The organism is Azonexus sp. (genome assembly GCF_049652925.1).
In the GTDB taxonomy this organism is placed as follows: Bacteria; Pseudomonadota; Gammaproteobacteria; order Burkholderiales; family Rhodocyclaceae; genus Azonexus.
Window position 1 is genome coordinate 1 of record NZ_JBASFI010000023.1, and the last position, 55,007, is coordinate 55,007.

Below are 55,007 nucleotides of genomic sequence, written 5' to 3' on the forward strand. Positions count from 1 at the left end.
GATCGTTGTGGGCTGGTGTCGCTGCTCGATACGACGCGACGACTCCAGTGCCTTACATGAACCGCCGTATGCGGAACCGCACGTACGGTGGTGTGAGAGGGCGACGGGGGCAACCCCGTCCCCTACTTAATTCCGTCATCGTTTCTGTTCTTGCCGCGTGCAGGAAGAAGGTGGTTCAGATAATTCAGTTGGCAACGCCCAGCTGATTGCTGTTCGTGCAACGGCCACGGTCAGAGCATGAGGTAAAATGCGCCGTCATCCAAAGCCCGGCGCCCCGCATGGAACTCCTCACGCAATTCATTGAAATCGTCCTCCATCTCGACAAACATCTGTCTGTGATGGTGCTGGAGTACGGGCTGTGGATCTATGGCATCCTGTTTTTCATCATCTTTGCCGAAACCGGGTTCGTCGTGACGCCCTTTCTGCCGGGGGATTCGCTGCTTTTCGTGGCTGGTGCGCTGGCTGCCATCGGCGAGGGGGGCATGGATATCTTTACGCTGATGGGCGTGCTGATTGCGGCGGCGGTGCTTGGCAATACGGTCAATTACCAGATCGGCCGCTTCCTTGGCCCCAAGGTTTTTCAATGGGAAAACTCGCGCTTCTTCAACCGCGATGCGCTGATCAAGACGCACGCCTTTTATGAAAAACATGGCGGCAAGACGCTGATCATCTCGCGCTTCCTGCCGCTGTTCCGGACCTTCGCGCCCTTCGTCGCCGGCATTGGCTCGATGACCTACGCGCGTTTCACACTATTCAACCTGATTGGCGCCGTTGGCTGGGTTGTTTCGCTGTGTCTGGCCGGCTACTGGCTGGGCAACATGCCGTGGGTCAAGGCAAATTTGTCGGTGATCATCATCGGCATCATCATCTCCTCGCTCATCCCCATCGGCTGGGGCTACCTCAAGAGCAAGGAAGCCTGATGCGCTGGCTGGCCGTCATCCTCGTGCTGACGCTGGCGGCCTGTACGACGAAGATGGACAAGGCCGGCCGGACGGAATCCACGGTCAACCCGAAATATCTGCTCAAATCGGAAGTCGACCGCATTGCCGATACCAATCGTGCCGAAGTGCACGATAGCCTGCTGCTGATCGCCGACAAGCTCTACAAGCGCAATCCGAAGGAATGGAAGAAGAGCGGCGCCGCGAGTCGTGAGGCGGCAGTCGAGCGCCTGCGCCAGCGCCAGTTCCGCAGCTGGCCGGAGTTCACCGGCCTGCGCGAGGGGGCGGTGGCTTCGCTGGCCTTCACCGAGGTGTATAGCGGCGACCGCGTCATGGCCCTGATGTTCGGGTTGCTCAGCATGGTCGACGCTGCCTTCGAGCACAAGGACGACTTCTACATTCTCGACAGCCTCAACGAAATGAAGCTCTACAACAGCGCCCGCAACATGGATGTTGCCATCTGGAAGCTCGGCCACGACCGCACGGCGGCCGGCGAGCTTTTCCTGCTCTCGAACGAGCTCGACCCGGCCAACCGCAACCTCTCCTACGAGCGCGAATTCGGTCGCGTCATGGGGCTGCTCGATTTCATGGCCAAGGTCGTCGCCGACCGCAATGGCCGCACCTTTTCCCGGCTGAGCCAGTCCGTGGCCAGCGCCATTTTTCTACCCGTGAGTTTTTTGAAATGAAGAAGATCGTCATCCTGATTTCCGGCCGTGGCAGCAACATGGAGGCGTTGATTGCCGCCCGTGATGCCGGAACTCTGCCCGTCAACATCGCCGCCGTGATCAGTAACCGGGTCGAGGCGGAGGGGCTGGAAACAGCGGCGAAATCGGGCATCACGACGCACTTCATCAATCACAAGGCCTTTGCCGGGCGAGAGGCTTTCGATAGCCGGCTGGCCCAGTGCATCGACGAATTCGAGCCCGACCTCGTCGTCCTCGCCGGCTTCATGCGCATTTTGTCCGACGGCTTCGTCCGTCACTACGAAGGCCGGCTGATCAACATCCATCCCTCGCTGCTGCCGTCCTTCCCCGGCCTGCACACGCACCGGCGGGCGCTTGAAGAAGGCGTGCGCATCCACGGCTGTACCGTGCATTTCGTCACGCCGGATCTCGACCATGGCCCGGTCATCATCCAGGCCGCCGTGCCGGTGCTCGATGGCGACGATGAAGCCAGCCTGTCGGCCCGCGTCTTGCAGCAGGAGCACATTGTTTACCCGCAGGCCGTGCGCTGGTTTGTTGAGGGTAAATTGACGCTCGAAAATGGTCGTGTCCGGGTCGCCGCCGAACTGGCCGAGCCGCCCGTGCTGATTTCTCCCGAAATCCGCTGACTGGTCGTGCCGCTCGCCCTCGTCATCGCGCTCGCCGCTTCGCTCGGCATTCATGCCGCTGCGCTGTTCGGCACCGATGTCGAGATCTTCGGCGGGGCGGATGAGCCGGTTCCCCTGCGCGCCGAGTTGCAGCCGCCACCACCACCGCCAGCGGCCGAACAGAAGCCGGCCGTCAAACCTCGCCCGAAGCTACCAAAGCCAGCCCCGCTGGCCAACGCCAAGCCGTTGCCAACGGTGGAAGCCGTGGCCCCGGCACCGGAAGACAAGTCTTCCGAAATTGCCCCGGATTTGCCGTCGACCGTAGCAAGCAAGGCTAAGGAACCAGCCAAACCGCTGCTGCCGGCCAAAGGCCGCATGCGTTTCGTCATTTATTACGGCACGCAGGGATTCCAGATCGGCCGTGCCGAACACAGCTGGGAATTCACCGAGGACGGCCGTTACCGGCTGACCGGCATGACCGAAACGAGCGGCCTGGTCGCCCTCTTCAAACCGCTCGTTTTCGAGAACGAAAGCAGCGGTCGGCTGGTCGCCGGCGGCTTGCAACCGGAAACCTACCGGACGCGCAAGAACGGCAAGGATGCCAACGAAAATGCCGATTTTGACTGGTCGACCGCAGAAGTCCGCCTGTCGCGCAGCGGTGCTACGCAGCCGGTCAGCCCCGGAGCCCAGGACATCCTGTCGCTCAACTACCAGCTTGCCTACCTGAGCCACCCGGAAGGCGGGGCGACGGTCGGCGTCGTCACCGGCAAGAAATACGACCGCTTCGCCCTCGATTCGCTGGGCGAAGAGGAAATCGACATCCCGGCCGGCCATTTCCGCACGCTGCACCTGCGGGCGATGGGCGATACGGTCACCGAAATCTGGATTGCCCTCGACCGTCACCGCCTACCGGTTAAAATTCGCTACACCGATAAAAAAGGCGACATCTTCGAGCAAGTCGCGACTGAAATAGGATCACCATGAAAGCCCGCTTCACACCCGCCCTGTTTGCCCACGCCGAAGCCGTTCTCGGCCTCTTGCTGCGCTTCGATTACCCGGCCGACGCCGTCGTCTCGCGCTATTTCCGCGAGAATCGCGAGCTTGGCCATGCCGACCGCGCCTTCGTCGCTGAAACGGTGTTTGCCGTCCTGCGTCGCGGTCGTAGCCTCGAAGCACGCTGCGCTGGCAAGCTCTCCGACCGTCGCCGCTTGCTTGCAGCGCTGGCCGTGACGCGTGGCTGGAGCCAGCGCGAACTGGCCCCGGTTCTCAAAGCCAGCGAAGAAGAATGGCTGGCTGCCGCCAAGGCCATGCCGGAAGCCGACTTTTCGCCAGCTGTCCGCTGCGACCTGCCGGATTGGCTCTACAACCGTCTCGAAGCCCAGTTCGGCGCCGACGAAACACTGGCCCTGGCCCACGCCCTCAACCAGCCGGCGCCGCTTGATCTGCGCGTCAATACGCTCAAAGCCAATCGCGAAGACGTGCTGGCCAAGCTGGCCGCCGACGACATCGCCGCCATGCCCGGCCCGCTCTCGCCCATCGCCGTTCGCCTGCGCGACAAGCCGGCGCTGGCTAAGCACCCGCTGTTCATCGAGGGCGCCGTCGAGGTGCAGGACGAAGGTAGTCAGCTGCTCGGCTTCCTGCTCGAACCGAAGCGCGGCGAAATGGTCGTCGATTTCTGCGCCGGCGCCGGCGGCAAGACGCTGCTGCTCGGCGCCCTGATGCGCAACACTGGCCGCCTCTACGCCTACGATGTCTCCGACAAGCGCCTGGCCAACCTCAAGCCGCGGCTGGCCCGTTCCGGCTTGTCCAATGTCCATCCGGCCCGCATCGAGCATGAGCGCGACACCAAGATCAAGCGTCTGGCCGGCAAGGCCGACCGCGTGCTGGTCGATGCGCCGTGTTCCGGCCTTGGCACGCTGCGCCGGAATCCTGACCTGAAGTGGCGGCAGGACGAAGCTTCAGTGGCCGAACTGACCGTCAAGCAATTGTCGATTCTCGAAGCCGCATCAACCATGGTCCGCCCGGGCGGCCGTCTGGTTTATGCCACCTGCAGCCTGTTGACCGCAGAAAACGACGACATCGTCGCTGCCTTTCTGGCCAAACATCCCGATTTCACGTTGGTTCCGGCCTCGGCCATTCTCGCCAAGCAGGGCATTGCCTTCGATGGCGATATGCTGCGGTTGCTGCCGAACAAGCACAACACCGACGGCTTCTTCGCCGCGGCGCTGGAAAAGAAGGCATGAGCGAAAAAACCCAGGCCTTGCGCCTGATCAACGACCTGGTAGCGGATTTTCGCAATCCGGATTTCGTCTGGCAGGTGGTGGCACTGGTTGCCTGTATCGGCCTCGCCGCGCTGATTGCGGCATGGTGGCGCGGCCGTCGTACCGAAGGCGAAGGACGGCTGTCCGACGCCAGTTCGCGGCTCGCCTTCCCGCTCACCGGCATGCTCTTGACCGGCTTCGCCATCGCCACGCTCGGTTCCTTCTTCAGCGTCAATCTCCTCAGGCTCGCCATGCCGCTGTTCGGCTCGATGGCGCTGGTGCGCAGCGTTATTTTCGTGCTCCGTCAGGCTTTTCCGCGGGCGACCTGGCTGACCGCCTGGGAACGCATCATCGCGGCCGTCGTCTGGAGCTGGCTGGCGCTTTACATCACCGATCTGGCGCCCGATGTCATCGATGCCCTGGAAACCGTGCAGTTCCACATCGGCAAGCAGCACATCGATTTGTGGACCGTGCTGCGTGGCGTAGCCACAATCTTCCTGACTGTCGTTTTCGCACTGTGGATAGCCGGCGTCATCGAGGCGCGGCTAATGGGCGTTCATTCGCTCGACGCCAACCTGCGCATCGTCGGTGTGCGCGTCGCCAAGGCCGGCCTGACGGTCATAGCCATCCTGGCCAGCCTGGGGCTGGTCGGCATCGACATGACGGCGCTCTCGGTATTCACCGGCGCCCTTGGCGTCGGCCTCGGTTTCGGTCTGCAGAAGATCGCCAGCAATTACGTTTCCGGCTTCATCATCCTGCTCGACCGCTCGATCCGCATCGGCAATGTCGTCCAGGTCGGCACCGATGCCGGCGAGGTGACGCAGATCACGACGCGCTACACCGTGCTCAAGAACCCGGGCGGCAGCGAGTTCATCGTGCCGAACGAAACGCTGATCAGCAGCACGGTGCAGAACCAGACCTATTCCAACGCCCAGCTGCGTCTGACGACCACGGTTGGCGTCGCTTACGACTGCGATCTCGACCTGGCCGTCCGTCTGATGACCGAAGCCGCCGCCGCTCAGGAGCGCGTACTGGCCGATCCGCCGCCCAAGGTTTTCCTGACCCAGTTTGCCGACAGCAGCATCAATCTGGAACTCGGTTTCTGGATCGACGACCCGGAAAAGGGCAAGGGCAATGTCGTCTCCGACATCAACTTCGCCATCTGGCGCGCCTTCAAGGAGAACGGCGTTTCCATTCCTTTCCCGCAGCGCGAAGTCCGCATCCTGAACGAAGCGCAAGCGCCCGTCGCCAGCGCATGAAAAATGGCGCGGGGTAAGCGCGCCATTTCAATTTTGGTCAAAATTTCCGGTTGACCGTGGAATCCCGGTTACGGAACGAGAAGGCTAACTGAGCAGCATCATCTGCCGCTCGTAGTTGCGCAACAGGCGTTCCTTGCGTTGCTGGTCGAAAGCCTTGCTGGCGTGGGCAATGCGCTGCCCGAGCTTGTCCAGTTTGAAAAACTTCTTGAGTTTACGCTTCGTCTTTTCCATTGTGATGTCTCCTTTGGGGGTGAGGACGAATTCACTTTATCGGGCGCGGCCAGCAGCGTCTGTGGCGGTCGTTTGCATAATTTGTAACCGATTCTGACGCCGTTCAGAACAGCGTCGTCGCCCGCACCCAGGCATCCGGCAGCACGCCCACCACCTGCGCTTCCAGCCATTTGTCGGCGCCGGACAGGATGGCGATGCCGGTCAGCAGGATGATCACGCCGAAGGCCTTCTTGATCCCGTCGATGCGCTGCAATACCCAGCCGCGCGCTGCATTGAAGCCCTTACGCGAAGCGTAGGCGACAGCGACCAGCGGAATCGCCGCACCAATCCCGAACAAGCCAAGGATGACCCCGCCGCGCACCGCACCGCCTTCGCTGGCGACCAGCGTCAGCGCCGAGGCGAGCAATGGGCCGGAACACGGGCTCCAGACCAGCCCCAGCACGCCACCGAGCAGCAACGCGCCGCCCAGCGAGCCGCCGTCGAGCTTGGCCGAAGCCGCATTGGCGCTCGATGCGATGGGCAGCATCCATTCGGTGAAACGGCGGTTGAGCACCGGCACCAGCATGACCAGGCCGAAGGTGATCAACATCCAGGCGCCGAACAGCCGCACGCTGTCCGAATCGATGCCGAGCGCCGGGCCAAGGGCGCCGAGGACGATGCCGATCAGCGCAAACGAAATCGCCATGCCGGCGCCCATGGCCAGCGGCGCCAGCCGGTTGGCCTGCACGGCGCCGCCGAGCACCAGCGGCAGGATGGGGAAGACGCAGGGCGAGAGTGTCGTCAAACTGCCGGCGACCAGGCTCAGGCCGAGGTGGGCGAGGGGAATGTCCACGGTGCTTACTTCGCGCTGTCGAGCACGGCACGCAGCGCCTTGGGGTCGGTCTCGCCAGCCAGTCGTCCGGTTTCCTTGCCGCCCTTGTAGGCGATCACCGTCGATTGCGTGCGCACGCCAAGCTGGCGCTTCAGTTCGCGTTCCTTGTCGTAATTGACGATGAGCAGCGTGCCCGGTACCGTGGCGTCGCCCTTCCAGCCGTTGAACACCTTTTCCTGAGCGCGGCAGGTTGGGCACCAGTCGGCGTGGAAATGCAAGGCGACCGCTTCGCCAGCCTTCTGTTTGGCGGCAAGTGTTTCCGGGGAGTAGGGCTGGATGTCGAGGGCGAAGGCGAGGCTGGCAGACGCAGCGAGGACAAGGCCGGCGAGGAACTGGATGGTTTTCATGATTATTCTCCGTTGAGGTGGGGTAATCATTAGTCGCCGGGGTGGCGAAAAACTTACAGCTCAACGGGGAATGATTCAGCCGTGGGGAATGCGTGCTGCTGGCTGCCGGGTCGCATCCAAGCAGGATGGCTCAAGACAGCCATTGCGGACCTTCAAAGTTGCCGAAGCAACGTCTTATTTAATGATTCCCTTTTCGAGAGCATACAGTTTTCCCCTCTTGGTTAACTGATACAAATCCGCGGTAGGTTGAGTCAAGTAGCCTAGTTGAACAGCCTCTTCAACGAGCAGATCAATCATTACTCGTGATATATCCATTGCATTTACAAGGTCTGCATAGCGCTGAAGCTCCCTACTATTTGTCTCAAACAGCATAACAACGACTGACATCAATTCTCTCAACCCATCGTTTGTTGGGGAGGCAGCCTTTGGAATAACAGGGAAAGGGGATTTGGTTATAGGTGGTTTTTCAAACAATGGGGCGTTATGTAGGGTTCGAATTAGCTCATCAAAAGAAAACTCAAATTGATCGTGGCGCGAGAAGTCAAGATACAGTTTTGTTTGCAGGAATGTGGGCAGCTTATTTCCCGCTACTTGGCGAATAAGAGGGATTACTTTGTTTGAGTCAATGCGTGCAAGCAACCCTGCTGTGACGATCATTTTTTCATAGCCAACACCTCCTACCCCAGCATTGGCTTTTTCCACGTACTTCTCAGTACACACCATCAGTACCTTATCCGCTGCTGCAACCTGTGTTTCCATGAAATAAGCGAGGTCATCCCCTGGACGCAGGTCCCACTGATCAATTACCGCATCTACCCCAGATGAACGAAGCTGGGTTGCAAGATCCAGAACCCATTTTTTGTGATCAAGTGAATCATGGGAGTAGGAGATAAATACCTTCGGAATGCTCATGTTTGAATGCCCTGTTGTGCGCTCGACCACAAGACCATCAGCATACCTTGCAATCGGAAGACTGTCTGCTTCTGAGCGATATCTTGAAAGACCACTTGTGGCCGGTTGTTGTCCGATCAAACCCGCTCAGGACGCCGATATTGCGCTGATTAAACTACCAAGCACAATGCCCTGCCGGCGCAGGTCGTCGAGCAGCGTGGCGCCATGGGCGAGCAGTTGTTCGGGGGCGGGGTGTTGCAGTTCGGCGGCGATCTGACGGATGGCGGTTTCGCCGGTGGTTGGTGCGGCGGCGAGCAGGGCCAGCAGGCGGCCGGTGACGGCGTTGATCTGGCTGAATTGCACGTCGTCGTTGGCATCGCGGTACACGGCAAGGTAAGTCGGTTGCGGCTTGCGCGGCCGGTAATCCGGGCTGATGCGGTGCACCGGCCAGGTGTAAGCGAGGTTGAGGAGGGCCGGGTTTAGTGCGACCGGTTTGTGCAGCAGGTCGCCGGCCGGGTCGTGTGCGGGCCTCGGTGCATCGATGACGTCGACCGCCAGTTCGGCCCATTCGTAATGCGCCAGTTCGGCCAGCCAGACGGGGAGCGGCTGGCTGATCGCGGCTTCGGTGAGATAGCGGACGAATTCGCGCGGAATTTCGCGGAACCATGGCGTGTGCAGCGGCCAGTCGCGGTAGAAGGTCCGGCACAGTCGCCGCCAGCGCTTTTCACCGAGAATCGCCCGGCTGACCGGGAAGCAGCGGTCGACAAAGCCGCAGATGTTGTTGAAGAGCAGTTCGTTGTACACCGCCATGCGTCGGGCTGGCACGCCGGGTGGGCGCGGGGCGTGCTGCGGGTCGCGCAGGTGGGCGGCGAAGGCGCGCTGGAAATCCTGGAAATCGGGGGCAGGCGCGGCGTTCATCAGGCGGCCTTTCGGGATGCGGCGGCCTGCAGACGGACAATTCGCTCGACTTCCACGGTCAACCGGAAAAAATCGGGAAAATTGAAATCGCGTTCAAGGCAGGTCGGCACCTCGCCGCCGATGCGGGCGTAGGCGGCTTCGAGCAGCGCCCACACCGGGTCGATCACTTCGGCGCCATGGGTGTCGATGAGCAGGCCGTCCGGCTCGACGTAATGGCCGGCGACATGGAGGTAGCAGGTGCGTTCGAGCGGCAGGGCGTGCATGAAAGCGAGCGGGTCGAAGCCGAAATTCTGGCTGTTGACGTAGATGTTGTTGACGTCGAGATGCAGCAGGCAGTCGGCTTCGCGGACGATGCTCGAAATGAATTCCGCCTCGCTCATCTCGGCGCCCGGCGGCGCGACGTAGTACGAGGCGTTTTCGATGCCGATGCGCTGGCCGAGAATGTCCTGCGCCCGCTGGATGCGCTCGACCGTCCATTTGACGGCCTGTTCGGTCAGCGGGATCGGCAGCAGGTCGTAGAGCTGGCGGTCGTCGGCGCACCACGAAAGGTGTTCGGTGTAGAGGGCGATGCCGTGCTCGGCCATGAAGCTCTTGATGCGGCGGAGCAGCGCTTCGTCCAAAGGCCCGGGGCCGCCGAGCGAGAGCGACAGGCCGTGGCAGACAAAGGGGTAACGCTCGGTGAAATGGCGCAAGTCTTTGGCCGAGCTACCGCCCATGCCCGCCCAGTTTTCCGGTGCGATCTCGAAGAAGCGGATGGCGTCCGGAACGCCGGCTTTGAGCGGGGCGATCAGTTCGCGGTGAAAGCCGAGGCCGGCGCCGTGGGCGTGGCGTGCTGGCATGAATAAGGCTCCAGTCGGGGAGAAAAAGCGGGCGGGGAGAAATGGCGGGCGGGGGAAACCCCGCGCCGCCGGGTTTCAGGGCCGACTTACTTCTTGGCGCCGCAGGCGGCATCCTTTTTCTTGTCAGCGCCGCACTTGGCTTCTGTCGACTTCTTGGCGGCGCCACAAGAGGCATCCTTTTTCTTGTCGGCGCCACACTTCGCCTCGGCGGCCTTCTTGTCGGCACCGCACTTGGCATCCATCTTCTTGTCGCCGCCGCAGCTGCCGTCCTTCATCTTGGTGTCGGCCTGGGCCAGTTGGTAGCCGGCTTCCAGCTTGGTTGCGCCGAAGGGGTTTTCAGCGGCGTGGGCCAGCGGGCTCAGGGCAACAGCGGCAAAGGCAGAACCGACAGCCAGCGATACGAAATTTTGTTTTTTCATGATTTTCTCCGTTGAGATTGAGGTGGTCGGATCAGTCTTTTTGACTCATCCAGGCGCCCGTCACCTGACGCATGAACGCGAACTGCTTTTCAGCCCGTCGGCAACCCACACAAAACGCCAGGTGAAACCGAAACTGGAGGCGCTCCCAAAGGCTGAGTTTGCGTTCCAGTTGTAACGAGGCGAGGCGGGTGGATTCCTTGCAGCTGATCATTTCAGTTCCTGTTTTACGTCGTTGGCTTGGTGGCCTGCTCAATTAGTCGGGGCGGTCATCAAAACCTTACAAATATTTTTTAAAGTATGATTCTTCGCCATAACCTGATCGAGTAGCCATGGCTTCTGACCCCTTGCACGACCCGGAGTTTCTCACAAGCCTGCGCCGCGACATGCTGCGCTTCGCCGACATGCAGCTGCGCAACCAGGCGCAGGCCGAGGATGCCGTGCAGGAGGCGCTGGCCGGAGCCCTGGGCGGACGCGAGAAATTCGCCTCGCGTTCATCGCTGCGCACCTGGGTGCTCTCCATCCTCAAAAACAAGATCGTCGATGTGCTGCGGGGCCGGGTTCGCGAGAACGCTACGGTCAACACGGAAAATGATGAAAATTTGCAAGGCTATTTCAACGACCGCGAGCACTGGGCCGAAGACACCCGCCCATCAGAATGGGAAACGCCGCAGCAAGCCATGGAAAACAAGCAGTTCTGGGAGGTCTTCGAGGCCTGTCTTTATCGCCTGCCGGAAGCCAGTGGACGGATTTTCACCATGCGCGAAGTGCTTGGGTTCGATACCGACGAAATCTGCCAGACCCTGGGCATCACTACCAACAACTGCTGGGTACAACTGCACCGGGCACGGCTGGCCCTGCGCGCCTGCCTCGGTGCCAACTGGTTTGGCGAAGCGGCCTGATTCCCCGGCCGCTTCTTCCTGTTAGATCCGCTCCCAGACGGTGACTTCCGACAGCGTGTGCTGGAACTTCCGTTTCGTTTCGCGAATGACGAAGGGCACCGATTCGGGTCCGCACACCAGACGGAAATGCTCGCCCAGCATGGCTTTCAGCCCATCGAAAGTGGTGAAGTTCTCGCCATCCTTCTTGAAGCCGCCGATCCATTCCTCGCGCTTGGTGTGTTCCGGCAGCCAGGTGTAGGGCGAGGTCAGCATCAGTAGCCCGCCCGGGTTCAGGCGTTCATGGACGGTTTTGAGGAAGAGCGCCGGGCTGTACAGGCGGTCGATCAGGTTGGCGGCCAGGATAAGGTCGTAGCCTGAGAAAACCGGCTTGAGGTTGCAGGCGTCACCCTGGAAGAACTCAACCTTGGCCGCCACGTCGCTCAAGCCCAATGCGCCCAGCGAGCATTCCTTGTAGCTGACCAGCTCGCCTTCTTCGGTCAGCGTGTAGCGCAGCCGGCCTTGTTCCGCCAGTTGCGTGCCGACACCGATGAAGCGGGCCGAGAAGTCGATGCCGGTGACCTGGTCGAAATGGCGGGCCAGCTCAAAAGTCGCCCGGCCGGTGGCGCAGCCGAGATCGAGCGCCTTGCCGGCCGGTTTGTCGCCCATGGCTGAGATGGCCAGTTGGGCCAGGGTTTTCGGGAAATTGGCGACGCCAAAATATTCGTCGCCGTAATGGAATTCGATGTATTCCGAAATCAGTCGGTCGGTTTCGTAATGCGAAGCCGGCTGGGTCGCAGGTGCCTCGCCGACGACATAGCGGAAACCGGCGTGCTGGAAGAAGTGGCGGCGGAAGGCGTAGCGCGAGACGGGCGCCGCTTCGTTGCCGCAGGAAATCCACGAACCGCCCTTGAACAGGTTGTGGCGCTCGTCGAAAGTCGGCGTCGTGAAATCGTCGTAAATCGGATGCACTTCAAAGCCGGCGAACGGGTAGATCGGCGTTTCCAGCCATTGCCAGACATTGCCGATGACGTCGAACAGCGGGCCGTGCGCGAAACGATTGACCGGGCAGCTTGATGCTTCCTGGCTTAAACCGAGATTCGCCGGCACCTCGTCGGGCAGGTCGGCAATTCCGGCGAACTGGCGAAGTGCCTGCCATTCGTCCTCGCTCGGCAGGCGCACGGCTTGGCCGCTCTCGCGTGCTTTCCAGTTACAGAAAGCCTTGGCCTCGTGGTAATTGGTTTCGACCGGCCAGTCCCAGGGCATGGCGACTTCTTCGAGCATCAGGCGCAGGCGCCATTGCGTACCGTCCTTGATCCAGAAAGTCGGATGGGCGGCCTTGGCGAATTTCTTCCACGCCAACCCTTCCTCCGGCCACAGCGCGTCGTCGGCGTAACCGCCGGCCTCGACGAAGGCGAGAAACTCGCGATTCGAGACGAGATAACGGCCGGCTTGGAATGCTGCGGTCGACGCCTCGTGACGGCCGAATTCGTTGTCCCAGCCGTAAATTTTCGGGTCGCTGCGGTCGCGGCCGAGGCGCAGTTCAGCCGCCGGAATGTCGACCAGGGCGTTCTCCGGCGCAATACCGCTATCGCGACAGGGCACCCAGGCCGGATGTTTCTGCACGTATTTGAGCTGATGCTGGCGGATCAGCACAGACGAGGTTTCGAGGTGGATGCGCTCATGCTCGATGCCCATCAGGATGATCCAGAACGGGTCTTCCCAGCCGATGGGCAGCGTTAGCGATTTTGTGCGAATTATCCGGTCGACCGTAGCACGCACGCTTTGCCGATAGGCGCGCACTTCATCGACGCGCGGCCAGTCGTAACGCTGGTCGCTCAGGTCATCCCAGCTCATCTCATCGACGCCGATGGCGAACATCGACTCGAAGCCCGGATTGATGCGCTGCTCGATCAGGCCGGCCAGCATCAGCTTGTTGATGAAAAAGGTGGCGGTGTGGCCGAAGTAGAAAATCAGCGGGTGACGCAAGGCAATAGGTTTGACGTAGTACGCCTCGTCGCAGGTCAGCACTTCGAACAGCTGTTCGTAGCGGTCGAAGGTGGCGTGAAAGTAGTCGAGGATCTGCTGGCGCTTCTGTTCGGCGTCGGCGCCCGTCAACAACGGCGTGGCGGGAAAAGTGGCTTGCTTCATGCGGTTACCGGTCGAGGATGTGTTCACTGGTCGGAAATGATGACCTTGCTGCGTTGCGGCCAAAAGGCGAGTGGGTGATTAGACAGCGATATTGCTGCGAAGGCAAAAAAAACCCCGCCACGAGGGCGGGGTAACAGGGAGTTTCTCGAATCGGGGGAAATTCGAGAGGGGGTAAAGCGGTTCAGTCTCGTCGGTGCTTCTTCAACCAGTAGCGGGCAATAGCGATGAATGCGCCGGCAGCAACAGCGGTAACAGCGGCCTTGAGCGGTTCAGCCTGACCTTCCGAGAGCCAGTCGAATCCGGTGATGCCAATGAAGACACCGAGGGATTCGCTGATCGGCAGGTTGTCCGCAAAGGCCATTAGCGATCTGCGCGGACGGGAATCGGGACCAGTGCCGGCTGGACTTGGGCGGTGGCCAGTTCGAACAGGTACTGGCGGGTGGCTTCGATAAATTGTTTGATGTTCATTGTGATCATTTCCTTGTTGTCCTCTTGATGGGATTGGTTTGCTTCCATGCCTCGCATTCTAGGGACGCGCCGGACCCGCGTCTGTGGCGCAAGCGTGGCTTGGAGGTAACAGGTTTTGATCTTGTGTGACGCTTTGTGACGCTGCCGAAATCGCCTATTGGCGGGCTTTCCAGGTCAGCGTGAAGCGGGCGCCGCCAAGTGGTGAGGCATCGGCCGTGGCGGTGCCGCCATGTAGCTCCAGAACGCGCCGGGCGATGGCCAGGCCGAGGCCGTAGCCACCGGTCGACCGGTCGCGCGAACGGTCCAGGCGGGTGAAGGCCGAGAAGATGTGTTCGCGCTCTTCCGGCGGGATGCCGATGCCATCGTCGTCGACGTGGATCCGGATGGTTTCGCCGATTTGCTCGGCATCGACCGAGATTCGCGTGGCAGCGTACTTGAAGGCATTGCGCAGCAGGTTGCGCAAGGCATAGGGCATGGCCTTGCGGTCGAGGTCGACAAACAGGTTTTCCGGCAGTTTTCCGGTGTTGACCGTGACCTCGAGCTTGCGGCCGAGCAGGCGGACCGAATCGACCTCATCGGTCAGCCATTCGGCCAGCTTGACGCTGGAAAAATGCGCCTCCGGCGCTTCGCGTTCGAAGCGGGCGTAGGTCAGGCTGGTGTCGATGAGTTGGTCGAGTTCGTCGAGATCGGCTTCCATCATCGCCCACAGGCGTTCGCGCTCTTCTCGTTGCTCGGTTTCGGAGAGCATTTCCAGGGCAAAGCGCATGCGGGCGATCGGCGTGCGCAATTCGTGCGAAATGCCGCAGGAAAGCTCGCGGTGGGTGGCGAGCAACTGACGGATACGCTCCGCCATGCTGTTCATCGTGTCGGAGAGCGGTGCGAAAAGTTGCGTCCGGACGGGGGGCGAAACGGCCTCGAAACGGCCGTCGCCGAGATCGAGGGCCGTCTGGCGCAGACCTTCGAGATCGCGCCAGACCGGGCGAATCCAGAACCACAGCGCGACGGCGAAAATAAGCCCGATCAGGCTCCAGGTCAGCAGGCGCAGACGCAGTTCGAGCGGCAGACGGTCCTTCAGCTCGGGGTTGCGGTTGGCGGCGAGCGGGCCGACTACCAGAACCTGGCTGGAGGTGCCGAGGCGGTGGTACATGATGTCACCGTCGTGGTCGATGGCGATGTCACCGGCGTCGAGTTTGATGACCTGGCTGGGCGTCAGCATGCGGTCAAGGCTCATGCGCTCGACGATGCCCAGTTTGTAAGAAAACTTGTCGTCGATTTCCTTTAGGTGCTTTTGCCACTCTCGGCGCGGCTGACGGAAGAGTTCGTCCTCGATCAAGGTGATCGTGCCGCGCATGAAACGACGCGCATAGTCGTCGGTAATGCCGCGCTGGGCGGTGGAGATGACGAAATCGGCGGTGAAGGCAATGGCCACGAAGGAGCCCATGGCCAGGAGGTAGAAATTGAAGAACAGCTTCGACAGGCTGTAGCGCTTGCCGCGCCAGCGCGGCAAGGCAACCCGGATCAGCGAGCGGGCGAGACCTTCGTTCTTTTCCTTCGGTCTTGCCGCCCCGGTTTCGGGTTCAGTTCCAGTCATGCTTGCTGAAAAGGTAACCCTTGCCGCGCACGGTCTTGATGCGCGTCGGGTTTTCCGGATCATCGTTCAGCTTTTTGCGCAGGCGGGAAATGCGGGCGTCGATCGAGCGATCAAGCCCGTCGAAGCCGATGCCGCGCAATTCCTGCAACAAGTCGTCGCGCGACAGAACATTGCCGGCATGCGAGGCGAGCAGCCACAGCAGGTCGAACTCGGCGGTGGTCAGATCGATGGTCTGGCCGTTCAGCGAAGCGGTGCGCGTCGCCTGGCTGATCTTGAACTGGCCGAAGATCATGCTCTCCGATTCGCTGTTGCCGCTGGCTTCGCCAGCCGTCGGCAGGCGTCGCAGCAGGGCCTTGATGCGGGCGAGCAGGACGCGCGGCTGGACCGGTTTGGCGATGTAATCGTCGGCGCCCATTTCGAGACCGAGAATCTGGTCGAAGTCCTCGTCGCGAGCTGTCAGCATGAGGATCACGCCGCGATAAAGCGGCCGGATGGCGCGACAGACTTCGAAGCCATCCTTGCCGGGCAGCATCACGTCAAGAATGACCAGGTCGGGCTGCTCGGCCAGAATGCGCGCCTCAGCGGTGTCGCCGCGTGGCTCAATGCTGACTTGCATGTCGTTCTTGGTCAGGTATTCGGCCGTCAGTTCGGCCAGGCGTTCGTCGTCTTCGACTAGCAGGATGCGTGTATTCATCCGCCAATCTTAACCACCTGCCGGGCAGCGGTCCACCTTCCCGTGTCTTGGCCCGGTTTCCACGGTCAACCGGAAAAATGGCCAAAATTTCAAGTCTCGCCAGCGATGGCATAGAATCCCGGCTCATCGTCACTTGAGGAATTGCCTTGATGAATTGGTCTAAAGTGCCCATGCGGGCCTGGTTCGCGACATTGGGGCTGGGTTGCCTGGGACTCGTCGCGGTGGGTATGGAGTTGCAGACGCTGCTGCGTCTGGCGCCGTGCCCGCTCTGTATTTTCCAGCGCCTGCTCTACATCGTGATCGGCATCATCGGCCTGCTTGGCTTCATCTGGCCGGCCGGAAGAATGGTGTGGGCCGCACTGGCTGGCGGGCTTGGTGTATTCGGCTTTGGCGTTGCCGCCTATCAAACCTGGATGCAGGCTTTTCCCGACCTGGCGCCGGAATGCAGCTTCACCGACCCCAACGCCATCGAGCGTCTGGTCGACTGGCTCGGCATGGAGTGGCCGTCGATGTTTCTGGCCACCGGCTTCTGTACCAGCCGGGACTGGGAGTTCCTTGGTCTGTCGATGGCCAACTGGTCGGTGGTGATGTTCGCCGGCATCGTGGTTTATGCGGCATTGCTTTTCAGGCACAAACAGCAGGCCTGAAAAAACAAAACCCGCCGAAAGGCGGGTTTGTCGAATGCTCTGGAGAAGCTGAATTACTTCAGCTTGACTTCCTTGTAAGCGACGTGCTTACGAGCTTTCGGGTCGTACTTCATGAACTCCAGTTTGGCAGGCGTCGTGCGCTTGTTCTTGGAGGTGGTATAGAAGTGACCGGTGCCAGCTGTAGATTCCAGCTTGATTTTTTCGCGACCGCCTTTAGCCATTTTATATTTCCTTCTTTATCAGACTTCGCCGCGAGCACGCAGATCGGCCAGGACGGAGTCGATACCGTTCTTGTCGATCAGGCGCAGACCGGCGTTGGAAACGCGCAGGCGCAGGAAGCGGTTTTCAGATTCGACCCAAAAACGACGGTACTGCAAGTTCGGCAGGAAACGGCGTTTGGTTCTATTGTTGGCATGGGAAACCTTGTTCCCAACCATCGGGCCTTTACCCGTTACTTGGCAGACACGCGCCATGATGGTGCTCCAGAATTCGCTAGAAGAGAGCCCACAAGTATAACCAAAAGTACTTAACCGTTTCAAGGGGTTTATTGAATTTTATAGCAAGCCCCTTTCAGCGAAAGAGAGCGGCGGGGTGTTGCCGGCCACGATGAAGTGGTCGAGAACCTTGACGTCTACGAGGGCCAGCGCCTCTTTGAGTGAGCGCGTCAGCATCTCGTCAGCCCTTGATGGCTCGGCAATGCCGGACGGATGATTGTGGGCCAAAATCACCGCAGCTGCGTTGTTGGCCAGCGCCGCCTTGACGACTTCACGCGGGTAAACCGAGGTCTGGGTCAGCGTGCCTGAGAACAGTTCGTCGGCTTTGAGCAGGCGGTTCTGGGCATCCAGCCACAAGGCCATGAAGACTTCATGGCCGCGGCTGGCCAGCTTGAGGCGCAGCCAGTCGCGGACCTTGCCCGGCGAGGTGAAGCTGTCGCGCGTCGCCATGTCCTGCGAAAGAGCGCGCCTGGCCAGTTCGAAACTGGCTTTCAACTGGGCGGCCTTGGCCATGCCGATACCGGAAACGCTGGCCAGTTCAGCGAGCGACGCTTCGGCCAGCGTGCCGAGTTGTCCGTCGAAACGCTGCAGCAGGTCGCGCGCGAGATCGACGGCGCTTTTGCCCCGTACGCCAACGCGCAAATAGATAGCCAGCAGTTCCGCGTCGGAAAGGGCTTCCGGGCCATGCGCCAGAAGACGCTCGCGCGGTCGTTCGCCTTCGGGCCAGTCGGTAATCGCCATATTCTTTTCCGTTAGAATGTGCGGAGTCCAATTCTAATGGCAAGACAATGGAATTACAGGGAAAACGCATCGTTCTCGGTGTCACCGGCGGCATCGCTGCCTACAAGGCGGCTGAACTGGTTCGGTTGCTCGGCAAACAGGGCGCCGAGGTGCAGGTGGCGATGACCGAAGGGGCGACGCATTTCGTGACGGCGACGACCTTCCAGGCGCTGTCGGGCAAGCCGGTCTACCTCGATCAGTGGGATGCCCGGATGCCGAATGCGATGGCGCACATCGACCTGTCGCGTCAGGCCGATCTGATTCTGGTGGCGCCGGCCTCGGCCGATTTCCTCGCCCGCATTGCGCACGGCATGGCCGATGACCTGCTGGCGACCATGGTTCTGGCCCGCAACTGCCCGTTGCTCGTGGCCCCGGCGATGAATCGACAGATGTGGGAAAACCCGGCGACGCAGCGCAATGTTGCTCAATTGCAGGCCGATGGCGTGCAGATGCTTGGCCCGGCCAGTGGCGAGCAGGCCTGTGGTGAGGTCGGCGCCGGTCGCATGCTGGAACCGGAAGAGATTCTTGAAGAGGTCATCGCCTTCTTCACGCCCAAGCTGCTGGCTGGCAAGAAAGTGTTGATCACCGCCGGGCCGACTTTCGAAGCCATCGATCCGGTACGCGGCATCACCAATCTGTCGTCAGGCCGCATGGGCTACGCCGTCGCCCGCGCCGCGCGGCAGGCCGGGGCTGAGGTAACGCTGGTTTCCGGCCCGGTCGGCTTTTCGGCGCCGCAGGGTGTCAACCGCGTCAATGTGCAGAGCGCGCTCGACATGCACGCTGCCGTGATGGTCCGGGCGGCAGCAGCGGACATTTTCGTCGGCGTGGCGGCGGTAGCGGATTACCGCGTGGCCAATGCCGCCGAGCACAAGTTGAAGAAGGATAGCGGCGGCATCCCGCCCATCGAGCTGATCGAGAACCCGGATATCCTGGCCGAAGTGGCCGCCATGTCGGGCGGTCCGTTCTGTGTTGGCTTCGCTGCCGAGAGCCGCAATCTGGAAGAGTATGCGCAGACCAAGCGGCGCAAGAAAAATATTCCGCTGATCGCCGGCAACCTGATTCAGGACGGCTTTGGCGGTGACGACAACCGGCTTGTGTTGTTTGACGACAGCGGTGTTCATCCGCTGATGCCCGCCCCCAAGGCGGTTTTGGCGCGCCAATTGATTGAACACATTGCCACCCTGATGGGGAGAAACTAATGCATCAAATCGACGTGAAAATTCTCGACAACCGCCTGCGCGAAACGCCGCCGCATTACGCCACGCCCGGTTCGGCCGGACTTGATCTGCGTGCCTGTATCGAGGCGCCCATTCATGTTGCACCGGGCCAAACTACGTTGGTGCCGACCGGCATGGCGATCCATCTGGCCGATCCCGGGCTGGCGGCGATGATCCTGCCACGTTCAGGTTTGGGCCACAAACACGGCATCGTGCTCGGCAATTTGGTCGGTCTGATCGACAGCGACTATCAGGGCGAGCTCATGGTCTCAGTGTGGAACCGTAGCAGCGTGACCTTTACGCTCAACCCGCTGGATCGCATCGCGCAACTGATCATCGTTCCGGTCCTGCAGGTTGGATTCAATATTGTTGACGATTTCGACGCGAGTCACCGTGGCGAAGGCGGTTTTGGCAGCACGGGCCACGCCTGACGCTTGCAAGCACGCCGTAAGAAAATCATGATTTAATGATTTACTTTTTTGCGGGGAGGTGGGGGAAATGAAAAAAATTGCAACACAGATTGCCGGGGCCGCGCTTGCCGCTGTCTGTTCCATGTCTGTGTCGGCGGCTGAGGCAGTCGATCTGGCTCGCGCCGAAGAGATCGTTTCCGGGCGCTGTTTTCTCTGTCATGGCCTGGAAGGCGAATCGGCCAGCCCGGTTTTCCCCCGCTTGGCCGGGCAACATGGCGACTACATCGCCAGGCAGTTGGCTGATTTCAAGTCCGGCAAGCGCAACAGCGACACTATGAAGCCGCAGGCTGATGAATTGACACCGGCCGAAATGAAAGCATTGGGTGCTTTCTTTCAGGCCAAGGTGGTCGGGCCTCGCGCGGCAAGAGATCAGGAACTGCTGGCCGTTGGCAAATTCGTCTTCAACCGCGGCAACCAGTTCTCCGGCCTGCCGGCATGTTCGACCTGCCATGGTGCCAAGGGACTTGGAACGCCACAGTTACCGCGTCTGGCCGGCCAGCATCCGCGTTACATCGAGGATCAGTTGAAGCAATTCAACAAGCGCGAGCGGACCAACGACAACGCGGTTATGCATACCATTGCCTCCAAGCTCTCGGAACTCGAGACGCACGCGGTTGCCGAGTACATCGCGACGCTGGACTGATTTCCCCTTCGGCAAAACAAAAGGCCGCCCATCAGGCGGCCTTTTGTTTTCGATGACGGGTTGGCATGGCAAACCGCATTTCAATTTGGGCAAAAATCCCGGTTGACCGTGCAATGCAGCCCGTTGCTCAAACGGCCGGGAACGGAAGGTCAGCTCATCCCAAGCATGATTGCCTTGATTTGCTCATCGCGATCGGGTCTGTTGGGTGGAGCTGCTGGCAGCGCCCCAATGGCAAGGCGGCTTACTGGGCGACATCCACGTTGCCAGCGATCGTATCGAGGGCGGCGAGGACAATATTGAGTTGCTCGTGAACCTCCCCGGGGCGACCGACGATGTCCGAAATCTTTCGGCGCAGATCGACCAGGTCGCCGATTAACTGGTTCTCGATGGCGGGCTGGATGCCAGTATGCAGAAAGGCTTGCTCGAACTCGTCGATGACCTGGCTGATCAGTGTCCGCGAATGGGTCAGGTCCTCCATTTGGCGGGTGTGAAGGTTCTTCACCGAATTGCGAATTTCGTAGGCGGCGTAGCGGATCCCTTGCTGCTTCAATATGTTGTCATGTTCGAGCAGCAGGCCGGCGATGCGCGACTCGATTCCCTCGGCCAGCGTCGCGATGTTGTCCCGGATTCGACCGAGCCGCTGCGCATCGTCTTCCGGCAGATTGCTCACCAGTACGGTGACATGGTCGAAATTGACCACCAGATTGCGGTCGATTTCGAGGATGCGGCCAAGCATGCGTCGCTGTTCTATGAGGCTGCGCTGCGTTTCTGGAAGGGCCGTACCTTCCGTGGTCAACGCGATGCCATCGCCTTCCCAGATGACATACACGGCGCCCTGCAGTTCGTATTGCCGGAGCGATTCGATAGCCAGTGCGGTGATCGACTGGATGTTGTGGCAGGCAAAACTCTTCGACAGGAACTGCATCACGACGCCGAGTTCGCCCATGGCGGACATTGAGGTAAAGGCGACGTTCTGGGCGTAAGCCATCTGGTCGCGAACTGCCGCCTTTTCTCCGAAAGTCTTGCCCAACAAGGTCAATTTGTACCGGAGCGCCTGATCATGGACCGGTTTGACCAACAGATCATCCGCCTCGAAACCGTTCCGGGCAATGTCGTCCGCCGTGCAGATCAGCACCTGGTAGAGGTCTGCCAGGTCGAAGTCGTCCCGCAACTCGCGGTGCAGTTTGAAGCCCTCATCATTGGGCAGTCCGGTGTCAAGCAGGATCAGGTCAGGGCGCCGCGAGGCCAGGGCAGTGCGACAGTCTGCGGCGCTGCGATGGACATTCAGGTCAACTTCGCGCGATAGAAGCGCCTTGTGCTGAGTAATGAAGGCCTCGTCATCACTGACCAGAAAAGCGAATAGTTTTATGTTCATGGGGCGCCTTGGGTCGTCCTGGCTGCGGCGAATATCCGAAAGCCAATCGCGATGGTGCTGTGCGAAATGTACTGGAGAAAAACGAACAGATGGAAAAACGGCATGGGGTATGGGCCGCGTCTGTTCCATTGCCGATGACAAGCAATGAAAAAGGCCGCATCAGCGGCCTTTCCTGTTCGCCTGCCAAGTTTGTCAGGTCAGCATGTCGGCCCAGATATTCTTCGCCCAGCCCATCGCAACCTTGCCTTCCAGTTCGTTGCGGGCAGCGGACACACCGCCGGCGCCCTTGACCGGTTGTACGGTCTTGGTGGCGGCGTCGTACTGGTGTACCGACGAGACGTGGATGACGTTCTTTGCATCGACGAAGCTGTAACAGGTGTTCATGACGACCGGTTCCGGATTCGGCTCCAGGCCGGCCAACTGGTTGAGGATCGCTGCAGCGGCCAGCTTGCCGTGCTGGTTGGCCATGTGGCCGGACTTCGGCATGGTCGGCGCCGGGAAAACGGCGTCGCCAAGCACGTGGATGCCCGGTGTGCTGGTCGATTCCATCGATAGCCAGTTGATGTCCACCCAGCGGTTGTTGATGAGCTTGATGCCCGACTTGGCGGCAATGTCGCCGGCGCGGTGCGGCGGGATAACGTTGAGCACGTCGGCCTTGAACTTATCGAATTCGAGCACGGCGGTGTTGGTGGCGACTTCGACATCCTTCACTTCGCTGTTGTTGCGGTATTCGATCATGCCCTTGTAGAGATCGGCCCAGGCCTTGGTGAACAGGCCTTTCTTGGACATCACGTCTTCGTTGGCATCAAGGATGACGACCTTGGATTTCGGCTTGCTCTGCTTGAAGTAGTTGGCGACCAGACAGGCACGCTCGTAGGGGCCGGGCGGGCAGCGGTAGGGCGCCTTGGGGATGGCGATGGCGTAGGTGCCGCCGTCCTTCATCGATTCCAGTTGCTTGCGCAGGGCGACGGTCTGGGCGCCGGCCTTCCAGGCGTGGAGAATCTTCGACTGGGCATCGGCGTTGTTGAGACCGGGAATCTGGTCGAACATGAAATCGACGCCCGGTGACAGGACCAGACGGTCGTAGGACATGGCGCCGCCAGCTTTCAGCGAAATGGTCTTCTTTGCGGCGTCGACCGCAACAACATCGTCCTGGACAACGCGGACACCCCATTTGCTCTTCAGTCCGTCGTAGCTGATGGTGATGTCTTCCATGGTCTTGGTGCCACCAATGACCAGGTTGGAGATCGGGCAGGAAATGAAGGTCGGGTTGCGCTCGATCAGCGTCACCTGAACGCCGCCTTCGCTCCACATGCGCAGGTACTTGGCAATCGTCGCGCCGCCGTAGCCGCCGCCGACCACGACGACGTGGCCGCTGGCCTTGCCGCCACCGGCACAGCCGTAAATGGAAGCCATTGCGCCGGCTGCCGCACCGACTTTCAGGAAATCACGTCTTTTCATCAGCATCATGGTCATCTCCCCTTATTTTTGTGCGGCGAAATAGCCGGCGATCAGGTCAAGCTGGGCTTCGGTGTAGCCCTTGGAGATCTGATGCATGATCGAAGCGGGCTTGTCGCCGCTCTTGTAGTCAGCCAGTTTCTGCAGGATCTTGGCTTTTTCCATGCCGGCCAGTGCGTCCATGCCGGAGCCTTTGAGTGCATTGCCGTTGGTGCCGTGACAGTTGGCGCAGGTGGCGGCCAGATTACGGCCGAGGTTTGGATCGGCCGCCTGCGAGGCGCTGGCAAAAGCCAGCAGGCACAGGGCGGCTATGGGAGCAAACGGTTTCATCGAGACATCTCCTCTAGTGTTGTCGATACGCCATATATAGCCAAAATTATTTTTGATTTGTCCGTATCAGCGTAGTACCAAGGTTATAAGCCTTTGGCGCAAATTGCATGCTGCATTGCAACAATATTAGTAGTTGACTATATAAGTACGCAGTTATACATTGATTCTTGATTGAAATCAAAAGAACGATATGGACGAAACATCGGACGAGACATTACAGGTTTTCGAACAGGTGGCGCGCTACTTCGGATTGCTGGCTGATCCGACCCGTTTGCGCATCCTTTCGTGCCTGTGCGCAGAGGAACGTCCGGTTCATGAGGTGGTGGAAAAAATTGGGCTGACACAAGCCAACATCTCGCGGCATCTGAACATCTTGTACCGGGCCGGTGTAGTCGATAGGCGGCGCGAGGGGAGTTCGGTGATGTACCGCGTGATCGATCCGAATTTCGTCGACATCTGCCGAACGGTCAGCATCACGGTGGCAAGCCGCGATCTGGGCGATGAGTTGGGGGTGTCGTCGGCGAATTGCAGTACTGACGTCAAATAAGCAGAGGGGTTTCTCAATATGGGTGACATCGTTAAACAACCGGGGCGTCTGCGGCCCGCTCCGGAAAACTTCCTGTCGGAAGAGCAGGTTCAGGCCGTTGCTGCCGGTCGCCGGGATTTTCTCCGCAAGAGCCTGTTCGCAGCTGGTGCCGCACTGGCTGTCCCGAAGGTCGTTCGGGCCAGCGAAGGCGATCCGAACATTCTCGAAAATCCGGCGTGGACAACCTCGCTCGGCCTGCCGGTTGCGACCAATCCGTACGGCATGCCGTCGAAGTACGAAAGCCAGTTGCTGCGCCGCGAATCGCCGGGTCTGGCCCGCGTCGGCGGTGCTTCCGTATCGTTTGCGCCGCTGCAGGGCCTGTTCGGCATCATCACGCCGTCCGGTCTGCACTTCGAGCGCCATCACCAGGGCTGGCACGACATCGATCCGTCCAAACATCGCCTGATGGTCAATGGCTCGGATGATTCGCTGCTCAAGAAGGCCAAGGTTTACACGCTCGACGAACTGATGCGTCTGCCGTCGGTATCGCGCATCCACTTCATCGAGTGCGGTGCCAACACCGGCCTCGAATGGGGCAATGTCGCAGTGCCGACCGTGCAATACACGCATGGCATGCTCTCCTGTTCCGAATTCACCGGCGTGCCGCTCAAGGTGCTGCTGGAGGATTGTGGCGTCGATTACAAGAAGGCGCGCTACGTGCTGGCTGAAGGTGCCGATGGCTCCTCGATGACCCGCACCATTCCGATGGAAATGGTCGAGTCCGGCGAAGTCTTCGTGGCCTATGGCCAGAACGGCGAAATGCTGCGCCCGGAAAACGGCTACCCGCTGCGTCTGGTCGTGCCCGGCGTGCAGGGCGTGTCGTGGGTCAAGTGGCTGCGTCGCATCGAAGTCGGCGACAAGCCGTATGCCACCAAGGACGAGGCGGTGCATTACATCGACCTCCTGCCGAGCGGCCAGCATCGCCAGTACAGCTCGATCCAGGAAGCCAAGTCGGTGATCACCACCCCATCCGGTGGCCAGACGCTGCTCGACAAGGGCTTCTTCAACGTCTCCGGCCTTGCCTGGTCTGGTCGCGGCAAGATCAAGCAGGTCGATGTCTCCTTCGACGGCGGCATCAACTGGCAGACGGCGCGCCTCGAAGGGCCGATCCAGAACAAGGCGCTGACCCGTTTCAACACCAATTGGGTGTGGGACGGCTCGCCGGCCATCCTGCAATCGCGCGCCATCGATGAAACCGGTTTCGTTCAGCCGAGTTATGGCCAACTGCGTGCCGTACGCGGTACCAAGTCCATCTATCACAACAACGCCATCCAGTCCTGGAAAGTGGTTGAAAGCGGGGAGGTCAGCAATGTTCAGGTTCTCTAAGCCTCTTTTCGTTTTTGCCCTTTTTTCCGCGTCGACCGTAGCAATCGCCTTCGAGAACTATCAGGGCGTCGGCCGTCCGGCCACCCCGGCCGAAGTGAAGGCCTGGGACATCGACGTTCGCCCGGACTTCAAGGGCCTGCCCAAGGGATCGGGCAATGTCGAGCGCGGTAATGAACTGTTCGAGGAAAAGTGCGCTTCTTGCCATGGCTCTTTCGGCGAGTCGAACGAAGTCTTCACGCCGCTGGCCGGCGGTACGACCAAGGACGATATCAAGTCCGGCAACGTCAAGGGCCTGTCTTCCGGTGAACTGCCGCAGCGCACCACCTTCACCAAGGTGGCGACAATTTCGACGGTTTTCGACTACATCCAGCGCGCCATGCCCTGGACGGCACCGAAGTCGCTGAAGCCGGACGAGGTTTACGCCATCCTGGCCTATCTGCTCAATCTGCAGGAAATCGTGCCGGCTGACTTCGTGCTGTCCGACAAGAACATTGCCGATGTGCAGAAGTTGTTGCCCAACCGCAACGGCATGACGACCGACCACGGCATGTGGCCCGGTGCGCCGGCCAAGAAGGGCGGCATCGGCAACGGCGGCAAGCCGGATACGGCAAATAAGGCGTGCATGAAGAACTGCAAGCCGGAAGTGCTGATCGGCTCGACCCTGCCGGAATATGCCCGGACGGCGCACGGCGAACTGCGTGATCAGAACCGTTCATTCGGTCCGGTCCGCGGCACCCAGACGCTGGGCCCCGAGGCCGCCAAGAAGGCGGCCGATGCCGGCACGCTGGAACTGGCCACGAAGAGTGGCTGCATGGCCTGTCACGGCATCAAGAGCAAGATCGTTGGCCCCGGCTACAACGAAGTGGTGGCCCGCTACAAGGATCAGACCGATGCCGAATCGCGCCTGATCGCCAAGGTCAAGGCCGGTGGGCAAGGCGTCTGGGGCTCGATCCCGATGCCGCCGAATGGTCATATCAAGGACGAGGATCTGAAGACACTGGTTCAGTGGATTCTGTCCGGCTCGAAGTAACCCAATTTCTACAGAGGAGAAGTCATGAACAATCAACGTCGCACCGTACTGAAATCCGGCTCCGGCGCCGCCCTGCTGGGCATGCTGGCCGCCGCCGGCATCATCACCCCGGGCATGGCCCTGGCTGACTGGAACAAGGCTGCCTTCGACGCCAAGAGCATGGCCGACACGCTCAAGGCCATCGGCGCCGGCACGCCGGTTGACAGCAAGGATGTCCAGGTTACCGGTCCGGATATCGCCGAAAACGGCGCCGTCGTGCCGGTTGGCGTGGCTTCCAGCCTGCCGAACGTGACCATGGTCGCCATCCTGATCGAGAAAAACCCGAACGCGCTGGCCGCTTCCTTCGTGCTGCCGGAAGGCACCGAAGCCAACGTCCAGACCCGCGTCAAGATGGGCCAGACCTCGAACATCTATGCGCTGGTCAAGTCGGACGGCAAATTCTTCATGGCCACGAAAGAGATCAAGGTCACTCTCGGCGGCTGCGGCGGCTAATCGACACGAATTCAAGGAGATAGAAACATGGGCAATCCAATGAAAATCCGCGCCGCCAGCAAGGACGGCGTTACCGAAGTCAAGGTTCTGGTCAGCCACGAAATGGAAACCGGCCAGCGCAAAGACTCGGCTGGCGCGATCGTGCCGGCCTGGTTCATTACCGAACTGGTTGCCAAGCATGGCGACAAGGTCGTGCTGACCAGCGAATTCGGACCGTCCGTCTCGAAGAACCCGTACCTGGCTTTCAAGTTCAAGGGCGGCGCCAAGGGCGACAAGATCACGGTCAGCTGGAAAGACAACAAGGGCGATACGCGCTCCGACGAAGCTGTCGTCAACTGATAGCTGATAGCACGCAATAACGGCAGTCAGGCGACACAGATCGCCGCTGCCGTTGCCTTTACCCCGTGGAGGAGTAATCAATGATTCGACGTTTGATGAAAACGCTGGTTGGGGCTGCCGTTCTGGCTGCCTTTGCCGGTGGTGTTGCGGCCCAGGATAGCAAGGTGGCCGATGAGCTCGCGAAGTATCGCGAAGCGCTGGCCGACGGTAATCCGGCCGACCTGTTCGAAGTCAAGGGCGAAGGCCTGTGGATGCAAAAGCGCGGCCCGAAGAATGCCTCGCTCGAACAATGCGACCTTGGTCAGGGGCCGGGCAAGCTGGACGGCGCCTATGCCGCCCTGCCGAAATACTTCAAGGATACCGGCAAGGTCATGGACGTCGAATCCCGCCTCGTCCATTGCATGATGACCCTGCAGGGCTTCACCCTGGCCGAAGCGACCAAGCAGTGGTATTCGAAGCCGGGCAAGGATTCCGACATCGAGGCGCTGGTTACTTTTATCGGCGCCAAGTCGAACGGCAAGCCGATCAACGTGCCGGCGACGCATCCTGAAGAAGCCAAGATGGCCAAGATGGGCGAGTATATTTTCTATCGCCGCTCCGGGCCGCAGGATTTTTCCTGCTCCATCTGCCACGGTCAGGAAGGCAAGCGCATCCGCCTGCAGGAACTCGGCAACCTGACGACCAAGGAAGGCGCCGGCTTCGCCATGAAGACCTGGCCCTCGTACCGCGTCTCGCAGGGCACGGTGTGGACCATGCAGCGTCGTCTGATCGACTGCATGCGCCAGGCCCGCTGGCCTGAGCCGAACTATCTGGCCGATTCGATCATCGCGCTGGAAACCTATCTGCAAAAAACTGCGACCGGCACCGTCATGGAAACGCCGGGAATCAAGCGCTGAAAAAGGGGACGACCATGAATTTCAAATTTGCCCTTTTTTTCGGGTTGACCGTAGCAATCGCAACGCCGGCCCTGGCTCAGAAAGCCGTTGAAGCGCCGGGCGGCAAGTACGCCAAGGAAGCTGACCAGATGTTCCGTGCTTCGTTCAAGGCCGAGAATCCGAAATACTGGATGACCCGTCTGGACCAGGACGAGACGATGAAGACCTGCCAGCAATACCGCGACAACCCGCCGCGCAAGGTCGGCGAGAAGCTGGAAAAGCTCAACGCAGCGACCATCCGCTATCCGGTCGAAGGCAAGCTGATCGGTGACTGGAGGGAAGGCGAGAAGCTCGCAGCCGTGGGCACTGGCGGTCACATCGGCTTCCTCCAGCCCGACCCGGCCGGCAAGCTGCGTGGCGGCAACTGCTACGCCTGCCACGAACTGGCCAAGAAGGAAATCGCCTACGGCACGATCGGCCCTAGCCTGCGCAATTTCGGCAAGATCCGCGGCAATTCGGAAGAGACCATCAAGTACGTCTACGACAAGGTCTACAACTCCAACGCCTTCACGGCGTGCACCAACATGCCGCGTTTCGGCCTGCATAACTGGGTGACGCCGGAGCAGATCACCCACATCGTGGCTTTCCTGGTCGATCCGGAATCGCCGGTTAACAAAGACTAGAACTTGCGTGATTGGCCCGGCCGGGAAACTGGCTGGGCATTTTTTTGGCCTCGCCCATCGCCTCGCGGGTTTTGCCAGAATTTCATTTTCAAGGAACAAAAATGAGCATGAATCGTCGGGAATTTCTTCAGGTCATGGCCGTCGCGGCGGCCGGTGGCATGTCACTGCACAGTGAATTGGCGCAGGCTGAAAAGGGCGCTGCCAAACTGTACGACCTGCCCAAATTCGGCAACGTCAGCCTGCTGCACATTACCGATTGTCATGCCCAGTTGCTGCCCATCTATTTCCGCGAGCCGAACGTTAATCTCGGCTTTGGCGACCAGTTCGGTAAGGTGCCGCATCTCGTCGGTGCCAACCTGCTCAAGCATTTCGGCTTCAAGCCGAACACGCTGGAGGCGCATGCCTACACCTACCTGAATTTCGAAAAAGCCGCCGAGACCTACGGCAAGGTCGGCGGCTTCGCTCACCTGGCGACGCTGGTCAAACGCATGAAAGCCAATCGTCCCGGCGCGCTGCTGCTCGACGGCGGCGACACCTGGCAGGGTTCCGGCACGGCGCTGTGGTCCAACGCCCAGGACATGGTCGATGCCTGCAAGGCGCTCGGCGTCAATGTCATGACCCTGCATTGGGAATCGACCTACGGCGAGGCCCGGGTCAAGGAAATCGAGGAAAAGGATTTCGCCGGCCAGATCGACATCGTCGCCCAGAACGTCAAGACCACCGACTTCGGCGATGCCGTCTTCAAGCCTTTCGTCATGAAGAAGATGAACGGCGTGCCGGTCGCCATCATCGGCCAGGCCTTCCCCTACACGCCGATCGCCAACCCGCGCTGGCAGACGCCGAACTGGAGCTTCGGCATCCAGGAAGAGAACATGCAGAAGACCGTCGACGAAGCCCGTGCCGCCGGCGCGCAGGTCGTTGTCGTGCTCTCGCACAACGGCATGGACGTTGATTTGAAGATGGCCTCGCGCGTCAAGGGCATCGACGCCATCCTCGGCGGCCACACTCATGACGGCATGCCGGCGCCGGTTGTCGTCAAGAATGCCGGCGGCCAGACCCTGGTGACCAACGCCGGTTCCAACGGCAAGTACCTTGGCGTGCTCGATTTCGACGTCAAGAACGGCAAGATCGCCGACTTCCGCTACAAGTTGCTGCCGGTCTTCGCCAACCTGCTACCGGCCGACAAGGACATGCAGACGCTGATCGACAAGGCGCGTGCGCCCTACCTGTCCAAACTCACCGAAAAGCTGGCTGTCAGCGAAGGTTTGCTCTACCGCCGCGGCAACTTCAACGGCACCTTCGACCAGGTCATCCTCGATGCGTTGATGAAGGTCAAGGACGCCGAAATCGCCTTCTCGCCGGGCTTCCGCTGGGGCACTTCGCTGTTGCCCGGCCAGCCCATCCTGATGGAACACGTGCTCGACCAGACGGCGATCACCTATCCTTGGACGACGGTGAGCAACATGAGCGGCGAGATGATCAAGACGGTGCTCGAAGACGTCTGCGACAACTTGTTCAACCCGGACCCGTACTACCAGCAGGGCGGCGACATGGTGCGCGTCGGCGGCCTGCAATGGACCTGCGATCCGACGGCCAAAATGGGCAACCGTATCCAGAACATGATGCTCAAGGGCAAGCTCATCGATCCGGCCAAGAACTACAAGGTGGCCGGCTGGGCACCGGTTTCGGAAGAGGCGAAAAATTCCGGCGAGCCGATCTGGGATGTCGTGGCAAAATATCTGCGTGACATAAAGACCGTCAAGCCGGTCAATCTCAACCTGCCGACGCTCAAGGCGGCGGCCAACAATCCGGGGATCGCATGATGAAACTCTTGCCGAAACTCTTTGCAGTCGCCGCGCTGGCCTTTGCCACGCAAACCTTCGCCGCCGACTGGGCGCCGGGTAGCACCGACTGGGACAAGCTGCCCGATGTCAAGAAATCGAAGGTCGGCCTCTATCTGACGCCGCAGCAGGCCTACGACATGAAGAAAGCCAACCCCAAGGGCGTCGCTTTCTTCGACATCCGGACCCGAGCCGAAGCCATGTACGTCGGCTGGCCGAGTGATGCCGATGCGCTCGTGCCCTACGTCGAACATCCCGAGTTGATGAGTGATTGGGACGACAAGCGCCACATGTACAAGCTCGAGCCGAACCAGGATTTCGTGCCGGAACTGGAGCGCCGCCTGAAGGAAATGGGGCTGGGCAAGGACGCCACGATCATCGTGATCTGCCGCTCCGGCGACCGCAGCTCGAAGGCGCAGGATCGCCTGCAAACGGCTGGTTACACCAAGGTTTACGGGGTCGCCGAAGGGGTCGAGGGTGATACCGCCAAGGATGGTGCGAAAGCCGGCCAGCGCGTCGTCAATGGCTGGAAGAACGCCGGCCTGCCGTGGACCTACAAGCTGGACAAGGCGAAGATGTACTTCCCGCGCTGATCGTCAATCAGCTGCCAGAAATCCTCGCTGCGGCGGGGATTTTTTTGTCTGGCGCCACGGGCGATTTCAATTTTTGCCGATTTTTCCGGTTGACCGTGGGATAGTGCTGCGGGCCGGAAAAGCATGCCGTTAAGCAGCTCTCACCCGTTGCGGCTGGCCAGCCAGGCGGCAATCGACTCCTCCGGCGCGCCGTAGGGGTAGTCGTCCACCGGTTCGATACCCGCCTCTCGCAACCGGTCAGCAGGGCCACCACCGATCCGGGCGACAAACAGCGCTCGGCAGTCGGCGAGGGCGCGCAGGATGACTTCGCGCTTGTCCTCGTCGCCATGGCCGCCCTGGCAGTAATGTTCGACCTCACGTTTTTCGAGAAAGGCCACCGTGCCGTTGCGCACGGCGTAGATGGCAAAGTCGTCGGCGTGGCCGAAGTGCATGTCGATCTGCTGCCCGGTCTTGGTGGCTACGGCGACCAGGCAGTCCGGGGAGAGGGGGGCGGTCGTCATCGTTGGTCCTTTCAAAGTTCGTGGTCAGTGCCGGAGCGCAAGGCGCGGGCGACGGCCATGGCGCGCCGTTCGTGCAGCGCGGTGGCCTCATCATCGTCGGGTTCCGGCAGCGACTGGCAGGCGGCCAGGGCTTGTCTGAGCAGGGCGGCTTTCGGATAAAGCGGCGTGGTGTTGCCCGGATAGGCGAAATAGTCGCAGGCGCAGACCGTCAGCAGATCCTCGAAGTGCGCCGGATCGGTAAAGGCTCCAACCCGTTCAATCAGCGCGGCCATCGAGCCAGCTCGCATGCGTGTCGCGCGATGGACGCGCTCCAGTTCCATGGCGACCAGGATGGCGAAGTCCTCAAGCTCGGCCGGGATGCCGAAGCGGGCGCAGACGTTGCGGATGCGCGGCAGGCAGCGGTCGATGTGGCGGTAGTGCGAAGGCAGATGCTGCGGCGGCGAGTCGGCCTTGCCAAGATTGCAGAGCAGCGCCGCCAGCCGCACGCGCAAGGGTGCATTGGCGACGGCTGCCGTGTCGAGTACCCGCCTCTGGTGTCGCCCGAGATCGACCGGCTCGCCATCGAAGCCGGTCTCGAAGCGACCGTACAGGGCGGTGAATTCAGGCAGCAGGCGTTCCTGCGCGCCGCAGGCGGTCAGTGCCGCCAGCATGCGCGACGGCTGGGCGCCCATCAAACCTTCGGCCAGCAATGGCCAGACGAGTCGCGCGTCGAGGTCGGCCAGGGCGCCGCTGGCGACCTGCGCCGCCATGTCGTCGAGTGTTTCGTCGCCAAGCTCGCCGTCGGTCGCCGTCGCTCCCGCCGCCACGGCGAACAGGGATAGCCGTGGGTCGAGCGACAGCGAATCGATCAAGGCTTGTGAGTTTTCTGACATCTTCGGCACAAATCGGGAGGGTATTTGCGCTGGTAGCGAGAAACGTTCCAGACGGCCTGTATGGTCGCCATCGTCCGAGCTTGGGCCTGTTTGCTGCCATTTTTTTGCTCAAGCGTGAATAATTTCGTTTTTCCCAATATTAAGGAGTCGAATAGTCCTTGGTCATATTGAGGTGTTCCCCGCCAGTCAGTATCATTCGCGGAAAAAAAGGGGGGGTTATGAAGGTTTCTCATTACGATGTGTTGCAGGTCAGCGCCAAGGCCATACCGGAGGTCATCAAGGCGGCATATCAGAAGCTGAAGCCGGTTCTGTCCGAGGCGGCGCAAGGCGGCGATCACGAAGCGCGCAACCAGCTACTTTTCCTTGAGGAAGCCTACGCCGTGCTCTCCTCGCCGGAAAAACGGGCAGCCTATGACGTATCGCTAACGGCGGCGCCCGACTTCAATCCACAACCGGTTCATTCCTACGCTTATCAATCTGAGAGTACGTTCCTGAGTTGGTGGTCGGACTCCACGACCGGCCGGCTGATGATCGGGATTGCCTTGATCGCATTGGCTTATTCTGCCTACAAATTCATGGGGCAACGCGGCGATCAGCAGATTCGCAGCAAGCAAGTCGAGGTTCAGTCGGTCAGGGAAGTGGGGACGGTGCGCAACGAGGCTTACCGGGCCGAGAGCGAACGATTCCTGGTTGAAGGGGCGGTTCAGAATCAGGGAAAAATGATCGATATCGCATCGGAAGAGGCCGCGCGCAGAAAAGCTGAACTCGACTATCGTGCCAGCGCCAGTGCCAAATCCCTGGAACTTCAACAGCAACGGCTCGACGCGCAACTTCAGCAGCAACGCTGGGCGCAGGAACAATACGAGAAGGACCGCGAGCGGCGGGAGGCCAAGGCGCTGGCAGATGCGCCGAAAAAGCAGCTATGCAATATGTACGCGTTGAACGGGAACGTTCGCGACGCCCGGGCGGCGGGCTGCTATTGATCCAGCAAGCGGCCGGTTGACCGGGGCTTGAGATAGCTGCGGCAGGGCGGGGTTCTGTCGCCGTTTCGCTTTTAGCTGCTGCGTTGGGCGGTGGCGGCTCAGGGTTGCGGAATTTGTTCGCTGACCGGCATGGCTACTTGAGTCGTACGGGAAGGTGGTTGAACGCGGTCAACCAGCCGGTCGGCCAGCCCGGCGCCCAGCCACATGCCGATCAGCGAAATCCACGCCGTCAGCGCGAAAATCGCCGCGCCCGAGACGCCGGCACCGACGGCGCAACCGCCGGCCAGCATGCCGCCGAAACCCATGAAGACGGCGCCGGCCATGTAGCGCCGCATGCTGTGGCCGTCCTTGAAGCCTTCCAGCTTGAGTTCCTTGCCCCACAAGGCGGCGAGGAAGGAGCCGAGGACCACGCCGGGGACCAGGCCGATATTGAAGTCCCACGGCTGTCCCGGCGGGGAGAGGACCAGCATCAGCACGTCGGCCGACGGGCCGGTGAAACTCAGGCTCTGCACGGGAATGATTTCGAAGGATTGGGTGCCGACCTGGTAGGTGACCAGCCAGGCCAGCGCGACCATCAGGCCGACGCCGCTGCCGCCCAGCCATTCGCGCCGGGCGAGGTGGGCGCGGCGGGCGAAGTGGATGGCTGCAGCGAGCCAGACGAGACCGAAGAGCAGGCCGCCGATATTGCCCAGATGCAGGAAGGCGAGCAGGTCGCGGGCGGTGCCGCCATCGATGGTCAGCCAGCCGGAAATGGAGGTGCGCAGCGGCGAGAGCAGACCGTTCAGCGAGGCCTGGGCCGCGACGGCGAAAATCAGCCCGGCGAGCAGGGCGCGCAGGTTGCCGTTGGCGGCGAGGACGAGCATGCGCGACGAGCAGCCACGGGCCAGGATCATGCCGACACCGAAGAGCAAACCGCCGACCAGTGCGCCGGAGAGGCTGCCTTTGGCCGCCAGTTGGCGGGCCTGCGAGACATCGAGCCAGCCCTGGGTGATGAAGAACTGGGTGGAGATGACCGCAGCCGAAAAGGCGAAGAGCCAAACTGCCAGCTTGCTGCAGCCGCTGCGGTTCCAGAATTCGACGACGGCGGAGCGCAGGCAGAAACGCGAGCGCTGGGCGAAAATGCCGAAAAAGATGCCGATGGTCAGGCCGGCCAGCGTGACTGCGGTCTTCTCGCCCAGGGTTTCGATCAGGCTGGACAATTCCATTTTTGGCCTAAATTTCGGGTTGACCGTAGCAATGCGAAACTGGGGTCAGAACAGCTCGATGTCGCCGTTGCTGCTGCTCATCGCACTCGCACCGGAATGGCTGGCCTTCATTGCATCGCCCTGAACGTGCGAGTTGACCAGCAGTTCAACCAGTTTCTGGCTGCGCGAGCGGAAGCGCTGCAGGCCGTCGGCTTCGTTGTCGTATTGCAGGGCCAGGAAGGCGTGCATGTATTCGCCGACGTTGGTCGTTCGCTGGCTGATGCGCGACATCATCTGCGTCACGATATCCTCGAACTGCATGGCCATGACGCCTTCCTCGGTCATCTCGTGCATCTGTTCGGTGATGGCCGTGATGTGGTCGGAATGCTCGCGCGCCTTGCCGGTCAGCGCCAGCAACTCGCTGCCCAGATCCTGCAAGGTCGTACGGGATTTTTCGGCCAGGCTCATGTCGATGTTGGTCGCATCGGCCACCCGGGTTCCGACCTCCTGCAACGATTTCATGATATCGCTCAGCGAAGTGCGGATATCGACATTGAATTCGCCGGTACGGGCCGCCAGATTGCGCACTTCGTCCGCCACCACGGCAAAGCCGCGGCCTGCTTCGCCCGCCCGCGCGGCTTCAATGGCGGCATTGAGCGCCAGCAGGTCGGTCTGTTTGGTAATGCCGGCGATGTCGTTCAGGGAGCGGTTGATCAGCGCAACCTTGCCCTGCATTTCGTCAAAACTGGCTGCAATGCCCTGACTGGTTGACTGGATCTGGGTCATCTTGCTGACAAATTCGGCAATCAGGACATTCGTTTCATCGAAGAAACGTTGCAGGCTGACCTGTTCCTGTGCCGACGCGTTCTCGCCCGTCATGTTCAGCATCTGGTCGATCAGCGAGCGCAGGATCTGGCGCTGGTCGGATGACTGGGATTCAAGACCGGTCAGGCTGCCGGAAAGCTTGCTGACTGAAGTACGGATGATCTCCTGCGCCTCGCGCATGTCGTTTTCGAGCGACGAGAACTGCAGTTCTGCATGGGCCATGGCCTCGTCGGAAAGGACCTGGTATTCCGACATCACGTCCTTCAGCTCCGTGACGTAAGACAGTTGCTTGTCTTTCCAGCGCCGTCGTTCGCCATAGGAAAACAAAATGGTGCCGGCCAGCAGTACAGCAAGTACCACCAGGAAATGCGGAGAAACAGGGCCGACAGCCAGTGACCACAGCCACAGTCCAAGGCAGGCTGCTGCAGCCAGCCAGATCAGAAGGTCATCAATGCGCTTCATTCACCGGTTCCGGGGAAATATATAGCCTGATATTGTACGGCCGTGCTGGCACGGCCGTTACAAAATTCTGAGCCGTGTGCACTGATTTAGTGCGGCTCAAGCGACTCTAGCCCATTGCCTTCAAATGCTGGATGATCTCACCGGCCATCGGCTGGGCATCGCCGTAGAGCATCCGGCAATTGTCGGTGTAGAACAGCGCATTCTCGACGCCGGAGTAACCGGTGCCCTTGCCGCGCTTGATCACGATGACGTTCTGCGCCATGTCGGCATTGAGGATCGGCATGCCGTAGATCGGGCTGGTCTTGTCGGTTCTGGCACTCGGATTGACCACGTCGTTGGCGCCAATGATCAGCGCCACATCGGCCTGACCGAATTCGCCGTTGATCTCTTCCAGATCGAAGATCTTGTCGTAAGGCACACCAGCTTCGGCCAGCAGCACATTCATGTGCCCCGGCATCCGGCCAGCCACAGGGTGGATGGCGAACTTCACCTCGACCCCGGCTTCTTCGAGGATAGAGGTCATTTCCCACACCTTGTGCTGGGCGTGGGCTACAGCCATACCGTAACCCGGGACAATGATGACCTTGGAGGCGTAGCGCATCATCGCGGCCGCATCGAGTGCTGAAAGCTCCTTCATCGAACCACTGATCGCTTCACCCGGGCCACTGGCTACCATCGGCGTGAACAGGATGTTGGAGATCGGCCGGTTCATGGCCTTGGCCATGAGCTGGGTGAGCAGCGTACCGGCCGCCCCAACGACGATGCCGGCAATGATCAGCGCAGGGTTGCCCAGCACGTAACCCTCGAAACCGACGGCCAAGCCGGTGAAGGCGTTGAACAGCGAGATGACGACCGGCATGTCGGCCCCGCCGATGGGCAGGGTGACGATCAGACCGAGCATCAAGGCGACGGCGAAGAAGCCGAAGATCAGTTCCGGTTGGGCCGGGGCCATGACGACCATGGCCCCACCGAGACCGAGGGCGATCAGGGCGAGAACGACATTGACCGCATTCTGGGCTGGCAGGCGATGGGCTTTCTTGAGCACACCCTGCAACTTGGCCCAAGCGACGCAGGAACCGGAAAACGACACCGCACCGATCAGCGCGCCAATGACAGCGAGCACCGTCGTCGCCAGACTGTGGGCATCGCCCTTGGCAAACTCGATGGCGGCGATGGCGGCAGCGGCACCGCCGCCCATGCCGTTGTAAATGGCGACCATCTGCGGCATGTCGGTCATCTTGACCTTCTTGCCGGAGATCCAGGCGGCCGAGCCGCCGAGCGCCAGGGCCAGGGCCATCAGGGCGAGGTTCTGCAAGCCGGGGATGAGGAAGGTGGCGGCAATGGCGACGAGCATGCCGTAGCCGGCGATGATGATGCCCTTTCGGGCGCTGGCCGGCGAGCTCATGCCCTTGAGGCCGAAGATGAACAGCGCGGCGCCAAGGAACCAGGCGCCTTGAACGTAAACTGGGATGGTCATGTTCAACCCTCCTTCTTCTTGAACATGGCGAGCATGCGTTCGGTCACGACGTAACCACCAGCGGCGTTGGCCGCGCCGAGGGCGACGGCGAAGAAGCCGATGGCTTGCTGAACGGGGGTGTCCGCCGTGCCGAGCATGAGCATGGCACCGACCACGACGACGCCGTGAATGAAGTTGGAACCGGACATCAGCGGCGTGTGCAGGATGACCGGCACCTTGGCGATGATCTCGTAGCCGGTGAAGGCGGCGAGCATGAAGATGTAGAGCGCGAGCAGGCCGTCCATCATGCTTCTCCCATGACTTGTTTGACCACGCTGTGCACGGTGACGCCATCCTTACACAGCAGCGTACCGGCGACGACATCGTCGCTCCAGTCGATATTGAGTTCGCCATCCTTGATCCATGGCGAGAGGAAGTTGTAGAGGTTCTTGGCGTAGAGCTCGGAGGCGTGGGTCGGCATGCGGGAGGGCAGATTCAATGGGCCATGGATGTTCACGTCGTTGGCGACGACGTGTTCGCCGGGCTGGGTCAAAGCGCAGTTGCCGCCGGATTCGGCCGCCATGTCGACGATTATGGCGCCGTATTTCATGCGACCGATCATGTCGGTGGTGATGATGATCGGTGCTTTTTTGCCGGGAATGGCGGCGGTGGTGATGACGACGTCGGACAAGGCGACGGCCTTGGCGAGTTTCTCGGTCTGGGCGGCCTTCTCTTGGGCAGTCAGTTCGCGGGCGTAGCCGCCGACGCCATCAGCCGCAACGCCGGTGTCGACGAACTTTGCGCCGAGCGATTCGATCTGCTCGCGGGCGGCGGAACGGACGTCGTAGGCTTCGACCATGGCGCCGAGACGCTTGCAGGTGGCGATCGCTTGCAGGCCGGCGACGCCGGCACCGATAACCAGCACACGGGCCGGGCGGATGGTGCCGGCGGCGGTGGTGAGCATCGGGAAGAACTTGGTGCAGCGGGCGGCGGCGATCAGTCCGCATTGGTAGCCGGCACAGGCGCCTTGCGAGGACAGGGCGTCCATGCTCTGGGCACGCGAGATGCGCGGCAGCAGTTCGAGGGCGAAGGCGGTGATCTTCCTGGCGTTCAGGGCGGCGAGACGGGCCTTGTCTTCGAAGGGCTTGAGCAGACCAATCAGCACGGCGCCTTCGGGGATACGCTCGATTTCAGCCAGGCTTGGCGGGGTCACGCGCAGGATCAGGTGGGCATTGGCATAGGCTTCGACCAGGCCATGAACGAATTCGACGCCGGTGTAGTCAGGGTCGAGAAAGTGGCTCTGGATGCCGGCGCTTTGTTCCATGCAAAGCTTGGCGCCGAGGGCGGCGAATTTCTTGGCTGTCTCGGGCGAGAGCGCGGTACGGTATTCACCGTCGGCGCTTTCGCGAGCAACCGCCAGGGTAAGCGGCATCATCACTCTCCTTGAATTGTGGGCGATGTAGGTTTTTAGAAGCATCGAACCTGACCTTGAATGACGATGAGGTCATGATTCGGTTAATGTATGTGATCCGAAGATAAGTGAATTGTTATTTCGGCAGAAGTCAGAGTTTCTGACTATCGGGGTCAGTGATCACTTATCTATTCATTGAGGTGCTTGCTGGTATTCACAAAACGCAGTTCCTGCGGGTAGGGGAAGAAGTCCTCGACATGGCCGTCGCGGATTTTCTGCTGGGCATCCTGCCAGAATTTCGGGTCGAGCAGGTCTTTGTGGTACTTGAGGAATATTTTTCGGACCTGCGGCGAGGCGAGCAGGAAGGTGGCGAATTCCTCCGGGAAAATATCGTTTCTGGCCACCGGGTACCAGACCTCGCCCGACATCTCGGTTTCAAAATCGGGGGCCGGCGGAATTTTGCGAAAGTTGCAGTCGGTCATGTACTCGATTTCGTCGTAGTCGTAGAAAACGACACGGCCGAAGCGGGTAACGCCGAAATTCTTCCATAACATGTCGCCCGGGAAGATGTTGGCCTGAGCCATTTCGCGGATCGCGCTGCCGTATTCCCGGATGGCGTGTTCGAGGCCTTCGATGTTGTTGGCGCGCTCCATGCGGTCGAGATGAATGTTGAGCGGCTCCATTCGGCGTTCGATGTAGAGGTGCTTGATGATCAGTTGATCGCCGTCGATTTCGAAGCAGGACGGCGCCAGTTTTTCCAGTTCGGCCATGACCTCGCCGTCGAAACGCTTGCGCGGGAACAGGACGTTGGAGAACTCGAGGGTGTCGGCCATCCGGCCGACACGGTCGACCTGCTTGACCATCATGAATTTGCGCTTGACCGTGGCGCGGTCCATGTTCTTCGAGGCGCCGAAAACATCCTTGATGATCTTGAAGACATAAGGGTACGAGGGCAGGGTGAAGACCAGCATGACCAGTCCGCGGATGCCGGGGGCCATGATGAATTGGTCTTCGGAATGGTGCAGGTGATAGATGAAATCGCGGAAGAACATGGTTTTGCCCTGTTTGCCGAGACCGAGCATGATGTAGAGCTCGGAGCGCGGCTTGGCGGGCAGGATGGAGCGCAGGAACTGTACGTAGCCGGAGGGCACTTCCATGTCGACCATGAAGTAGGCGCGCGACAGCGAAAAGAGGAGGCCGATCCGCCACCCGTCGAGCAGTATGGTGTCGAGGTAGAGCCTGTCTTCCTCGTCGTGGAGCACGGGGATAGCGAACGGATACTCGTTCGCGCCGTTGATCGCCTTGCCGATGATGTAGGCCGCCTTGTTGCGATAGAAGGGCGAGCCGAGTACCTGGATCTGGAAGTTGACCTCGCGCCGCGGCATGCCGTTGAGATGGCGGCTGACGGAGTCGTAAACATGGTCAACATCTCGCTCGAGGTCGGCGAAGGGGCGCAGCCAGCCGAAGTCGGCGATGATGCCGTGGATCGCCCCGCGCAGGCCGTTTTCCTTGGCGTAGTAGCTGCGGTAGGTCTGGCTGTCGTCGCCCTCGATGTTCTCCGTCGAGATGCTCGGGCGGACGAAAATGAAATCGTTGTGGAAATAATTGCGGTGCAGGATCTTGGTCGTCACCGAGTTGAAGAAGGTTTCGGCCAGTTCCGGCTGCTTGTGGTTGAGGAGCAGGCCGATGTAGAGCAGCTTGACCTGCTGCCAAGTGCTGTCGTCGATGTGCTGGGCATCGTAGTCATCGCGCAGACGTTCGACGCATTCGTCCACGCGGTCATCGTAGAAGCGGATACGCTCGCGCACTGCCTTGTGCACGCCCTGCCAGTCGCTTTGCTCGAAACGCGACTTGGCTTCACGGCTGCTCAGGCGAAACAGCGTGTAGTGCTTGTTGAATCCCTGGATCATGGCCAGCGCAATCTGGTGCGCGCTGGTGCCGTAGAGGCCGACTGAGATTTTCATGTGATCGCTCCGTATGTCAGCGGATTTTAGTGGGCCGGAGGCGAAATGACGAGATCGCCGCCATTCGGGGCATCCGCGGCGGACCACACTGTGAAACCGTATTTCACCGTTGACCGGAAGCGCTGCGTTGCGGATACTCCCGAGACTCTGTAAGCACCGCGCAAGGGTATCGGCGTATCGTCGTCGACTCGCATATTAAAAACCATCACCAAGGGGTTCGTATGTCCGCAGGCAAGTCCAAGATCATCTACACGCTCACCGACGAGGCGCCGCTGCTGGCGACTTGTGCGTTTTTGCCGATCGTCCGCACTTTTACGGGGCCGGCCGGCATTGAAATCGAGAAGGCCGACATTTCCGTTTCGGCCCGAGTTCTCTCAGAATTCTCCGAGTTTCTTGCGGACGACCAGAAGGTGCCGAACACTCTGGGCGAACTGGGCAAAAAGTGCCTGCTGCCGGACACCAACATCATCAAACTGCCGAACATTTCGGCCTCGGTTGCTCAGCTCAAGGCCTGTGTCAAGGAACTGCAGGAAAAGGGCTACGCCATCCCTGATTACCCGGAAACCGCCGACACCGAAGAAGCCAAGGCCCTCAAGGCACGTTTCGGCAAGTGTATCGGTTCGGCCGTCAATCCGGTCCTGCGCGAAGGCAACTCCGACCGCCGCGCGCCGGGCGCCGTCAAGAATTTCGCCAGGAAGCGCCCGCATTCCATGGGCGAGTGGAAACAATGGTCGCAGACCCACGTTTCGCACATGGAACACGGTGACTTCTACCATGGCGAAAAGTCGCTGACGCTCGACAAGGCACGTGAAGTGCGCATGGAACTGATCGCCAAGGGCGGCAAGACCACCGTGCTGAAGCCGAAGCTCTCCCTGCTCGAAGGCGAGATCATCGACTCGATGTTCATGAGCAAGAAGGCGCTTTGCGACTTCTACGAGCAAACGCTGGAAGATTGCCGCCAGTCCGGCATCCTGTACTCCCTGCACGTCAAGGCGACGATGATGAAGGTCTCGCACCCCATCGTTTTCGGCCACTGCGTCAAGATCTACTACAAGGAAGCCTTCGAAAAGCACGGCAAGACCTTTGACGAACTCGGCATCAACGTCAATAACGGCATGGTCGACCTGTACGAGAAGATCAAGGCCCTGCCGGAATCCAAGCGCGACGAAATCATCCGCGACCTGCACGCCTGTCAGGAACACCGTCCGCGTCTGGCCATGGTCGATTCGGCCAAGGGCATCACCAACTTCCATTCGCCGAACGACATCATCGTCGACGCTTCCATGCCGGCCATGATCCGTCAGGGCGGCAAGATGTGGGGTGCTGACGGCAAGCAATACGACAGCAAGTGCGTCATGCCGGAATCGACCTTTGCCCGCATCTACCAGGAGATGATCAACTTCGTCAAATGGCATGGCAACTTCGATCCGCGGACCATGGGCACTGTCCCGAACGTCGGTCTGATGGCCCAGCAGGCCGAGGAATACGGCTCGCACGACAAGACTTTCGAGATCACCGAAGACGGCATTGCCAACATCGTCGACATCAATACCGGCGAAGTGCTGCTGACGCAGAACGTCGAAGCAGGCGACATCTGGCGCGCCTGCCAGGTCAAGGACGCACCGATCCGCGACTGGGTCAAGCTGGCGGTCACCCGCGCCCGCCAGTCCGGCATGCCGGCCATCTTCTGGCTGGACAGCTATCGTCCGCACGAAAACGAGCTGATCAAGAAGGTCCAGAAGTACCTCAAGGATCACGACACCTCCGGTCTCGACATCCAGATCATGTCGCAGGTCCGCGCCATGCGCTTCACCCTTGAGCGCGTTGCCCGCGGCCTCGACACCATCTCGGTGACCGGCAACATTCTGCGCGACTACCTGACCGACCTCTTCCCGATCATGGAACTGGGCACCTCGGCCAAGATGCTGTCGATCGTCCCGCTCATGAACGGTGGCGGCATGTACGAAACCGGTGCCGGCGGTTCGGCTCCGAAGCACGTCCAGCAGCTGACCCAGGAAAACCACCTGCGTTGGGATTCGCTCGGCGAGTTTTTGGCCCTGGCCGTGTCGCTCGAAGAACAAGGCATCAAGGATGGCAACAAGCGCGCCATTCTGCTTGCCAAGACCCTCGACGCCGCCACCGGCAAGTTGCTCGACAACAACAAGTCGCCCTCACCGAAGACCGGTGAGCTCGACAACCGCGGTTCGCAGTTCTACCTCGCCATGTACTGGGCGCAGGAACTGGCGGCGCAGAAGGAAGATGCCGAACTGGCAGCCCACTTCACCAAGCTGGCCAAGACCCTGACTGACAACGAAGCTCAGATCGTTGCCGAAATGAAGTCGGTGCAGGGTCGTCCGGTCGATATCGGCGGCTACTACAAGGCCGATGCCGAGAAGACCAAGGCGATCATGCGTCCGAGCCCGACGCTCAATGCCGCGCTCAAGGCAGCGCGCATCTAAGCGAGCCATATTTTCCGGCGTGTGAGCGCCGGATATTCAAAAAAGCGAAGGCCATCCGGTCTTCGCTTTTTTCATTTTCAGGCCTTTTTTCCGGTTGACCGTGGGAACCTCGCCACGCGGCCAAATGGCTGACACCGGCCGACGTTTTGCGACATAATCACCTCGCTGCCCGGCGCCGGAGACAAGCGGCGGGCTTTGCTGTTCAACGGAATGCGCGGCTGCGGCCCGTCCGATAAAACCCAAGGAGAGACCATGACTTCTCACATCAAGGTGCCGCAAGGCGGTCAGAAAATCGTTCCGGGGGAGGCGATCCCGAACAATCCGATCATTCCCTTCATCGAGGGCGACGGCATCGGGATCGACATCACGCCGGTCATGATCAAGGTCATCGATGCTGCCGTGGCCAAGGCCTACGGCGGGGTAAAAACGATTTACTGGATGGAGGTCTTCGCCGGCGAGAAATCGACCCGCCTTTATGGCCCGGACGAGTGGTTCCCGCAGGAAACCTTCGCGGCGCTCAAGGAATATTCGGTCTCCATCAAGGGACCAATGACGACGCCGGTTGGCGGTGGTATCCGTTCGCTCAACGTCGCCCTACGCCAGGAGCTCGACCTCTACCAGTGCGTCCGTCCGGTGCAGTATTTCAAGGGCGTGCCGTCGCCGCTCAAGCACCCGGAACTGACCAACATGGTCATCTTCCGCGAGAACACCGAAGACATTTACGCTGGCGTCGAATGGGCTGCCGATTCCGAGGCGTGCAAGAAGGTCATCGATTTCCTACAGAAAGAAATGGGCGTCAAGAAAATCCGCTTCCCGGAATCATCCGGCATCGGCATCAAACCGATCTCCGTCGAAGGCACCACCCGCCTCGTGCGCGCCGCACTCAAGTACGTCATCGCCAACGACCGCAAGTCGCTGACGATCGTGCACAAGGGCAACATCATGAAATTCACCGAAGGCCTGTTCCGTGACATCGCCTACAAGGTGGCGCAGGAAGAGTTCGGAGCCCAACTAATCGACGGTGGCCCTTGGTGTCATTTCACCAACCCCAACACCGGCCGCGAAGTCACCGTCAAGGATTCCATCGCCGACGCCTTCCTGCAGCAAATTCTTCTCCGTCCCGCCGAATACGACGTGATCGCCACCACCAACCTCAACGGCGACTACATCTCCGACGCGCTGGCCGCCCAGGTCGGCGGCATCGGCATCGCCCCGGGCGCCAACATCTCCGACCAGTACGCCTGCTTCGAAGCCACCCACGGCACGGCACCGAAGTACGCCGGGCTGGACAAGGTGAACCCCGGCTCGCTCATCCTCTCGGCCGAAATGATGCTGCGCCACCTCGGCTGGACCGAAGCGGCCAACCTCGTCATCAAGGCCATGGAAAAAGCCATTGGCGACAAGCAGGTGACCTACGACTTCGCCCGTCTCATGGACGGGGCCGAAGAGCTGTCCTGCTCGGCCTTCGGCGACGCGATGATCGCCCGCATGTGATTTGCCGGGAGACTGATTGAACGAAGCCACCGCAAGGTGGCTTTTGTCATTTCGGGCTGCCAGTTGGGCCAGCGCAGGCGTATGCTGTTGCCAGCCAATTGGCCAGCGATGAAATCGCCGCAGTTCGGGGCGAGCGAAAGGATAGTCCTGTGAGCCCAGCCAAAATTGAAGAACTTTTCGATCTCCTCCGCGCCGCCTGCGCCCGCCAGTTTCGCTTCAATCCGCGGCGCGTCACGGCCGGCATGCGCTACGTTGGCAAGGAAGGACACGGCAAGGACATGGTGCATGTCTTCCGCGACGCCTCGACCCATTCGCAGATCGAACTGGACAGCACCTTCGCCACCCTGCGCGAAAAGCATGGCGAAAAGCCGCACTGGACTGAGGCCGAGAAGGCCCACTACCAGAATACCGACGCCGAGATCGACGCGGAAATTGCCGCCAAACAGGCCGAGCTCGAGTTCGTGCAGAATTCAGCGCTCTATCAGGACCACAAGGCCGAACTGCTGACCCACTACAAGGACTGGCCGGGGTACGTGCCCGGCGTGACCAATCCGCGCGAAGCGGCACGGCAACTGATCGCCACCTTGACCGAGGCCAACGATCCCCGCCTGACGGCCTTCGCCGAACATCTGGGCGGAAACGATCCGGAGCATCTGGCCCATCTGCTGCTCTCTCCCTGCCATCTTGAAGTCGAAGCCAGCAAGGCTGCCGTAACCCCGTAAGCGGTCGCTGGGCAATCGTATAAATGGCCGCTCACTCCCCTTCAAGGGGAGGGTCGGGGTGGGGATGGGTATCCACAAAGCCCTGTTCGGCAAGCAGCAGGGCTGCGCCGGGAAGTACAATTCGCGGATGACAGAAAACGCAATCAACGACCCCGTCGACACCGAACAAGCCGACGTCATCAACGAGCCACGCCTGTGGCGCAACAACGGCTGGACCGCCCGCGTCATCAAGAACGAAGATGACGAAGGCTGGGCTGTCGAAATGATCAAGGATGGTGAAGCCGAGCCGGCGCTGGTTGGCCCGTGGACCATGGGGCGCGACAAGAAAAATCCCAAGCCGCTCGACGTTTCCGCCTTCCAGACTTTGATCAAGACCGCCTCGGAAGTCCTCCGCCGGCACGAACATCAGCTGCACGCCCAACTGCACAAGAAGCTCACGGTCGACCGGGAAAGCGGGCCAATTTTGATATGCCTCGACATCGTTCCCGACGAGGATGATCCCTACGCCACGCTATCGGCCGAAGATGCCGACGGCGGGCAACTGGCCAAGGTGCGTGTCGGCCCGAACTTCAAGCTCAGCCCGGCCAGCGCCAATGCCTGGATAGACGACGAATTCCGCCAGCCCGAGTAACGATGAGTATCGAAACCATCACCAGAAAACAGGCCGTCCAGGGCTACACCGGCTATTCCTGCATCGGCCTGTACAACCCGAAAGGCCCCGAAAACGTCGGCTCCATCATGCGCGCCGCCGGCTGCTATGGCGTCAACACGGTGTTCTACACCGGCAAACGCTACGAGCGCGCCGTCGAATTCCGCACCGACACCAAGCAGGTTCACATGCAACTGCCGCTGATCGGCGTCGATGACCTGCAACAGGTCATCCCCTTTGGCTGCGTCCCTGTCGCTATCGAAGTCCACCCGGACGCCAAGCCGCTCACCGAATACCAGCACCCCGAACGCGCTTTTTACATCTTCGGCCCGGAAGACGGCAGCCTGAAAAAGAACGTCACCTCATGGTGTCGGGACATCGTCTACATCCCCACCCATGGCTGCATGAACCTGGCAGCGACGGTCAATGTCGTGCTCTATGACCGGATGCTCAAGGCAAGCGGCAATCGCGGTTAAGGGGACAACCGTCCAGCCGTCAGACTGTCTTAAGATTCATCGGCAATAATCGCGAATTGAGTTGAGGCAATGAGACGGGAGCTCGCATGAACCCCTTCAACAAACGCACGGCCTGGCGAATCGGCGCGGTCAGCCTGCTGCTCGCGTTTCTGGCCAGCCCGCTGGCCTGGTTCGTCGCCCGCGAAAACGCCGAGGAAAGCACGGTCTCGCTGGCCATTGAAGAGTCGCAGCGGCTGCTGGGCCATTTTGGCGCCATCGCACTGAGCGGGCCGGATGCCGCGGCACATGCCAACGATGCGGCCAAAACACTGACCGGCGGCCTGTTCGACATCGCCGAAATCTACGACGGCCAAGGCCAAAAAATGGCCGAAGAAATGACGGCGGAAGGCTTGCAGCTCGAAGGCATATTGATTCACCACGCCAAGCCGACTTATACGGCGACCTCTTATGAAAGCCTCAAGTTGCCTGATGGGCGCTGGGTTCTGCGCGTTTTCGTTCCGCTGCGCACCGGTGGCACCCCGCAGTCCGAGATCACCGGCTATTTCGAAGGCGTCCGCGTTGTGCCTGAGTGGCAGCGCCAGCAGATGCTCGACAGTGCGCTGTCCGCCGCCTTGATGGTCGGCTTCGCCTCGCTGTTGTGCGGCGCGGCAATCTATCCGGTGGTCGTCCGCCTGTCCGCCGACAACGAGCGCAAGGCCCGCGAAGTCCTCGATTCGCACATTTCGATGATGGAAGCGCTGGGCCGGGCCATCGCCAAGCGCGATTCCGATACCGGCACCCACAATTACCGGGTCGCCTGGATCGCCTCGCGTATCGCCGGCAAACTCGGTTTTCGCGGCACCACGATGCAGTCACTGATCATCGGCAGCTTTCTCCACGATGTCGGCAAGATCGGCATTCCCGACGCCATTTTGCTCAAGCCGGGAAAACTCGACGACGCCGAATTCGCCATCATGAAAACCCATGTCAGCCTGGGTGAAGAAATCGTGACCGGCATCGGCTGGCTCGACGGTGCCAGCGAAGTCGTCTCCGGCCATCACGAAAGGTGGGACGGTTCTGGTTATCCGCGTCGCCTCAAAGCCGACGAAATACCGCTCGCCGCCCGCATCTTTGCCGTAGTGGATGTCTTCGATGCGCTCTGCTCCAGACGCCCCTACAAGGAAACGATGGGCTTTGACGCGGTGATGGCCATTCTGGAAAAAGACACCGGCAGCCACTTCGATCCTGGCGTAATGGCCGTGTTTCACCCCATGGCGCGGGATATCTTCGATCAACTGGCCGGCTGCAGCGAAGAATTCGCCAGCCAACTACTTGAAGATCAGGTTCGTCATCATTTCGGGATATGAGCCGGTCGGCGGTCAGAAGGACGACGGCATTTCATTTTTGGCTTATTTTTCCGGTTGACCGTAGCCGTCGTTATATGGACTCAAGGAGGCGGATTCCTTTTGTTGTGTAGGAGGCGGATGGGATAATTGCAACATGACTGTCACCCTTTGGGCGCTGTGAACTCAATTGCACTGCGCACCTTCAGCAATCTCGAATATCGCGATCCGCGACCGTTCCTCGTTCGCCTGCGCCAGCTTGAGTTTGAGGTTGCTAATTCAGCTTCACACAAGCGGATACGTAATCTGCGAACAAATCGGTTAAAGGCCGAGCGCGAGTTACGCGAGGCTGCCATTTTTTGTTACCTTGCCGGTCAGCGCATTGGTATAACGGTTGGCTTGGCGCCAGGTGAGGGCCAAGATTTCGATGTCGTAGCAGCTTGGCTGACGCAAGATGGCGGGCACTTTGCCCCTGTTCAGTTGAAGGAGTTGCCGCCGAAGGATACGGCCCCAGAAGCCAGCCTGCAGCGCATAATCTCCGATTTGGCCAAATACACGAGCTCACCGGAATTGGTTGTTGCCATTCATCTAAATCGTGCGTTTAGGTTCGACTTGTCGACGCTTACTATTCCCAACTTGCCAATTGCTGAACTTTGGGCGTTTGGTGCAACTGCACCGGATCAGAGTACATGGGCGCTCTGGGGCAATTTGCTTAACTCTCCGAGTGTTTCATACCATACATATCCAACTGCCTAACTTCAAAGTTGAACGCCTAATTCCGTAAGATGAACATCTGCAGTGGGCTGCGGACAACAACTAAGATCGACTATCTACCTTTTTGCCTGATGTACTTGTGACCTCTCATCCCATCGCTGTTTTCGATTCCGGCCTCGGCGGCCTGACGGTGCTGCGCGCCCTGCGCGAGCGGCTGCCGCAGGAAGACTTTTTCTATTTTGCCGACACCCGCTTTCTGCCCTATGGCGACCGGCCGGAAGTGTTTCTGCGCGAGCGCGGCGTGTTGATTGCTGAGGCGCTGGTCAAGCGCGGGGCCAAGGCGCTGGTGATTGCCTGCAACACCGCGACAGCAGCGGCGGCGGAGGCGATTCGGGCGGCCATTGAGGTGCCGGTGGTGGCACTGGAGCCGGGGGTGAAGCCGGCGGTGGCGCTGACCAGAACGGGCGTCATTGGCGTGCTGGCGACGACGCGGACGTTGGCTAGCGAGCGTTTTCAGCGGCTGGTCGGCAATCACGCCAACGGCCATCGGGTCATTGCCCAGCCGTGTCCGGGGCTGGCCGAGGCGATTGAGGCTGAGGGGCCGGACAGCGCTGCCGTGGCGGCCTTGCTCGATACTTTTGTCGCGCCGCTCGCTGCGGCGGCGGCTGATGTCGTGGTGCTCGGCTGCACGCATTATCCGTGCGTGTCGGCGGCCATTGCCCGGCGCATGCCGGCGGGAACGATTCTGCTCGATACCGGTGAGCCGGTGGCGCGTCAGCTTGAGCGGCTATTGGCGGCGAGCAATCTGCTCGGCGGCGGCGAGGGCCGTCTGACGGTGGCGACGAGCGGGGCGCCGGCTTCGGTGATTGCTACGGTCGACCGGATTTTTGGGCAAAAATTGAAAATCGAACACTGGGAGCCTTGATGAGCGAGGGGCAAAAAAACGAGGCGCAAAAACCGCTGGCCGGTCTCAAGGTTGTCGAGCTCGGCACGCTGATCGCCGGGCCGTTCTGCACGCGGATCATGGGCGAGTTCGGCGCCGAGGTGATCAAGGTCGAATCGCCCGACGGCGGCGACCCGCTGCGCAAGTGGCGCAAACTCTACGAAGGCACCTCGCTGTGGTGGGCCGTGCAGGGGCGCAACAAGAAATCGGTGACGGCCAATCTCAAACATCCGGAGGGCGTCGCTTTCGTCCGCAAGCTCATTGCCGGAGCCGACATCCTGGTCGAGAATTTCCGCCCCGGCGTGCTCGAAAAGCTCGGGCTGGGCTGGGAAACCTTGAAGGCCGACAACCCGGGGCTGGTCATGGTGCGCCTTTCCGGCTTCGGCCAGACCGGGCCGTACAAGGATCAGCCGGGGTTTGGCGCGGTTGGCGAATCGATGGGCGGCCTGCGTTACATCACCGGCTTTCCCGACCGGCCGCCGGTGCGCACCGGGATTTCCATCGGCGATTCGATTGCCGCGCTGTGGGGCGCAATTGGCGCCCTGATGGCGTTGCGCCACAAGGAGGTCAACGGCGGGGCCGGGCAGGTGGTCGATGTTGCGCTCTACGAGGCGGTCTTCGCGATGATGGAGTCGATGGTGCCGGAATTCGACGTTTTCGGCTTCGTCCGTGAGCGCACCGGCAACATCATGCCGGGCATCACGCCGTCGAGCACGCACACGACCAAGGACGGCAAGCACGTGACCATCGGCGCCAATGGCGATGCCATTTTCAAGCGTTTCATGCTGGCCATGGGCCGGCCGGATCTGGCCGACGACCCGACCCTGGCCGACAACGCCGGCCGCGATGGCCGGCGCGATGAGATCTACGGGCTGATCGACGCGTGGACCGCCGAACACGACGAGGCCGAGGTGCTGGAGATTCTCGCCGCGGCCGAGGTGCCCTCGTCGCGCGTCTATTCCGCTGTCGACATGTTCGCCGACCCGCAATTCATCGCCCGTCAGATGTTCGAATCGGCCCGTTTGCCGGATGGCAAGGAATTCAAGATGCCGGGCATCGTGCCCAAATTGTCGGAAACGCCGGGCGCAACCGAGTGGATCGGGCCGGAACTGGGGGCGCACACCGACGCCGTGTTGGCCGGGCTGGGCTACTCGCCGGAGCGCATCGCCACGTTGATAGCCGACCGGGCAATCTGAATGCTCCGGCGTGCCGTTTGGCACGATTCCACGGTCAACCGGAAATTTTGGCCAAAATTGAAATGCGTCCCGGGGCCGCTTTGTGACCAGGGTTCAGCCCGGAGTGCCGGCTCCCGATGAACCAAATCCCGCCGAAAACGTCTCTACAATCGATTCGATCTAACCACGAGGCCCCAGCCATGTCCGCACACTCGCTCGAAGATCGCGCCATCGGCGCCTTGATGGGCGCCTTCATCGGCGACGCCCTGGCCCTTGGCCCGCATTGGTACTACGACCTCAATGCGCTCCGCGCCGACTACGGCCCGTGGATCAGCGACTACACGACGCCCAAAGCGGGCCGCTATCACGCCGGCATGCAGGCCGGGCAGCTTTCCCAATCCGGTCTGCTGCTCAAACTGACCGTCGAGTCATTGGTGGCCTGTGGCGGCTACGACGAGGCGGATTTCTGTCGCCGGATGGACACTGCATTCTTCCCGCTGCTCGACGGTACGCCGATGAACGGGCCGGGCGGCTATACCAGTCAGTCAATTCGCGAGGCATGGCGCAAGCGGGTTGAATCAGGCTTGCCCTGGGGGGAGGTCGGCGGCAATGCGGACACCACGGAAGCCGCCGAGCGAACGCTGGCCATCGCCATCCGCTACGCCCTTCAGCCAGCCGAACTCGCCGCCAGCGTCACCCGAAATACCGTGCTGACCCAGACCGATGGAACCGTCGTCGCCATGACCGTCGCCTTCGGCGCCGTGCTCGGCATGCTGGTTGAAGGCAACGCCCTCGATTCAGGTATCTCGGACAAACTGATGGCCCGGGTCAAAACAGGCGAATTGCCCTTCCACGCCGTGACCAGCGGCAATTTGCAGGCGCCGCGCCCCGGTCAGGCAGAAGCACCAACGGCCGGACGTTTTCCCTCACCGGATGCGCTGCTCAGTCAATCTTCAATTGCCCTGGCCGCCATTGATCCCGACATTCGCATCGAACCGGCCTGGAAAGTGTCGCTCGTCTATGGCATGCCCTGCGCCGTTTATCACCAGTTCCCGGCCGCCTACTACCTGGCCGCGCGGTTTTCCGATGACTTCGAGTCTGCGGTCCTCCATGCCGTCAACGGCGGCGGCCAAAACCAGGCCCGCGCCATCCTCGCCGGCGCCCTCGCCGGGGCCCAAACCGGACTCTCGGGAATTCCGCAGCGCTTCGTTGATGGACTGGACAATGGCGCTGAGTTGCTGGAGTTGGCGGGGAAACTGGCGAGTCAGACGATTGGCTAGCGCCGGACGGCGCGCGCCTTTGTCAAAGTCTCAGGTGTCATTTGGTGAAAACACCTTCAATGAGCGTGATCGCCACGCCGACGACGAAAGCAACACCACTGGCGGTCCGTAAACGTCCCAATCGCACGTAATTCCGCCCCAGTTAATCAGCGCAGCCGGAAGCGCACCGGCAGAACGACCTGGCGCGGGGCGTCGGCGGGCAGGGATTGCAGGGAGCGGACGGCGCGCAGGGCGGCTTCGTCGAGAAGGAGGTGGCCGCTGCCTTGTTCGACGCGGGCGGCGCTGACTTTGCCGGCTTCGTCGATGATGAGGAGGACGAGAACTTCGCCTTCCAGCCCGCGGGCGATGGCGTCGGCCGGGTAGAACTGACCGGCGGTGTCGAGTTTCTTTAGGTGTTCGCGGACGGCCTGGGTCCAGGTTTTTTGGGCGGGGGAGTCGGTTTTTTCGGCTGACTTTGCCAATGCTGGCCTGGGCGTCTTTGGCGTTGGTTCACTGGCCGGCTTGGGTTGTTCCGGCAGGCTGAGCGGCGGTGTTGAAGCCGGCACCGGGGGCGGCCGCAACTCGGCGCTCAGCGGTGCCACGGTCAACCGGAAATTTTGCTCAAAATTGAAATCTGGCAGCAGCGGCAATAGGTGCAGGGAGAGCGACAGCGCCAGCGCCGCAAAAAGCCGGTAATCGATCCGGGTCATGAGAAAATGGGGGCTGGCCTGAGGCAATGGATACGCAATGAAACTAACTGTAAAACGACGGCTTGCCATGATAAGCGCGATAGGGTTTTTGCTGTCGGCTTCGGCGCCGGTTTTTTCGGCCGATGCCTTGCCCGACCCGGTGCGCTTCACCGTCCGCATGGAGCTCGGCGATGTCGGTCAGGCGGAAAGCTGGCTCGATGCCGGTCTGCCGCCCGATTTCATGGGCAGCCGGATCGGTTCGGGCCTGATGATCGGTGCCTGGGAAGGCAAGCCGGACCTCATGCGTCTGTTCCTGTCGCGCGGCGCCGACATCAACAAACTGAACTCGAATGGCGAATCGGCCATCGCGCTGGCAGCCTGGCGCGGCAATCTGGATACCGTCAAATGGCTGCTTGAACGCGGGGCGCGCATCAACGCGCCGGCCCGGCAATGGTCGGCGCTGCATTACGCGGTTTTCGCCGGGCACAGGGAATTGGCCGATTTTCTGATTGGCCAGGGGGCGGACATCAACGCCCTGAGCACCAACGGTTCCAGCGTGCTCATGATGGCGGTGTATGAAGGCCATCAGGGGCTGGCCCGGCAACTCATCGAGAAAGGGGCCGACCGGACACCGAAGAACGATTGGGGCGACGGCGCGCTGGAGTGGGCGATGCGCCACGACCGGCTGGAGCTGGCGCGCATGGTGAGCAATCCGGAAGAATTCAACATTGCGGTCAGTCAGCCCAAGGAAAAATGGGGGGCGCCGGTACGTTCGATGCGCAGCTCGAAGGAGCTCGAGGATTTGCTCAACATGCGTGAAAAGCTCGTCGAGCGGAGCATGTCGACGGATGTCATCGACAAGCGGATCGCCACCGAACGCGTACGCATCGTGCGGGCTGAAATGGACCGGCCGATGCCGGCGCGGGCGGTGACGATGGAAATTACCGCCAGCCGCAATAAGCCGCAAGATCAGTCGGCGACGATCGTGACCGACCAGAAAGGCAAGGATGGAGGCAAGGCGGTCGGCTTCAAGGCGCCACCGGCGACCTATTTCGGCACGCCGAAAATGCCGATCAAGGCCCCGATCAGGAACTACTGATACCGTGCCTTTTCGGCCGGGATGAATTGCAAATCACGATCAGCTAATGCAGACTGCGTCGATCAATCGAGAGAGGAATGGGCATGCTTTACGTGGCAAGAGATAGCAAGGGCAACATTTGCGAAGCGCATCCGATGCCCCTCGGCGACGCCAGCGAAGCCTTGCCGGCCGATCATCCCGATGTCCTGCAGTTCATCCACGAGCGCTGGCGGCAGAACGAACTCCATGAACTCGACCGCGACTTTGTGCGAGTCATCGAAGACACCATCGAACTGCTCATCGCCAAGGACCTGATCATGTTCACCGACCTGCCGCCCAAGGTTCAGGAAAAGCTGCTGCGCCGCAAGGAAGTTCGCCAGCTCAAGCATTACGAAGGCCACTTCGGCACCGGCGGCGACGACATCATCCCGCTCTGAGCGTTTTCAATTTACCGTCACCACGGCCTTGACCAGTTCGGCCAGCGTGCGCACACCCATTTTCTCCATGACCCGCGCCCGGTGGGCTTCGACGGTTTTCATGCTGATGTTCAGTTCGTCGGCGATCTGCTTGTTGAGCTTGCCGGCGACGACCAGTTTCATGACTTCGCTTTCACGCTGGGTCAGCTGATCGAGGCGGTGGCTGATCGCTCCGTTGCGCTGGCGGCGGGCCGATAGCTGGGCGTCCAGCTCAAGGGCGCGGACGATGCGCGACAGCAGATCCTCGTTGTGGAAGGGCTTTTCGATGAAATCGCAGGCGCCACGTTGCAGCGCCGAGACGGCCATCGGCACGTCGCCGTGACCGGTGACGAAGATGACCGGTAATTCGGAGCCGAGGGCGTCGAGTTTTTCATGCAGTTCGAGGCCGCTCATTTCCGGCATCCGCACGTCGAGGATCAGGCAGCCGCGCATGTCGTCGCGGCGGGCCTTGAGAAAGCTCTCGGCCGAGTCGAAGCAGGCGACGACATAGCCTTCTCCCTCGAGCAGCCAGGTCATCGAGTCGCGCATGGCCTCGTCGTCGTCGACGACGTAAATCGTTTGCGTCAGAACATTGATCACTAGTCGTTCTCCTCGCCAATTTCTTCGATCGGTACGGTGAAGTGGAACACGGTACCACCCTCGCGCCGTGGCTC

General features: G+C 60.7%; 62 protein-coding genes (1 of these 62 running past the window's edge). 33 read left to right on the forward strand and 29 right to left on the reverse strand.

The genetic code is table 11. The features are described 5' to 3' along the window. Positions 1–278: 278 nt before the first annotated feature. From WBK19_RS11205 to WBK19_RS11230, 6 genes are read left to right on the forward strand one after another with little or no spacing between them, the layout of a single operon-like run. Complete coding sequence (locus WBK19_RS11205) at positions 279–920, forward strand: DedA family protein (RefSeq protein WP_511289726.1); 642 nt, start codon at positions 279–281, stop codon at positions 918–920. Next, a complete protein-coding gene (locus WBK19_RS11210; RefSeq protein WP_511289728.1) occupies positions 920–1,624 on the forward strand; it encodes a hypothetical protein in 705 nt (234 codons plus the stop codon). The genes WBK19_RS11205 and WBK19_RS11210 overlap by 1 nt, the downstream gene beginning before the upstream one ends. Further along, a complete protein-coding gene (gene purN / locus WBK19_RS11215; RefSeq protein ID WP_511289730.1) occupies positions 1,621–2,268 on the forward strand; it encodes a phosphoribosylglycinamide formyltransferase in 648 nt (215 codons plus the stop codon). The genes WBK19_RS11210 and purN overlap by 4 nt, the downstream gene beginning before the upstream one ends. A gap of 6 nt (positions 2,269–2,274) precedes the next feature. Next, positions 2,275–3,231: a DUF3108 domain-containing protein gene (locus WBK19_RS11220; RefSeq protein WP_511289732.1), complete on the forward strand. Its 957-nt coding sequence runs from the start codon at positions 2,275–2,277 to the stop codon at positions 3,229–3,231. Next, complete coding sequence (locus WBK19_RS11225) at positions 3,228–4,490, forward strand: RsmB/NOP family class I SAM-dependent RNA methyltransferase (RefSeq protein WP_511289734.1); 1,263 nt, start codon at positions 3,228–3,230, stop codon at positions 4,488–4,490. Before WBK19_RS11220 ends, WBK19_RS11225 begins: the two co-directional genes overlap by 4 nt. Then, the gene (locus WBK19_RS11230) at positions 4,487–5,767 is read left to right on the forward strand and encodes a mechanosensitive ion channel family protein (protein WP_511289736.1); all 1,281 of its coding nucleotides are present in this window, start codon (positions 4,487–4,489) and stop codon (positions 5,765–5,767) included. Before WBK19_RS11225 ends, WBK19_RS11230 begins: the two co-directional genes overlap by 4 nt. An 84-nt stretch (positions 5,768–5,851) precedes the next feature. Here WBK19_RS11230 and WBK19_RS11235 read toward each other — a convergent pair whose 3' ends face one another. The 8 genes from WBK19_RS11235 to WBK19_RS11270 form a co-directional block, all read right to left on the reverse strand. Then, complete coding sequence (locus WBK19_RS11235) at positions 5,852–5,998, reverse strand: hypothetical protein (protein ID WP_226497987.1); 147 nt, start codon at positions 5,996–5,998, stop codon at positions 5,852–5,854. Positions 5,999–6,101: 103 nt separating this feature from the next. Further along, positions 6,102–6,830, reverse strand: a complete 729-nt coding sequence (locus WBK19_RS11240; RefSeq protein WP_511289738.1) for a cytochrome c biogenesis CcdA family protein — start codon at positions 6,828–6,830, stop codon at positions 6,102–6,104. Positions 6,831–6,835: 5 nt separating this feature from the next. Next, positions 6,836–7,216 carry a thioredoxin family protein gene (locus tag WBK19_RS11245; protein ID WP_511289740.1) on the reverse strand — a complete coding sequence of 127 codons (381 nt, stop codon included), beginning with the start codon at positions 7,214–7,216 and terminating at the stop codon, positions 6,836–6,838. 174 nt (positions 7,217–7,390) lie between these two features. Beyond that, a complete protein-coding gene (locus tag WBK19_RS11250; protein WP_511289742.1) occupies positions 7,391–8,128 on the reverse strand; it encodes a toll/interleukin-1 receptor domain-containing protein in 738 nt (245 codons plus the stop codon). A gap of 126 nt (positions 8,129–8,254) precedes the next feature. Beyond that, complete coding sequence (locus WBK19_RS11255; protein ID WP_511289744.1) at positions 8,255–9,025, reverse strand: HvfC family RiPP maturation protein; 771 nt, start codon at positions 9,023–9,025, stop codon at positions 8,255–8,257. Continuing rightward, positions 9,025–9,864, reverse strand: a complete 840-nt coding sequence (locus tag WBK19_RS11260; protein WP_511289746.1) for an HvfB family MNIO-type RiPP peptide maturase — start codon at positions 9,862–9,864, stop codon at positions 9,025–9,027. The genes WBK19_RS11255 and WBK19_RS11260 overlap by 1 nt, the downstream gene beginning before the upstream one ends. An 86-nt stretch (positions 9,865–9,950) precedes the next feature. Then, positions 9,951–10,283 (reverse strand): hypothetical protein, encoded by a 333-nt coding sequence (locus WBK19_RS11265; protein ID WP_226497993.1) that lies wholly within the window; start codon positions 10,281–10,283, stop codon positions 9,951–9,953. A gap of 31 nt (positions 10,284–10,314) precedes the next feature. Beyond that, positions 10,315–10,494, reverse strand: a complete 180-nt coding sequence (locus tag WBK19_RS11270) for a zf-HC2 domain-containing protein (RefSeq protein ID WP_511289748.1) — start codon at positions 10,492–10,494, stop codon at positions 10,315–10,317. A gap of 118 nt (positions 10,495–10,612) precedes the next feature. Here WBK19_RS11270 and WBK19_RS11275 point away from each other — a divergent pair, with 118 nt between their 5' ends. Further along, positions 10,613–11,182, forward strand: a complete 570-nt coding sequence (locus tag WBK19_RS11275) for a sigma-70 family RNA polymerase sigma factor (RefSeq protein ID WP_511289750.1) — start codon at positions 10,613–10,615, stop codon at positions 11,180–11,182. Positions 11,183–11,203: 21 nt separating this feature from the next. Here WBK19_RS11275 and ovoA read toward each other — a convergent pair whose 3' ends face one another. The 4 genes from ovoA to WBK19_RS11295 all read right to left on the reverse strand — a co-directional run bounded on the left by ovoA (position 11,204) and on the right by WBK19_RS11295 (position 16,062). After that, positions 11,204–13,309, reverse strand: a complete 2,106-nt coding sequence (gene ovoA, locus WBK19_RS11280; RefSeq protein WP_511289752.1) for a 5-histidylcysteine sulfoxide synthase — start codon at positions 13,307–13,309, stop codon at positions 11,204–11,206. Between the two features lie 181 nt (positions 13,310–13,490). Then, a complete protein-coding gene (locus tag WBK19_RS11285; RefSeq protein WP_511289754.1) occupies positions 13,491–13,670 on the reverse strand; it encodes a hypothetical protein in 180 nt (59 codons plus the stop codon). 261 nt (positions 13,671–13,931) lie between these two features. Continuing rightward, positions 13,932–15,368 (reverse strand): ATP-binding protein, encoded by a 1,437-nt coding sequence (locus WBK19_RS11290; RefSeq protein ID WP_511289756.1) that lies wholly within the window; start codon positions 15,366–15,368, stop codon positions 13,932–13,934. After that, positions 15,355–16,062, reverse strand: a complete 708-nt coding sequence (locus tag WBK19_RS11295) for a winged helix-turn-helix domain-containing protein (protein WP_511289758.1) — start codon at positions 16,060–16,062, stop codon at positions 15,355–15,357. Before WBK19_RS11295 ends, WBK19_RS11290 begins: the two co-directional genes overlap by 14 nt. Positions 16,063–16,211: 149 nt before the next feature. Between WBK19_RS11295 and WBK19_RS11300 the strand changes: the two genes are divergently transcribed. Further along, positions 16,212–16,709: a disulfide bond formation protein B gene (locus WBK19_RS11300; RefSeq protein WP_494649567.1), complete on the forward strand. Its 498-nt coding sequence runs from the start codon at positions 16,212–16,214 to the stop codon at positions 16,707–16,709. A 53-nt stretch (positions 16,710–16,762) separates the two neighbouring features. Here the strand turns inward: WBK19_RS11300 and rpmG are convergent, their stop codons facing one another. The 3 genes from rpmG to radC form a co-directional block, all read right to left on the reverse strand. Next, positions 16,763–16,930 (reverse strand): 50S ribosomal protein L33, encoded by a 168-nt coding sequence (gene rpmG / locus WBK19_RS11305; RefSeq protein WP_226400983.1) that lies wholly within the window; start codon positions 16,928–16,930, stop codon positions 16,763–16,765. A gap of 18 nt (positions 16,931–16,948) precedes the next feature. Then, positions 16,949–17,182 carry a 50S ribosomal protein L28 gene (rpmB, locus tag WBK19_RS11310; protein ID WP_226400981.1) on the reverse strand — a complete coding sequence of 78 codons (234 nt, stop codon included), beginning with the start codon at positions 17,180–17,182 and terminating at the stop codon, positions 16,949–16,951. 81 nt (positions 17,183–17,263) lie between these two features. Further along, on the reverse strand, positions 17,264–17,944 hold the full coding sequence (gene radC / locus WBK19_RS11315) for a RadC family protein (RefSeq protein WP_511289761.1): 681 nt from the start codon (positions 17,942–17,944) through the stop codon (positions 17,264–17,266). A 47-nt stretch (positions 17,945–17,991) separates the two neighbouring features. Between radC and coaBC the strand changes: the two genes are divergently transcribed. From coaBC to WBK19_RS11330, 3 genes are all read left to right on the forward strand, one after another. Beyond that, a complete protein-coding gene (gene coaBC, locus WBK19_RS11320) occupies positions 17,992–19,182 on the forward strand; it encodes a bifunctional phosphopantothenoylcysteine decarboxylase/phosphopantothenate--cysteine ligase CoaBC (RefSeq protein WP_511289763.1) in 1,191 nt (396 codons plus the stop codon). After that, positions 19,182–19,631, forward strand: coding sequence for a dUTP diphosphatase (dut, locus tag WBK19_RS11325; RefSeq protein WP_511289765.1), 450 nt, complete (start codon positions 19,182–19,184; stop codon positions 19,629–19,631). Before coaBC ends, dut begins: the two co-directional genes overlap by 1 nt. A 67-nt stretch (positions 19,632–19,698) precedes the next feature. Then, positions 19,699–20,313, forward strand: a complete 615-nt coding sequence (locus tag WBK19_RS11330; RefSeq protein ID WP_511289767.1) for a c-type cytochrome — start codon at positions 19,699–19,701, stop codon at positions 20,311–20,313. Positions 20,314–20,554: 241 nt separating this feature from the next. Here WBK19_RS11330 and WBK19_RS11335 read toward each other — a convergent pair whose 3' ends face one another. The 3 genes from WBK19_RS11335 to WBK19_RS11345 all read right to left on the reverse strand — a co-directional run bounded on the left by WBK19_RS11335 (position 20,555) and on the right by WBK19_RS11345 (position 23,476). Further along, on the reverse strand, positions 20,555–21,688 hold the full coding sequence (locus tag WBK19_RS11335) for a response regulator (RefSeq protein ID WP_511289769.1): 1,134 nt from the start codon (positions 21,686–21,688) through the stop codon (positions 20,555–20,557). Positions 21,689–21,880: 192 nt separating this feature from the next. Further along, positions 21,881–23,158, reverse strand: coding sequence for an FCSD flavin-binding domain-containing protein (locus tag WBK19_RS11340; protein WP_511289771.1), 1,278 nt, complete (start codon positions 23,156–23,158; stop codon positions 21,881–21,883). Positions 23,159–23,170: 12 nt separating this feature from the next. Further along, positions 23,171–23,476, reverse strand: coding sequence for a c-type cytochrome (locus WBK19_RS11345; protein WP_494649560.1), 306 nt, complete (start codon positions 23,474–23,476; stop codon positions 23,171–23,173). A gap of 190 nt (positions 23,477–23,666) precedes the next feature. Here WBK19_RS11345 and WBK19_RS11350 point away from each other — a divergent pair, with 190 nt between their 5' ends. The 9 genes from WBK19_RS11350 to WBK19_RS11390 all read left to right on the forward strand — a co-directional run bounded on the left by WBK19_RS11350 (position 23,667) and on the right by WBK19_RS11390 (position 31,241). After that, a complete protein-coding gene (locus WBK19_RS11350) occupies positions 23,667–24,023 on the forward strand; it encodes an ArsR/SmtB family transcription factor (RefSeq protein ID WP_511289773.1) in 357 nt (118 codons plus the stop codon). Between the two features lie 18 nt (positions 24,024–24,041). Then, positions 24,042–25,388, forward strand: a complete 1,347-nt coding sequence (gene soxC / locus WBK19_RS11355) for a sulfite dehydrogenase (RefSeq protein ID WP_511289776.1) — start codon at positions 24,042–24,044, stop codon at positions 25,386–25,388. After that, entirely contained in the window at positions 25,372–26,418 is a 1,047-nt protein-coding gene (locus WBK19_RS11360) for a c-type cytochrome (protein WP_511289778.1), read from the forward strand. Before soxC ends, WBK19_RS11360 begins: the two co-directional genes overlap by 17 nt. Positions 26,419–26,442: 24 nt before the next feature. Continuing rightward, positions 26,443–26,910: a thiosulfate oxidation carrier protein SoxY gene (gene soxY, locus WBK19_RS11365; protein WP_511289780.1), complete on the forward strand. Its 468-nt coding sequence runs from the start codon at positions 26,443–26,445 to the stop codon at positions 26,908–26,910. Between the two features lie 27 nt (positions 26,911–26,937). After that, positions 26,938–27,249, forward strand: a complete 312-nt coding sequence (soxZ, locus tag WBK19_RS11370; RefSeq protein WP_511289782.1) for a thiosulfate oxidation carrier complex protein SoxZ — start codon at positions 26,938–26,940, stop codon at positions 27,247–27,249. Between the two features lie 80 nt (positions 27,250–27,329). Next, the gene (gene soxA / locus WBK19_RS11375; RefSeq protein ID WP_511289784.1) at positions 27,330–28,145 is read left to right on the forward strand and encodes a sulfur oxidation c-type cytochrome SoxA; all 816 of its coding nucleotides are present in this window, start codon (positions 27,330–27,332) and stop codon (positions 28,143–28,145) included. Between the two features lie 14 nt (positions 28,146–28,159). Then, the gene (gene soxX, locus WBK19_RS11380; RefSeq protein ID WP_511289786.1) at positions 28,160–28,807 is read left to right on the forward strand and encodes a sulfur oxidation c-type cytochrome SoxX; all 648 of its coding nucleotides are present in this window, start codon (positions 28,160–28,162) and stop codon (positions 28,805–28,807) included. Positions 28,808–28,908: 101 nt separating this feature from the next. Continuing rightward, on the forward strand, positions 28,909–30,630 hold the full coding sequence (gene soxB / locus WBK19_RS11385) for a thiosulfohydrolase SoxB (protein ID WP_511289788.1): 1,722 nt from the start codon (positions 28,909–28,911) through the stop codon (positions 30,628–30,630). Continuing rightward, complete coding sequence (locus WBK19_RS11390; protein ID WP_511289790.1) at positions 30,627–31,241, forward strand: rhodanese-like domain-containing protein; 615 nt, start codon at positions 30,627–30,629, stop codon at positions 31,239–31,241. Before soxB ends, WBK19_RS11390 begins: the two co-directional genes overlap by 4 nt. 140 nt (positions 31,242–31,381) lie before the next feature. On the opposite strand, the gene WBK19_RS11395 is transcribed toward WBK19_RS11390, so the two are convergent. Further along, entirely contained in the window at positions 31,382–31,741 is a 360-nt protein-coding gene (locus WBK19_RS11395) for a NifB/NifX family molybdenum-iron cluster-binding protein (RefSeq protein WP_511289792.1), read from the reverse strand. Between the two features lie 11 nt (positions 31,742–31,752). After that, positions 31,753–32,613, reverse strand: coding sequence for a tRNA nucleotidyltransferase (locus tag WBK19_RS11400; RefSeq protein WP_511289794.1), 861 nt, complete (start codon positions 32,611–32,613; stop codon positions 31,753–31,755). Positions 32,614–32,852: 239 nt separating this feature from the next. Between WBK19_RS11400 and WBK19_RS11405 the strand changes: the two genes are divergently transcribed. Continuing rightward, complete coding sequence (locus WBK19_RS11405) at positions 32,853–33,596, forward strand: J domain-containing protein (RefSeq protein WP_511289796.1); 744 nt, start codon at positions 32,853–32,855, stop codon at positions 33,594–33,596. 98 nt (positions 33,597–33,694) lie between these two features. On the opposite strand, the gene WBK19_RS11410 is transcribed toward WBK19_RS11405, so the two are convergent. The 6 genes from WBK19_RS11410 to aceK form a co-directional block, all read right to left on the reverse strand. Continuing rightward, positions 33,695–34,801, reverse strand: a complete 1,107-nt coding sequence (locus WBK19_RS11410; RefSeq protein ID WP_511289798.1) for a YeeE/YedE family protein — start codon at positions 34,799–34,801, stop codon at positions 33,695–33,697. 45 nt (positions 34,802–34,846) lie between these two features. Next, positions 34,847–36,067: a methyl-accepting chemotaxis protein gene (locus tag WBK19_RS11415; RefSeq protein WP_511289800.1), complete on the reverse strand. Its 1,221-nt coding sequence runs from the start codon at positions 36,065–36,067 to the stop codon at positions 34,847–34,849. Positions 36,068–36,173: 106 nt separating this feature from the next. Then, entirely contained in the window at positions 36,174–37,544 is a 1,371-nt protein-coding gene (locus WBK19_RS11420; protein WP_511289802.1) for an NAD(P)(+) transhydrogenase (Re/Si-specific) subunit beta, read from the reverse strand. Between the two features lie 2 nt (positions 37,545–37,546). Further along, entirely contained in the window at positions 37,547–37,828 is a 282-nt protein-coding gene (locus tag WBK19_RS11425; protein WP_226400950.1) for an NAD(P) transhydrogenase subunit alpha part 2, read from the reverse strand. After that, positions 37,828–38,955: an NAD(P) transhydrogenase subunit alpha gene (locus WBK19_RS11430; protein WP_511290081.1), complete on the reverse strand. Its 1,128-nt coding sequence runs from the start codon at positions 38,953–38,955 to the stop codon at positions 37,828–37,830. The genes WBK19_RS11425 and WBK19_RS11430 overlap by 1 nt, the downstream gene beginning before the upstream one ends. Before the next feature lie 167 nt (positions 38,956–39,122). Continuing rightward, positions 39,123–40,898: a bifunctional isocitrate dehydrogenase kinase/phosphatase gene (gene aceK / locus WBK19_RS11435; RefSeq protein WP_511289804.1), complete on the reverse strand. Its 1,776-nt coding sequence runs from the start codon at positions 40,896–40,898 to the stop codon at positions 39,123–39,125. A gap of 221 nt (positions 40,899–41,119) precedes the next feature. On the opposite strand from aceK, the gene WBK19_RS11440 reads away from it, so the two are divergent. The 10 genes from WBK19_RS11440 to WBK19_RS11485 all read left to right on the forward strand — a co-directional run bounded on the left by WBK19_RS11440 (position 41,120) and on the right by WBK19_RS11485 (position 52,132). Then, positions 41,120–43,357, forward strand: a complete 2,238-nt coding sequence (locus WBK19_RS11440; RefSeq protein WP_511289806.1) for an NADP-dependent isocitrate dehydrogenase — start codon at positions 41,120–41,122, stop codon at positions 43,355–43,357. Positions 43,358–43,609: 252 nt separating this feature from the next. Next, on the forward strand, positions 43,610–44,851 hold the full coding sequence (gene icd / locus WBK19_RS11445; RefSeq protein WP_511289808.1) for an NADP-dependent isocitrate dehydrogenase: 1,242 nt from the start codon (positions 43,610–43,612) through the stop codon (positions 44,849–44,851). A 149-nt stretch (positions 44,852–45,000) separates the two neighbouring features. Beyond that, complete coding sequence (locus WBK19_RS11450) at positions 45,001–45,573, forward strand: hypothetical protein (RefSeq protein ID WP_511289810.1); 573 nt, start codon at positions 45,001–45,003, stop codon at positions 45,571–45,573. A gap of 127 nt (positions 45,574–45,700) precedes the next feature. Continuing rightward, complete coding sequence (locus tag WBK19_RS11455; protein WP_511290083.1) at positions 45,701–46,204, forward strand: hypothetical protein; 504 nt, start codon at positions 45,701–45,703, stop codon at positions 46,202–46,204. 2 nt (positions 46,205–46,206) lie between these two features. Next, a complete protein-coding gene (locus WBK19_RS11460; RefSeq protein ID WP_511289812.1) occupies positions 46,207–46,698 on the forward strand; it encodes an RNA methyltransferase in 492 nt (163 codons plus the stop codon). A gap of 86 nt (positions 46,699–46,784) precedes the next feature. Then, complete coding sequence (locus WBK19_RS11465) at positions 46,785–48,044, forward strand: HD-GYP domain-containing protein (protein ID WP_511289814.1); 1,260 nt, start codon at positions 46,785–46,787, stop codon at positions 48,042–48,044. 126 nt (positions 48,045–48,170) lie between these two features. Beyond that, positions 48,171–48,776 (forward strand): hypothetical protein, encoded by a 606-nt coding sequence (locus WBK19_RS11470; protein ID WP_511289816.1) that lies wholly within the window; start codon positions 48,171–48,173, stop codon positions 48,774–48,776. Between the two features lie 97 nt (positions 48,777–48,873). After that, positions 48,874–49,659, forward strand: coding sequence for a glutamate racemase (gene murI / locus WBK19_RS11475; protein ID WP_511289818.1), 786 nt, complete (start codon positions 48,874–48,876; stop codon positions 49,657–49,659). Further along, complete coding sequence (locus WBK19_RS11480) at positions 49,659–50,873, forward strand: CaiB/BaiF CoA transferase family protein (RefSeq protein ID WP_511289820.1); 1,215 nt, start codon at positions 49,659–49,661, stop codon at positions 50,871–50,873. The genes murI and WBK19_RS11480 overlap by 1 nt, the downstream gene beginning before the upstream one ends. A 179-nt stretch (positions 50,874–51,052) precedes the next feature. After that, entirely contained in the window at positions 51,053–52,132 is a 1,080-nt protein-coding gene (locus tag WBK19_RS11485) for an ADP-ribosylglycohydrolase family protein (protein ID WP_511289822.1), read from the forward strand. 146 nt (positions 52,133–52,278) lie between these two features. On the opposite strand, the gene WBK19_RS11490 is transcribed toward WBK19_RS11485, so the two are convergent. Further along, positions 52,279–52,821 (reverse strand): energy transducer TonB, encoded by a 543-nt coding sequence (locus WBK19_RS11490; RefSeq protein WP_511289824.1) that lies wholly within the window; start codon positions 52,819–52,821, stop codon positions 52,279–52,281. 37 nt (positions 52,822–52,858) lie between these two features. On the opposite strand from WBK19_RS11490, the gene WBK19_RS11495 reads away from it, so the two are divergent. Together WBK19_RS11495 and WBK19_RS11500 are read left to right on the forward strand one after the other, a co-directional pair. Continuing rightward, a complete protein-coding gene (locus WBK19_RS11495) occupies positions 52,859–53,899 on the forward strand; it encodes an ankyrin repeat domain-containing protein (RefSeq protein ID WP_511289826.1) in 1,041 nt (346 codons plus the stop codon). 77 nt (positions 53,900–53,976) lie between these two features. Next, the gene (locus WBK19_RS11500) at positions 53,977–54,315 is read left to right on the forward strand and encodes a hypothetical protein (RefSeq protein ID WP_494649527.1); all 339 of its coding nucleotides are present in this window, start codon (positions 53,977–53,979) and stop codon (positions 54,313–54,315) included. A 6-nt stretch (positions 54,316–54,321) separates the two neighbouring features. Here the strand turns inward: WBK19_RS11500 and WBK19_RS11505 are convergent, their stop codons facing one another. After that, on the reverse strand, positions 54,322–54,882 hold the full coding sequence (locus WBK19_RS11505) for a response regulator transcription factor (protein ID WP_511290085.1): 561 nt from the start codon (positions 54,880–54,882) through the stop codon (positions 54,322–54,324). A 50-nt stretch (positions 54,883–54,932) separates the two neighbouring features. Continuing rightward, positions 54,933–55,007: the final stretch of a PAS domain-containing sensor histidine kinase gene (locus WBK19_RS11510; RefSeq protein ID WP_511289828.1), read on the reverse strand. Its footprint extends 2,322 nt past the window's final position; 75 of the gene's 2,397 nt are visible here — the last part of the coding sequence; the start codon falls outside the window, past its right edge; the stop codon is at positions 54,933–54,935.

Coding starts and splice junctions, on each gene's coding strand:
- WBK19_RS11205 (WP_511289726.1), top strand. CDS start 279: ATGGAACTCCTCACGCAATTCATTGAAATCGTCCTCCATCTCGACAAA.
- WBK19_RS11210 (WP_511289728.1), top strand. CDS start 920: ATGCGCTGGCTGGCCGTCATCCTCGTGCTGACGCTGGCGGCCTGTACG.
- purN (WP_511289730.1), top strand. CDS start 1,621: ATGAAGAAGATCGTCATCCTGATTTCCGGCCGTGGCAGCAACATGGAG.
- WBK19_RS11225 (WP_511289734.1), top strand. CDS start 3,228: ATGAAAGCCCGCTTCACACCCGCCCTGTTTGCCCACGCCGAAGCCGTT.
- WBK19_RS11230 (WP_511289736.1), top strand. CDS start 4,487: ATGAGCGAAAAAACCCAGGCCTTGCGCCTGATCAACGACCTGGTAGCG.
- WBK19_RS11235 (WP_226497987.1), bottom strand. CDS start 5,998: ATGGAAAAGACGAAGCGTAAACTCAAGAAGTTTTTCAAACTGGACAAG.
- WBK19_RS11245 (WP_511289740.1), bottom strand. CDS start 7,216: ATGAAAACCATCCAGTTCCTCGCCGGCCTTGTCCTCGCTGCGTCTGCC.
- WBK19_RS11250 (WP_511289742.1), bottom strand. CDS start 8,128: ATGAGCATTCCGAAGGTATTTATCTCCTACTCCCATGATTCACTTGAT.
- WBK19_RS11255 (WP_511289744.1), bottom strand. CDS start 9,025: ATGAACGCCGCGCCTGCCCCCGATTTCCAGGATTTCCAGCGCGCCTTC.
- WBK19_RS11260 (WP_511289746.1), bottom strand. CDS start 9,864: ATGCCAGCACGCCACGCCCACGGCGCCGGCCTCGGCTTTCACCGCGAA.
- WBK19_RS11265 (WP_226497993.1), bottom strand. CDS start 10,283: ATGAAAAAACAAAATTTCGTATCGCTGGCTGTCGGTTCTGCCTTTGCC.
- WBK19_RS11270 (WP_511289748.1), bottom strand. CDS start 10,494: ATGATCAGCTGCAAGGAATCCACCCGCCTCGCCTCGTTACAACTGGAA.
- WBK19_RS11275 (WP_511289750.1), top strand. CDS start 10,613: ATGGCTTCTGACCCCTTGCACGACCCGGAGTTTCTCACAAGCCTGCGC.
- ovoA (WP_511289752.1), bottom strand. CDS start 13,309: ATGAAGCAAGCCACTTTTCCCGCCACGCCGTTGTTGACGGGCGCCGAC.
- WBK19_RS11285 (WP_511289754.1), bottom strand. CDS start 13,670: ATGGCCTTTGCGGACAACCTGCCGATCAGCGAATCCCTCGGTGTCTTC.
- WBK19_RS11290 (WP_511289756.1), bottom strand. CDS start 15,368: ATGACTGGAACTGAACCCGAAACCGGGGCGGCAAGACCGAAGGAAAAG.
- WBK19_RS11295 (WP_511289758.1), bottom strand. CDS start 16,062: ATGAATACACGCATCCTGCTAGTCGAAGACGACGAACGCCTGGCCGAA.
- WBK19_RS11300 (WP_494649567.1), top strand. CDS start 16,212: ATGAATTGGTCTAAAGTGCCCATGCGGGCCTGGTTCGCGACATTGGGG.
- rpmG (WP_226400983.1), bottom strand. CDS start 16,930: ATGGCTAAAGGCGGTCGCGAAAAAATCAAGCTGGAATCTACAGCTGGC.
- rpmB (WP_226400981.1), bottom strand. CDS start 17,182: ATGGCGCGTGTCTGCCAAGTAACGGGTAAAGGCCCGATGGTTGGGAAC.
- radC (WP_511289761.1), bottom strand. CDS start 17,944: ATGGCGATTACCGACTGGCCCGAAGGCGAACGACCGCGCGAGCGTCTT.
- coaBC (WP_511289763.1), top strand. CDS start 17,992: ATGGAATTACAGGGAAAACGCATCGTTCTCGGTGTCACCGGCGGCATC.
- dut (WP_511289765.1), top strand. CDS start 19,182: ATGCATCAAATCGACGTGAAAATTCTCGACAACCGCCTGCGCGAAACG.
- WBK19_RS11330 (WP_511289767.1), top strand. CDS start 19,699: ATGAAAAAAATTGCAACACAGATTGCCGGGGCCGCGCTTGCCGCTGTC.
- WBK19_RS11335 (WP_511289769.1), bottom strand. CDS start 21,688: ATGAACATAAAACTATTCGCTTTTCTGGTCAGTGATGACGAGGCCTTC.
- WBK19_RS11340 (WP_511289771.1), bottom strand. CDS start 23,158: ATGATGCTGATGAAAAGACGTGATTTCCTGAAAGTCGGTGCGGCAGCC.
- WBK19_RS11345 (WP_494649560.1), bottom strand. CDS start 23,476: ATGAAACCGTTTGCTCCCATAGCCGCCCTGTGCCTGCTGGCTTTTGCC.
- WBK19_RS11350 (WP_511289773.1), top strand. CDS start 23,667: ATGGACGAAACATCGGACGAGACATTACAGGTTTTCGAACAGGTGGCG.
- soxC (WP_511289776.1), top strand. CDS start 24,042: ATGGGTGACATCGTTAAACAACCGGGGCGTCTGCGGCCCGCTCCGGAA.
- WBK19_RS11360 (WP_511289778.1), top strand. CDS start 25,372: ATGTTCAGGTTCTCTAAGCCTCTTTTCGTTTTTGCCCTTTTTTCCGCG.
- soxY (WP_511289780.1), top strand. CDS start 26,443: ATGAACAATCAACGTCGCACCGTACTGAAATCCGGCTCCGGCGCCGCC.
- soxZ (WP_511289782.1), top strand. CDS start 26,938: ATGGGCAATCCAATGAAAATCCGCGCCGCCAGCAAGGACGGCGTTACC.
- soxA (WP_511289784.1), top strand. CDS start 27,330: ATGATTCGACGTTTGATGAAAACGCTGGTTGGGGCTGCCGTTCTGGCT.
- soxX (WP_511289786.1), top strand. CDS start 28,160: ATGAATTTCAAATTTGCCCTTTTTTTCGGGTTGACCGTAGCAATCGCA.
- soxB (WP_511289788.1), top strand. CDS start 28,909: ATGAGCATGAATCGTCGGGAATTTCTTCAGGTCATGGCCGTCGCGGCG.
- WBK19_RS11390 (WP_511289790.1), top strand. CDS start 30,627: ATGATGAAACTCTTGCCGAAACTCTTTGCAGTCGCCGCGCTGGCCTTT.
- WBK19_RS11395 (WP_511289792.1), bottom strand. CDS start 31,741: ATGACGACCGCCCCCCTCTCCCCGGACTGCCTGGTCGCCGTAGCCACC.
- WBK19_RS11400 (WP_511289794.1), bottom strand. CDS start 32,613: ATGTCAGAAAACTCACAAGCCTTGATCGATTCGCTGTCGCTCGACCCA.
- WBK19_RS11410 (WP_511289798.1), bottom strand. CDS start 34,801: ATGGAATTGTCCAGCCTGATCGAAACCCTGGGCGAGAAGACCGCAGTC.
- WBK19_RS11415 (WP_511289800.1), bottom strand. CDS start 36,067: ATGAAGCGCATTGATGACCTTCTGATCTGGCTGGCTGCAGCAGCCTGC.
- WBK19_RS11420 (WP_511289802.1), bottom strand. CDS start 37,544: ATGACCATCCCAGTTTACGTTCAAGGCGCCTGGTTCCTTGGCGCCGCG.
- WBK19_RS11425 (WP_226400950.1), bottom strand. CDS start 37,828: ATGGACGGCCTGCTCGCGCTCTACATCTTCATGCTCGCCGCCTTCACC.
- WBK19_RS11430 (WP_511290081.1), bottom strand. CDS start 38,955: ATGCCGCTTACCCTGGCGGTTGCTCGCGAAAGCGCCGACGGTGAATAC.
- aceK (WP_511289804.1), bottom strand. CDS start 40,898: ATGAAAATCTCAGTCGGCCTCTACGGCACCAGCGCGCACCAGATTGCG.
- WBK19_RS11440 (WP_511289806.1), top strand. CDS start 41,120: ATGTCCGCAGGCAAGTCCAAGATCATCTACACGCTCACCGACGAGGCG.
- icd (WP_511289808.1), top strand. CDS start 43,610: ATGACTTCTCACATCAAGGTGCCGCAAGGCGGTCAGAAAATCGTTCCG.
- WBK19_RS11455 (WP_511290083.1), top strand. CDS start 45,701: ATGACAGAAAACGCAATCAACGACCCCGTCGACACCGAACAAGCCGAC.
- WBK19_RS11460 (WP_511289812.1), top strand. CDS start 46,207: ATGAGTATCGAAACCATCACCAGAAAACAGGCCGTCCAGGGCTACACC.
- WBK19_RS11465 (WP_511289814.1), top strand. CDS start 46,785: ATGAACCCCTTCAACAAACGCACGGCCTGGCGAATCGGCGCGGTCAGC.
- WBK19_RS11480 (WP_511289820.1), top strand. CDS start 49,659: ATGAGCGAGGGGCAAAAAAACGAGGCGCAAAAACCGCTGGCCGGTCTC.
- WBK19_RS11485 (WP_511289822.1), top strand. CDS start 51,053: ATGTCCGCACACTCGCTCGAAGATCGCGCCATCGGCGCCTTGATGGGC.
- WBK19_RS11490 (WP_511289824.1), bottom strand. CDS start 52,821: ATGACCCGGATCGATTACCGGCTTTTTGCGGCGCTGGCGCTGTCGCTC.
- WBK19_RS11495 (WP_511289826.1), top strand. CDS start 52,859: ATGAAACTAACTGTAAAACGACGGCTTGCCATGATAAGCGCGATAGGG.
- WBK19_RS11500 (WP_494649527.1), top strand. CDS start 53,977: ATGGGCATGCTTTACGTGGCAAGAGATAGCAAGGGCAACATTTGCGAA.
- WBK19_RS11505 (WP_511290085.1), bottom strand. CDS start 54,882: ATGCGCGACTCGATGACCTGGCTGCTCGAGGGAGAAGGCTATGTCGTC.